General features: G+C 67.2%; 54 protein-coding genes, 1 other RNA gene and 1 pseudogene (1 of these 56 cut by a window edge). 23 read left to right on the plus strand and 33 right to left on the minus strand.

The annotated features are described in order from the left end of the window. From ASE63_RS04640 to ASE63_RS04650, 3 genes are all read right to left on the minus strand, one after another. Positions 1-337, minus strand: the beginning of a protein-coding gene (locus ASE63_RS04640) for an ABC transporter permease subunit (protein WP_056797302.1). Its footprint begins 500 nt before the window's first position; the window shows 337 of its 837 coding nt (coding positions 1-337); its start codon is at positions 335-337; its stop codon lies beyond the left edge, outside the window. Positions 338-503: 166 nt separating this feature from the next. Next, positions 504-1,634, minus strand: coding sequence for an extracellular solute-binding protein (locus ASE63_RS04645; RefSeq protein ID WP_056797305.1), 1,131 nt, complete (start codon positions 1,632-1,634; stop codon positions 504-506). Positions 1,635-1,665: 31 nt separating this feature from the next. Continuing rightward, positions 1,666-2,781, minus strand: a complete 1,116-nt coding sequence (locus ASE63_RS04650) for an ABC transporter ATP-binding protein (RefSeq protein WP_244491276.1) — start codon at positions 2,779-2,781, stop codon at positions 1,666-1,668. 121 nt (positions 2,782-2,902) lie between these two features. Here ASE63_RS04650 and ASE63_RS04655 point away from each other — a divergent pair, with 121 nt between their 5' ends. Beyond that, the gene (locus ASE63_RS04655) at positions 2,903-3,412 is read left to right on the plus strand and encodes a hypothetical protein (RefSeq protein WP_056797308.1); all 510 of its coding nucleotides are present in this window, start codon (positions 2,903-2,905) and stop codon (positions 3,410-3,412) included. A 110-nt stretch (positions 3,413-3,522) separates the two neighbouring features. On the opposite strand, the gene ASE63_RS04660 is transcribed toward ASE63_RS04655, so the two are convergent. Further along, positions 3,523-4,860, minus strand: coding sequence for a dihydroorotase (locus tag ASE63_RS04660; protein WP_056797311.1), 1,338 nt, complete (start codon positions 4,858-4,860; stop codon positions 3,523-3,525). Between the two features lie 257 nt (positions 4,861-5,117). On the opposite strand from ASE63_RS04660, the gene ASE63_RS04665 reads away from it, so the two are divergent. Genes ASE63_RS04665 through ASE63_RS04675 form a run of 3 tightly spaced genes read left to right on the plus strand, consistent with a single transcriptional unit; the run spans position 5,118 to position 7,248 of the window. Further along, on the plus strand, positions 5,118-6,002 hold the full coding sequence (locus ASE63_RS04665; protein WP_056797314.1) for a folate-binding protein YgfZ: 885 nt from the start codon (positions 5,118-5,120) through the stop codon (positions 6,000-6,002). Continuing rightward, complete coding sequence (locus ASE63_RS04670; RefSeq protein ID WP_082609663.1) at positions 5,999-6,643, plus strand: DNA-3-methyladenine glycosylase I; 645 nt, start codon at positions 5,999-6,001, stop codon at positions 6,641-6,643. The genes ASE63_RS04665 and ASE63_RS04670 overlap by 4 nt, the downstream gene beginning before the upstream one ends. A gap of 2 nt (positions 6,644-6,645) precedes the next feature. Continuing rightward, complete coding sequence (locus tag ASE63_RS04675) at positions 6,646-7,248, plus strand: HD family hydrolase (RefSeq protein WP_056797676.1); 603 nt, start codon at positions 6,646-6,648, stop codon at positions 7,246-7,248. Between the two features lie 114 nt (positions 7,249-7,362). Here the strand turns inward: ASE63_RS04675 and ASE63_RS04680 are convergent, their stop codons facing one another. Then, a complete protein-coding gene (locus ASE63_RS04680) occupies positions 7,363-8,667 on the minus strand; it encodes a pilus assembly protein (protein ID WP_056797317.1) in 1,305 nt (434 codons plus the stop codon). A 287-nt stretch (positions 8,668-8,954) separates the two neighbouring features. Here ASE63_RS04680 and aceB point away from each other — a divergent pair, with 287 nt between their 5' ends. After that, a complete protein-coding gene (aceB, locus tag ASE63_RS04685; RefSeq protein WP_056797320.1) occupies positions 8,955-10,556 on the plus strand; it encodes a malate synthase A in 1,602 nt (533 codons plus the stop codon). 112 nt (positions 10,557-10,668) lie between these two features. On the opposite strand, the gene ASE63_RS04690 is transcribed toward aceB, so the two are convergent. Beyond that, the gene (locus tag ASE63_RS04690; RefSeq protein ID WP_056797323.1) at positions 10,669-11,160 is read right to left on the minus strand and encodes a hypothetical protein; all 492 of its coding nucleotides are present in this window, start codon (positions 11,158-11,160) and stop codon (positions 10,669-10,671) included. Beyond that, a complete protein-coding gene (locus tag ASE63_RS04695) occupies positions 11,157-11,924 on the minus strand; it encodes a hypothetical protein (protein ID WP_056797325.1) in 768 nt (255 codons plus the stop codon). The genes ASE63_RS04690 and ASE63_RS04695 overlap by 4 nt, the downstream gene beginning before the upstream one ends. A gap of 227 nt (positions 11,925-12,151) precedes the next feature. Here ASE63_RS04695 and ASE63_RS04700 point away from each other — a divergent pair, with 227 nt between their 5' ends. The 7 genes and pseudogenes from ASE63_RS04700 (at position 12,152) to ASE63_RS04725 (ending at position 18,596) form a co-directional block, all read left to right on the plus strand. Beyond that, positions 12,152-12,721 carry an NUDIX domain-containing protein gene (locus ASE63_RS04700; RefSeq protein WP_056797327.1) on the plus strand — a complete coding sequence of 190 codons (570 nt, stop codon included), beginning with the start codon at positions 12,152-12,154 and terminating at the stop codon, positions 12,719-12,721. A 161-nt stretch (positions 12,722-12,882) separates the two neighbouring features. Then, the gene (locus ASE63_RS04705; protein WP_162261719.1) at positions 12,883-13,776 is read left to right on the plus strand and encodes a transporter; all 894 of its coding nucleotides are present in this window, start codon (positions 12,883-12,885) and stop codon (positions 13,774-13,776) included. A gap of 107 nt (positions 13,777-13,883) precedes the next feature. Continuing rightward, the gene (locus ASE63_RS04710; RefSeq protein WP_056797331.1) at positions 13,884-14,168 is read left to right on the plus strand and encodes a metal/formaldehyde-sensitive transcriptional repressor; all 285 of its coding nucleotides are present in this window, start codon (positions 13,884-13,886) and stop codon (positions 14,166-14,168) included. Positions 14,169-14,193: 25 nt separating this feature from the next. Beyond that, a partial coding sequence (locus ASE63_RS27995; protein ID WP_162261723.1) for an alcohol dehydrogenase catalytic domain-containing protein occupies positions 14,194-14,729 on the plus strand: 536 nt, incomplete at its 3' end. 1 nt (position 14,730) lies between these two features. Further along, positions 14,731-15,406: pseudogene (locus ASE63_RS28000) on the plus strand (zinc-binding dehydrogenase); the annotation flags it as partial. 189 nt (positions 15,407-15,595) lie between these two features. Beyond that, the gene (gene fghA / locus ASE63_RS04720; protein WP_056797679.1) at positions 15,596-16,435 is read left to right on the plus strand and encodes an S-formylglutathione hydrolase; all 840 of its coding nucleotides are present in this window, start codon (positions 15,596-15,598) and stop codon (positions 16,433-16,435) included. A gap of 469 nt (positions 16,436-16,904) precedes the next feature. Continuing rightward, positions 16,905-18,596, plus strand: coding sequence for an arylsulfatase (locus tag ASE63_RS04725; RefSeq protein WP_056797334.1), 1,692 nt, complete (start codon positions 16,905-16,907; stop codon positions 18,594-18,596). A gap of 51 nt (positions 18,597-18,647) precedes the next feature. Here the strand turns inward: ASE63_RS04725 and ASE63_RS04730 are convergent, their stop codons facing one another. Continuing rightward, positions 18,648-19,415: an SDR family NAD(P)-dependent oxidoreductase gene (locus ASE63_RS04730; protein WP_156410197.1), complete on the minus strand. Its 768-nt coding sequence runs from the start codon at positions 19,413-19,415 to the stop codon at positions 18,648-18,650. A gap of 148 nt (positions 19,416-19,563) precedes the next feature. On the opposite strand from ASE63_RS04730, the gene ASE63_RS04735 reads away from it, so the two are divergent. The 3 genes from ASE63_RS04735 (at position 19,564) to ASE63_RS04745 (ending at position 23,387) form a co-directional block, all read left to right on the plus strand. Next, entirely contained in the window at positions 19,564-20,601 is a 1,038-nt protein-coding gene (locus ASE63_RS04735) for an L-idonate 5-dehydrogenase (RefSeq protein ID WP_056797337.1), read from the plus strand. 255 nt (positions 20,602-20,856) lie between these two features. Beyond that, positions 20,857-22,200: a phosphoglucosamine mutase gene (glmM, locus tag ASE63_RS04740; protein WP_056797685.1), complete on the plus strand. Its 1,344-nt coding sequence runs from the start codon at positions 20,857-20,859 to the stop codon at positions 22,198-22,200. A 329-nt stretch (positions 22,201-22,529) separates the two neighbouring features. After that, positions 22,530-23,387, plus strand: a complete 858-nt coding sequence (locus ASE63_RS04745; RefSeq protein WP_056797340.1) for an outer membrane beta-barrel protein — start codon at positions 22,530-22,532, stop codon at positions 23,385-23,387. Between the two features lie 83 nt (positions 23,388-23,470). Here ASE63_RS04745 and gpmI read toward each other — a convergent pair whose 3' ends face one another. Further along, complete coding sequence (gpmI, locus tag ASE63_RS04750; RefSeq protein ID WP_056797688.1) at positions 23,471-24,988, minus strand: 2,3-bisphosphoglycerate-independent phosphoglycerate mutase; 1,518 nt, start codon at positions 24,986-24,988, stop codon at positions 23,471-23,473. Between the two features lie 174 nt (positions 24,989-25,162). Here gpmI and ASE63_RS04755 point away from each other — a divergent pair, with 174 nt between their 5' ends. Continuing rightward, positions 25,163-25,849 (plus strand): glutathione S-transferase N-terminal domain-containing protein, encoded by a 687-nt coding sequence (locus tag ASE63_RS04755; protein ID WP_056797342.1) that lies wholly within the window; start codon positions 25,163-25,165, stop codon positions 25,847-25,849. A 31-nt stretch (positions 25,850-25,880) separates the two neighbouring features. Here the strand turns inward: ASE63_RS04755 and ASE63_RS04760 are convergent, their stop codons facing one another. After that, positions 25,881-27,389, minus strand: coding sequence for an HWE histidine kinase domain-containing protein (locus ASE63_RS04760; protein WP_162261720.1), 1,509 nt, complete (start codon positions 27,387-27,389; stop codon positions 25,881-25,883). A 293-nt stretch (positions 27,390-27,682) separates the two neighbouring features. Between ASE63_RS04760 and ASE63_RS04765 the strand changes: the two genes are divergently transcribed. Beyond that, complete coding sequence (locus ASE63_RS04765; RefSeq protein ID WP_056797347.1) at positions 27,683-29,356, plus strand: formate--tetrahydrofolate ligase; 1,674 nt, start codon at positions 27,683-27,685, stop codon at positions 29,354-29,356. A 107-nt stretch (positions 29,357-29,463) separates the two neighbouring features. Beyond that, positions 29,464-31,230 (plus strand): sensor domain-containing diguanylate cyclase, encoded by a 1,767-nt coding sequence (locus tag ASE63_RS04770; protein ID WP_056797349.1) that lies wholly within the window; start codon positions 29,464-29,466, stop codon positions 31,228-31,230. Positions 31,231-31,401: 171 nt separating this feature from the next. Here ASE63_RS04770 and ftsH read toward each other — a convergent pair whose 3' ends face one another. From ftsH to ASE63_RS04795, 5 genes are all read right to left on the minus strand, one after another. Beyond that, positions 31,402-33,327, minus strand: coding sequence for an ATP-dependent zinc metalloprotease FtsH (gene ftsH, locus ASE63_RS04775; protein ID WP_056797352.1), 1,926 nt, complete (start codon positions 33,325-33,327; stop codon positions 31,402-31,404). Positions 33,328-33,437: 110 nt separating this feature from the next. Beyond that, entirely contained in the window at positions 33,438-34,493 is a 1,056-nt protein-coding gene (gene tilS / locus ASE63_RS04780; protein WP_056797354.1) for a tRNA lysidine(34) synthetase TilS, read from the minus strand. Beyond that, on the minus strand, positions 34,490-35,434 hold the full coding sequence (ybgF, locus tag ASE63_RS04785) for a tol-pal system protein YbgF (protein WP_082609683.1): 945 nt from the start codon (positions 35,432-35,434) through the stop codon (positions 34,490-34,492). Before ybgF ends, tilS begins: the two co-directional genes overlap by 4 nt. A 129-nt stretch (positions 35,435-35,563) precedes the next feature. Then, complete coding sequence (pal, locus tag ASE63_RS04790) at positions 35,564-36,079, minus strand: peptidoglycan-associated lipoprotein Pal (protein ID WP_056797693.1); 516 nt, start codon at positions 36,077-36,079, stop codon at positions 35,564-35,566. 217 nt (positions 36,080-36,296) lie between these two features. Continuing rightward, complete coding sequence (locus ASE63_RS04795) at positions 36,297-37,715, minus strand: PLP-dependent aminotransferase family protein (RefSeq protein ID WP_056797696.1); 1,419 nt, start codon at positions 37,713-37,715, stop codon at positions 36,297-36,299. 75 nt (positions 37,716-37,790) lie between these two features. Between ASE63_RS04795 and ASE63_RS04800 the strand changes: the two genes are divergently transcribed. Continuing rightward, complete coding sequence (locus ASE63_RS04800; protein WP_056797357.1) at positions 37,791-38,414, plus strand: FMN-binding negative transcriptional regulator; 624 nt, start codon at positions 37,791-37,793, stop codon at positions 38,412-38,414. A gap of 4 nt (positions 38,415-38,418) precedes the next feature. Here the strand turns inward: ASE63_RS04800 and tolB are convergent, their stop codons facing one another. The 8 genes from tolB to ybgC form a co-directional block, all read right to left on the minus strand. After that, positions 38,419-39,681: a Tol-Pal system beta propeller repeat protein TolB gene (tolB, locus tag ASE63_RS04805; protein WP_244491288.1), complete on the minus strand. Its 1,263-nt coding sequence runs from the start codon at positions 39,679-39,681 to the stop codon at positions 38,419-38,421. Between the two features lie 80 nt (positions 39,682-39,761). Next, positions 39,762-40,958 carry a cell envelope integrity protein TolA gene (gene tolA / locus ASE63_RS04810; RefSeq protein ID WP_056797360.1) on the minus strand — a complete coding sequence of 399 codons (1,197 nt, stop codon included), beginning with the start codon at positions 40,956-40,958 and terminating at the stop codon, positions 39,762-39,764. Positions 40,959-40,986: 28 nt separating this feature from the next. Continuing rightward, positions 40,987-41,436 carry a biopolymer transporter ExbD gene (locus ASE63_RS04815; protein WP_056797362.1) on the minus strand — a complete coding sequence of 150 codons (450 nt, stop codon included), beginning with the start codon at positions 41,434-41,436 and terminating at the stop codon, positions 40,987-40,989. A gap of 12 nt (positions 41,437-41,448) precedes the next feature. Further along, positions 41,449-42,159, minus strand: coding sequence for a protein TolQ (gene tolQ, locus ASE63_RS04820; RefSeq protein ID WP_056797701.1), 711 nt, complete (start codon positions 42,157-42,159; stop codon positions 41,449-41,451). 326 nt (positions 42,160-42,485) lie between these two features. Further along, positions 42,486-42,923, minus strand: a complete 438-nt coding sequence (locus ASE63_RS04825) for a DUF2852 domain-containing protein (protein WP_056797365.1) — start codon at positions 42,921-42,923, stop codon at positions 42,486-42,488. 177 nt (positions 42,924-43,100) lie between these two features. Further along, on the minus strand, positions 43,101-43,685 hold the full coding sequence (locus ASE63_RS04830; RefSeq protein WP_056797368.1) for a biotin transporter BioY: 585 nt from the start codon (positions 43,683-43,685) through the stop codon (positions 43,101-43,103). A gap of 177 nt (positions 43,686-43,862) precedes the next feature. After that, positions 43,863-44,510 carry a TetR/AcrR family transcriptional regulator gene (locus ASE63_RS04835; protein WP_056797371.1) on the minus strand — a complete coding sequence of 216 codons (648 nt, stop codon included), beginning with the start codon at positions 44,508-44,510 and terminating at the stop codon, positions 43,863-43,865. 55 nt (positions 44,511-44,565) lie between these two features. After that, positions 44,566-44,970 (minus strand): tol-pal system-associated acyl-CoA thioesterase, encoded by a 405-nt coding sequence (gene ybgC / locus ASE63_RS04840; protein ID WP_056797374.1) that lies wholly within the window; start codon positions 44,968-44,970, stop codon positions 44,566-44,568. 103 nt (positions 44,971-45,073) lie between these two features. Between ybgC and ASE63_RS04845 the strand changes: the two genes are divergently transcribed. Further along, the gene (locus tag ASE63_RS04845) at positions 45,074-45,763 is read left to right on the plus strand and encodes an extensin family protein (protein WP_200962525.1); all 690 of its coding nucleotides are present in this window, start codon (positions 45,074-45,076) and stop codon (positions 45,761-45,763) included. An 86-nt stretch (positions 45,764-45,849) separates the two neighbouring features. Beyond that, positions 45,850-46,359, plus strand: a complete 510-nt coding sequence (locus ASE63_RS04850) for a hypothetical protein (protein ID WP_244491277.1) — start codon at positions 45,850-45,852, stop codon at positions 46,357-46,359. An 18-nt stretch (positions 46,360-46,377) separates the two neighbouring features. Here the strand turns inward: ASE63_RS04850 and ruvB are convergent, their stop codons facing one another. From ruvB to ruvC, 4 genes are all read right to left on the minus strand, one after another. Beyond that, positions 46,378-47,424, minus strand: a complete 1,047-nt coding sequence (ruvB, locus tag ASE63_RS04855; RefSeq protein ID WP_056797376.1) for a Holliday junction branch migration DNA helicase RuvB — start codon at positions 47,422-47,424, stop codon at positions 46,378-46,380. Then, positions 47,421-47,906, minus strand: a complete 486-nt coding sequence (locus tag ASE63_RS04860) for a GNAT family N-acetyltransferase (RefSeq protein WP_056797379.1) — start codon at positions 47,904-47,906, stop codon at positions 47,421-47,423. Before ASE63_RS04860 ends, ruvB begins: the two co-directional genes overlap by 4 nt. Next, positions 47,903-48,520 (minus strand): Holliday junction branch migration protein RuvA, encoded by a 618-nt coding sequence (ruvA, locus tag ASE63_RS04865; protein ID WP_056797381.1) that lies wholly within the window; start codon positions 48,518-48,520, stop codon positions 47,903-47,905. Before ruvA ends, ASE63_RS04860 begins: the two co-directional genes overlap by 4 nt. A gap of 157 nt (positions 48,521-48,677) precedes the next feature. Continuing rightward, positions 48,678-49,190 (minus strand): crossover junction endodeoxyribonuclease RuvC, encoded by a 513-nt coding sequence (gene ruvC, locus ASE63_RS04870; protein ID WP_056797384.1) that lies wholly within the window; start codon positions 49,188-49,190, stop codon positions 48,678-48,680. A gap of 199 nt (positions 49,191-49,389) precedes the next feature. Between ruvC and ASE63_RS04875 the strand changes: the two genes are divergently transcribed. Beyond that, positions 49,390-50,169: a sulfite exporter TauE/SafE family protein gene (locus ASE63_RS04875; RefSeq protein WP_056797387.1), complete on the plus strand. Its 780-nt coding sequence runs from the start codon at positions 49,390-49,392 to the stop codon at positions 50,167-50,169. A gap of 107 nt (positions 50,170-50,276) precedes the next feature. Here the strand turns inward: ASE63_RS04875 and ASE63_RS04880 are convergent, their stop codons facing one another. From ASE63_RS04880 to ASE63_RS28250, 6 genes are all read right to left on the minus strand, one after another. Continuing rightward, on the minus strand, positions 50,277-51,023 hold the full coding sequence (locus tag ASE63_RS04880; RefSeq protein WP_056797390.1) for a YebC/PmpR family DNA-binding transcriptional regulator: 747 nt from the start codon (positions 51,021-51,023) through the stop codon (positions 50,277-50,279). Between the two features lie 111 nt (positions 51,024-51,134). After that, complete coding sequence (locus tag ASE63_RS04885) at positions 51,135-51,962, minus strand: TIGR00282 family metallophosphoesterase (RefSeq protein WP_056797392.1); 828 nt, start codon at positions 51,960-51,962, stop codon at positions 51,135-51,137. 54 nt (positions 51,963-52,016) lie between these two features. Next, entirely contained in the window at positions 52,017-52,595 is a 579-nt protein-coding gene (locus tag ASE63_RS04890) for a 5-formyltetrahydrofolate cyclo-ligase (RefSeq protein WP_056797395.1), read from the minus strand. Between the two features lie 7 nt (positions 52,596-52,602). Next, a non-coding RNA gene (gene ssrS, locus ASE63_RS26405) (6S RNA) lies at positions 52,603-52,760 on the minus strand. 104 nt (positions 52,761-52,864) lie between these two features. Beyond that, entirely contained in the window at positions 52,865-53,233 is a 369-nt protein-coding gene (locus ASE63_RS04895) for a cell division protein ZapA (protein ID WP_056797398.1), read from the minus strand. A 12-nt stretch (positions 53,234-53,245) separates the two neighbouring features. Further along, positions 53,246-53,620 carry a DUF4164 domain-containing protein gene (locus ASE63_RS28250; RefSeq protein ID WP_348271342.1) on the minus strand — a complete coding sequence of 125 codons (375 nt, stop codon included), beginning with the start codon at positions 53,618-53,620 and terminating at the stop codon, positions 53,246-53,248. A gap of 329 nt (positions 53,621-53,949) precedes the next feature. Between ASE63_RS28250 and tkt the strand changes: the two genes are divergently transcribed. Then, positions 53,950-55,947 (plus strand): transketolase, encoded by a 1,998-nt coding sequence (tkt, locus tag ASE63_RS04905; protein WP_056797400.1) that lies wholly within the window; start codon positions 53,950-53,952, stop codon positions 55,945-55,947. The last annotated feature ends 74 nt before the right edge of the window (positions 55,948-56,021 follow it).

Raw genomic sequence — 56,021 nt, forward strand, 5'->3', positions numbered from 1 at the left:
GCGCCGCCACGATGAACGGGATGAACAGCGGCCAGCGATAGAGCGCCTTCAGCGTGCCGACGATGTAACGGTTCTCGCCGAGCGTCAGCGTGCCGGCGATGGCGATGGCGGCGATGGCCGTCAGCGCGCAGGAGGTCAGCACGATCACGATCGTGAAGACGATGTCGGTGGAATAGAGCTCGAACGCCTTGGCGAACCATTCCAGCGTCAGCGAACCGTCCGGCCGCGTGAAGGCCGAGACCAGCGAGAAGCCGAGCGGATACAGGAACAGCGCCGCGACCAGGATGAGGCCGGGCGCGATCAGCAGCAAAGCGAGGTGGCGTTGGGAGAGCGACATTCTCTAAGCGTTCAACCAGTGTTCGCCGGTCATCCCGGACAAGCCGCGTCAGCGGCGCCGATCCGGGATCCATGCCTGAACCGTTCCGGCATGGATCCCGGGTCTACGCTTCGCTCCGCCCGGGATAACCTCGCGTCTTCGCGCGCCATCCCGGACGAAAGCAGTGTCAGTTCGAAACCTTCTTCTCGTAGCCCTCGAGGATGTCGTTGAAGTAGGGCGCGATCGGGAAGGGCTTGCCGTTGCTGGAGAGATCGGCCGGGGTGACGTCGGTGAAGAGCTTGTCCCAGGCTGCCTTGTCGAGCTTGCCCTCAAGGTTCTTGGCGTCGATGCCCGGATACCAGTTGAACCTCTTGACGATACCGTCGGCCTGCACCTGCGGCGAGGTAGCGAGCGCGATAAAGGCCTCGGCAAGCTTCTTCTGGGCCGACTTGCCCGCGATGGCATAGTACATCGGCTGGCCGGGCATGCCGGGCGAGACGAGCTTGAGCTTCATGTTCGGCGGCAGCTTGCCGTCGGCCTGCCAGGAATAGAACATGTCGACCCAGACCGGGCCGATCGCGATCTCGCCGCGGTTCAGCATGTCGAGCGTGCCGGCGTTGCCGGGCGTGATCACGGCGTTCTTGTTGAAGTCCTTCAGCCCGGCGAAGGCCTTGTCCCAGTTCGCCTTGGTGGCGGCGTCGTAGGGGCCCTTGATCAGCTTGTCGGCGTCGCCGCCGAAGGCGTAGACCCATCCGGCGACGAAGGAGACGCCGGACATTCCGCCCTTGATGCCGTTATAGCCGAACTGCTTGGGGTTCTTCTTGGCCCACTCGGCAAGGTCGGCATAGCTTGCCGGCGGAGACTTCACCATGTCGGCATTGTAGGCGAGCGCGGTTTGGGACTGGAACATCGGGATGACGAAGCCGGAGACGTCCGTGCCAAGCGCGTTCTTCGCATTGTCGCCCGTCGCGAGCTTCGCGGTCTCGACGTTGGCGGTGTACTTGTCGAGCAGCCCTTCCTTGACCATCTGGCCGGCGGCCTTCTGGTGGATCACGACCACGTCGAAATCGCTCGCCCCGGCGCTCTTCTGGGCGTCGAGCTTCTCATAGATCTTCTGCGAGCCGGAATCGCCGGCGCCGGTGCCGACCGAGACGACCTTGACCCCCGGATTGGCCTTCTCGAACATCGGGCCGAGATAGTCCTTGACGTAGTCGACCATGTTCTGGTCGCCGGCCGAGGCCACGTTCAGGGTCTGTGCGGAAAGCGGCGACGCCGCCATCAGCGCTGCGAGCGAACAGGCGATTGTAAGGATGCGCATGGGTCTGGCTCCTGGTTGTCCGAAACTGGGTTCAGGCGGCGATCCCGGCCTCGGATGCCGGGAAGATGTGGAGGCGCTGCAGCGGGATGCGCAGGCCGATCGTGGTTCCGAGTTCGTGGCGGTCGGCGTCGTCGACGGTGATCTCGCGCCCGGCCGCGGCAACCTTGTAGCGATAGGTGCCGCCGGGATAGGCGCGCGCGGCGATGGTGCCGGGCACGACGAGATCGCCTCCGGCCGCAGCTGCGTCAGGCGCGCCCAGCCGCGCGACGTCGTCGCGGAAATAGGCGAGCGCCTCGCCGGCCGGCAGCGCGGCGGCAGCCTCGCCCGCGAGCGTCGCCTGGGTGCCGCCGGCGGTGACAGAGGCCCTGCCCTCGCCCCGCTCGATATTCAGCGGCAGGACGTTCTCCGCCCCCATGAAATTGGCGACGAAGGCGCTGGCCGGGCGGTCATAGACCTCTTCCGGCGTGCCGATCTGCGCGATCCGCCCGGCCTGCATAATCACCAGCCGGTCGGCCATGGTCATGGCCTCCTCGCGGTCATGCGTGACATGGATCGCGAGGAGGCCGAGCCGTTGCTGGATCGCCCGGATCTCGTGGCGCATCGTCATACGGATCTTGGCGTCGAGATTGGAGAGCGGCTCGTCGAGCAGCAGGATGCCGGGATCGATGGCGAGCGCCCGGCCGAGCGCGACGCGCTGGCGCTGGCCGCCGGAAAGCGCGGTTACCTTGCGGTCCTCATAGCCGGCGAGCCCGAGGAAGCTCAGCATCTGCGCGACCTTCGCCGCGATCTCGGCCTTGGACTTGCCGCGCAGCTTCAGCCCGTAGCCGATGTTCTGCAGCACCGTCATGTGCGGCCACAGCGCATAGGACTGGAAGACCATCGCCATGCCGCGCTTCTCGGGCGGCAGCCCGGCGACATCCTTCCCGCCGACGACGATCGAGCCGGACTCGACCGGGACGAAGCCGGAGAGCGAGCGCAGCAGCGTGGTCTTGCCGCAGCCGGACGAGCCGAGCAGCGCCGTGAAGCTGCCCGGCGCGAAGTCGAGGCTGACGCCGTGCAGCACCCGCGTGCCGCCATAGGCGACCTGCAAATCGCGCACGGCAATGGCCGCACCGCTCCGCGGCCCGCTCTGCAATTCCGTCGGCAACGTGCCTCTCCCTGGTCGCGATCTTCTTCGGATTTAATGGAATGTATCTTCCATTTCCGAAACGCTTGGAGCAAACATAACGCCTCGCAGCGACCGTGTGCAATAGGTTTATGAACCCCTGATGACAGCGCCCATTCATTCGATTTGGCTGATGCCCGCGCCGCAGGACGGCGAATTCCTGGCCAGCATTGTCGCTGATCTGTCGCGACGCTTCGGCACGCCATTCTTCACGCCGCATCTGACGGTGAGGGGCGACACGGACATGAAGCTGCCGGCGCTGTCCGCGGCGGTCGCGCAGGCCGCCGGAGAGGTCGCGGCGTTTTCGGAAGCCGTGGCGGGAATCGAGACGAGCGAGGCCTTCTTCCGCTCGTTCTATGCGCGCTTCGCCATCGCGCCGGCGCTGGCCGCGTTGAAGCAGCGGCTCGACGGGCAGGCGAACGACGCCTTCATCCCGCATGTCTCGCTGCTCTATGGCCCGGTCGAGGCCGCAGCCAAGGCGGCGGCCGCGGCCGAGATTTCAGCAAAGCTCGCCGGCCGAAGGATCAGCTTCGACCGCCTCTGCGTCGTCACCTCGGGCCAGGACGTCCCGATCGAGCGATGGCACATCGTCGAGACGGCGATGCTGGGCTGAAGGGTAGCACCCCCGTCATTGCGAGCGCAGCGAAGCAATCCAGGAAGACGTAGAGCTCTCCCGCCCCTGGATTGCTTCGTCGCTGACGCTCCTCGCAATGACGTTGAGCACTACCCGCGCGGCAGCGCCTCCAGGAACCGCGCCGGCTCCCCCTGCGCGGGCGCCACGATCTCGGCTTCCCACATCACCTTCTTCCCGCGCACGAAGGTGCCGACCGGCCAGCCGGTGACGGTGACGCCGTCATAGGGCGTCCAGCCGCATTTCGAGGCGCCCCAGGCATTGGTGATGGTCTCGCGGCGCTTCAGGTCGACGATGGTCAGGTCGGCGTCGTAGCCGGCGGCGATGCGGCCCTTGCCCTCCATGCCGAAGATGCGCTGCGGCCCGTGGCTCGACAGGTCGACGAAGCGCTCCAGCGTCAGCCGCCCGGCATTCACATGGTCGAGCATGATGGGCACCAGCGTCTGCACGCCGGGCATGCCGGAATGGCTCGCCGGATAGGCATGGTGCTTTTCCTCATGGGTATGCGGCGCATGGTCGGAGCCGAGCACGTCGACGATGCCCTGTTCCACCCCCCACCAGATGCGCTGGCGATGGCTGTCGTCGCGGATCGGCGGGTTCATCTGGGCATAGGTGCCGAGCCGCTCGTAGCAATCGGGCGCGACCAGCGTCAGATGGTTCGGCAGCACCTCGACGGTCGCGACGTCCTTGTGGTCCTTGAGGAACAGCATCTCGTCGCCTGTGGAAATGTGCAGGATATGGACGCGAGCGCCCGTCTCCCGCGCGATCCTCACCAGCCGCTTGGTGCAGGTCAGCGCGACCTCGGGCGAACGCCAGACCGGGTGGCTCGCCGGATTGCCCTCGATCCGAAGCCCCATGCGCTCGCGCAGCATGCCCTCGTCCTCGGAATGGAAGGCGGCGCGCCGGCGCGTGCGCTTCAGGATCTCGGCGACGCCGGCATCGTCCTCGACCAGCAGGTCGCCGGTGGAGGAGCCCATGAACACCTTGATGCCAGCCGCGCCCGGCAGCCGCTCGAGCTCGGCCACGTCCTTGACGTTCTCATGCGTGCCGCCGACCCAGAAGGCGAAGTCGCAATGCATGCGGTGCTTGCCGCGCCGCACCTTGTCGGCGAGCGCCTCGGGCGTCGTCGTCTGCGGGATCGTGTTCGGCATCTCGAAGACGGTGGTGACGCCGCCGAGCACGGCGGCGCGCGAACCGGTCTCCAGATCCTCCTTGTGGTCGAGCCCCGGCTCACGAAAATGCACCTGGCTGTCGACCACGCCGGGCAGGATGTGGAGGCCGGTGCAGTCGACGACCTCGCCAGCGGAGGCGCGGGAGAGATCGCCGAGCGCCATGATCTTGCCGCCGGTGATGCCGAGGTCGCGCTGCACGCGCCCGTCATGGTTCACGACCGTGCCGCCCTTGAGGATGACGTCGAAGGTTTGCGGCATGGTGGGTCTCCCGAGGTTGAGCGGGTCTTGGTTGAGGAAACACGCCGTCATCCCGGACAAGCGGCGAAAGCCGCGCCGATCCGGGATCCATGCCGGAACGGTTCAGGCATGGATCCCGGATCTCCGCTTCGCTTACGTCCGGGATGACGGTGCGGTTGAACGGATCGAAGGGAGTTAGCGGAAACAGCGCGCGGAGGCGAGTTGAGAAGAGCGCTCGATGCGCCTACCTATCGGCCGATCGTTTCGGAGACCACACCATGCCCGCCACCAATCTGGTCGATCGTGGCGTCATCCGCGTCAGCGGCGACGATGCGCGCGACTTCCTGCAGAACATCGTCACCAACGAGATGGCGACGGTCACGCCGGATCAGGCCGGCTACGGCGCACTCCTGACGCCGCAAGGCAAGATCATCTGCGATTTCCTGGTCGTCGCGGTCCCCGAGGGCGAGGGAGGCGGCTTCCTGCTCGATGCGCCCCTGCTCCAGACGGCCGACCTGATGAAACGCCTGAAGCTCTACAAGCTGCGCGCCAAGGTGGCGCTCGACGATCTCACCGAGGCGACGGCGGTAATCGCGTCGGTGGACGGCACACCGCTGCCGGCCGATTCCGGCCTCGTCTACGCCGATCCGCGCCTGCCTGCGCTCGGCCAGCGGGCGATGACCGACCGCGCGGGCGTGGTCGAGATCGCCACGGCCGAGATGGACGACTGGCACGCACGCCGCGTCGGCCTCGGCATTCCCGATGGCGGCCGTGACTTCGCCTATGGCGATACCTTCCCGCATGAGGCGCTGCTCGATCAGCTCGGCGGCGTTTCCTTCAAGAAGGGCTGCTATATCGGGCAGGAGGTCGTTTCGCGCATGCAGCACCGAGGCACGGCGCGTAACCGCGTCGTTCCGGTCGCCTTCGTCGACGGCATCGCCGCTGAGCCCGGCTCCGAGGCGATGGCCGGCGGCAAGACCCTGGGCCGGATCGGCTCCGGCGCGGATGGCCACGCCCTCGCCATGCTGCGGCTCGACCGCGTTGCCGACGCCCAGGCGGCCGGCGAGCCCCTGCTCGGCGGCGGCATGCCCTTCACGCTGGCCAAGCCCGACTTCATCCGCTTCCCCTTCCCCGGCGAGGCCGGCTTCGGAGCGGCGGCATGAGCGAGGCAGCCATTCTGAGTGAGGAGCGCATTGCGATTCAAGGCGCGGACGGCAAATTCCGCTGCCGCTGGCCGGGAACCGACCCGCTCTATCTCGCCTATCACGACACCGAATGGGGCGTGCCGGAATATGACTCCCGCGCGCTCTGGGAGAAGCTGATCCTCGACGGCTTCCAGGCCGGCCTGTCCTGGATCACGATCCTGCGCAAGCGCGACGCCTTCCGCGCCGGCTTTGCCGATTTCGAGCCCGAGGCAGTCGCGCGCTTCACCGAAACCGATGTGCAGCGGCTGCTGGCCGACCCCGGCATCATCCGCCATCGTGGCAAGATCGAGGGCACGATCAAGAGCGCGCGCGCCTATCTCACGGTGAGCGAGCGCGAGCCCTTCGCCGACTTCCTCTGGAAACATCTCGACGGCCGCGTGCTGCAGAACCGCTTCCGTACGCAAGGCGAGGTCCCGACGCAGACCAAGGTTTCGGAGGCGATGTCGAAGGAACTGAAGAAGGCCGGCTTCACCTTCTGCGGTCCGACCATCGTCTACGCCTTCATGGAGGCCTGCGGGCTGGTCAACGACCACCTCACCGGCTGCTTCCGCTACGAGGAATGCGCGGCGCTCGCGCGCGACCAGCGCCCCGCGGCCTGATCATGACCCGCCCCCCCGCTTCGCCCCGGGCGTGGCAGCGCATGCTGTCGGGCCGCCGGCTCGACCTGCTCGACCCCTCCCCGCTCGATGTCGAGATCGAGGACATCGCCCATGGCCTCGCCCGCGTCGCGCGCTGGAACGGCCAGACGAAAGGGCCGCACTCCTTCTCGGTGGCGCAGCACAGCCTGCTGGTCGAGGCCATCGCCGCCCATCTCAATCCGGGCTGGTCCGATTCCTGGCGCCTGATGGCGCTGCTGCACGACGCGCCGGAATACGTCATCGGTGACATGATCTCGCCGTTCAAGGTGGTGATGGGCGACGCCTACAAGGGCGTGGAGACGCGGCTGCTCGGCGCGATCCATCTGCGCTTCGGCCTGCCCGCGGCACCGCCGGCCCTGCTTAAGCGCAAGACCAAGGAGGCCGACACCATCGCGGCCTTCTTCGAGGCGACGGAGCTGGCGGGCTTCGACCGGGAGGAGGCTTTACGCTTCTTCGGCCGCCCGCAGGCGCTGCCGCGCGCCGTCATGGCCCTGCTGGAGCCGTTCGACACGCAAGCCGCGCAGGACCTCTTCCTGGCCCGCTTCGCCGCGCTCGCCTCGGTCTGAGCGGCTCAAAGCATCGGCCCGAAAAGCGGCATGCGCTTTCGGGCCGATGCAAGATCAGGCGCTAGATCATCGGGCCGAATACGGTATTCGGCCCGATGATCCAAGCCGCCGGTGTTAATGCGTCAGGCGGACCTGGCTGATCTCGCGGGCAATCTGCTGGAACACCGGCGTCAGCTGCGCGGCGTTGCTGACCTCGTGATACATGCTCTCCGTGCTGGCGCAGCTCCTCAGCATCGTCCGGTTACCGTTGATGACCCGGACCGTGTAAACGCGGATGTTCGCCGCCTTCGCCGTCGCGCAGGCCGTCAAAGTCCGATTGTCCATCGTCGATTGACTGTCGCCGAAGCGGTTCTCGGTATTGTCGCCGTCCGTCAGCAGGATCATGAACTTGTTGAGCCGCGGCGTCTCGAAAGGACGCCCCCCCGTAAAGGGCGCGACCGGCGTCAGGGTCGCCATGCCCCACATCGCGCCGATCGTGACATTGGTATTGCCCACCGGCGTCATCGAATCGATGGCGTTCTTCAACGTGTTCCAGCTGTCCGTGAGGGGCTGGATCGTCGCGAGCGTCGGCGTCGCCGATTTTCCGACGCCCGTGACCTGGTCGCAGAAGGTTGCCGGATAGAGCGTCGTCGTCGCTCCGCTGATGTAGCCATCGGTCGTGTCATAATTCTTGTCGCGGTCCGAGATGCAGCCCGGCCACTCGTTCTTGTTGGCGAGTCTCGTCAGCGTGCTGACGGTGCGTCCGCGGGAATCGTAAGAATAGACCTTCCCCCTGACGTCGAAACGAAGCCAGTCTTCGTTCTTGTACGTCGTCGGCAGCCGCACCTGCGTCGAGAACGGCACAACCGAGATCCTGATCTGACCCGGCTCGTTCGTGGCATCCTTCATGATGTCGATCAGGTTCTTGGCCGCGGTCTTCAGGGCGGTCATCTTGCCGGCCGAATCCATCGAGCCGGTATTGTCGAGCGCCAACGCCAGCTCGATCGTATTCGTGCCCCAGGTCGACTGGGCGTTGCTGGCGATCGTCATGCTGTTGAAGCCGATCACCCGGGTCAGGCTCGTGTCGATGCTGAGCTCGGAATCGATCGAGATCGTCCGCGCCGTGCGGTCGATGGCGATATTGGCGCTGGTGAAGCGGGCGGCGGCATCGCCATGCAGATTGCTCTTGATCCACTTGTCGATGCGGTCGCGCAGTTGGGCATCGCTGAGCTTGGAGGCATCGCGCGCCGCCATCAGCGCGGCGGAATCGATCGCGGCGTTGAGAACCTGCTGCGCATTCGTCGCGCGGGCGTAGTCGATCGTGGCCCCGGTCAGCCCGATCACGGGGACCAACGCGAAACCGAACATGATCAGGACGTTGCCGCGCTCATGCTCTCTGAACGCACGAAAACGTTGCTGCAGGAAGCTTAGCAGAGCCATCGCCTCGGACCTTATGACGTTGCGACATCCCTCCTGCGCCGTCAGGCCTTACAAACTCATGAAACCGATTCCGCGGTTTTTGCCCTATCGGTCGAATTTGCTGTATTTTTCCACTGAACCAGCCCCGGACAGCTTGAATGAGGGCGAGACCGCCGAGACCTGAGGCTCGGCCATCTTTTCAAAATCAGCAAAGGTGATCGGCCTCTTTTCTGGATTTCGAGAAACCGGCTCGCGCCTCATAAAGGCAGGCAACGCCCGAGCCGGCGCCTCGCGAAAAGGATACGATCATGTCGCAACCTTCCCTCACTTTGCCGAAGGGTGTCGTCGTCAAGGGCGCCGTCGGTGCGCGCTATGACGAGGTGCTGAGCCATGATGCGCTGGCCTTCGTCGCGGACCTGCAGCGCCGCTTCAACGAGACCCGCAAGCGCCTGCTCTCGCTGCGGGCCGAGCGCCAGAAGCGCTTCGACGGCGGCGAGACGCCGGACTTCCTGGCCGAGACCCGCCATATCCGCGAGGGCGACTGGAAGGTCGCGGCAATCCCGGCCGATCTGCAGGACCGCCGCGTCGAGATCACCGGGCCGGTCGACCGCAAGATGATCGTCAACGCGCTGAACTCCGGCGCAAAAGTCTTCATGGCCGATTTCGAGGACGCCTCCTCGCCGCTCTGGGCCAACATGGTCGAGGGCCAGATCAACCTGAAAGACCGCTGGGCCGGCGCCATCGACTTCACCGACGCGACAAGCGGCAAGGCCTACAAGCTCAAGGACAAGCCGGCCGTCCTGATCGTCCGCCCGCGCGGCTGGCATCTGCCCGAGCGGCACATCGAGATCGACGGCGAGGAGGCTTCGGGCGCGCTGGTCGATTTCGGTCTCTATCTCTTCCACAACGCCAAGGCTGCGCTCGCGGCGGGCTCGGGCCCCTATTTTTACCTGCCCAAGCTCGAGAGCCATCTCGAGGCGCGGCTTTGGAACGACATCTTCGTCGCCGCGCAGAACGCGCTCGGCCTGAAGCAGGGCACGATCAAGGCCACCGTCCTGATCGAGACGCTGCCCGCCGCCTTCGAGATGGACGAGATCCTCTACGAGCTGCGCGACCACATGGCCGGGCTGAACTGCGGCCGCTGGGACTACATCTTCTCCTTCATCAAGAAGCTCGCCCGCAACAAGGCCTATGTCCTGCCGGACCGCTCGCAGGTCGTGATGTCGAAGGCCTTCCTGCGCGCCTATTCGCTGCTGCTGATCCAGACCTGCCACAAGCGCGGCGCCTTCGCGATGGGCGGCATGGCGGCGCAGATCCCGGTCAAGAACAACCCCGAGGCCAACGCCGCCGCCTTCGCCAAGGTCAAGGCCGACAAGGAGCGCGAGGCCGGCGACGGCCATGACGGCACCTGGGTCGCCCATCCCGACCTCGTCCCCGTCGCCAACGAGGTCTTCGACCGGCTGATGCCGCAGGCCAACCAGCTCGACAAGCTGCGCGAGGACGTCAAGGTCGACGCCAAGGACCTGCTCGAAATCCACGAGGGCACGCGCTCGGAAGAAGGCTTCCGCGAGAACATCCGCGTCGGCGTGCAATATCTCGAAGCCTGGCTGCGCGGCCGCGGCGCGGTGCCGATCTACAACATGATGGAGGACGCGGCGACCGCCGAGATCAGCCGCGCCCAGATCTGGCAGTTCGTCAGCTATGGCGTCGCGGTCGATGGCGGCACCAAGGTCACGCCCGACCTGTTCAAGCGCTGCCTTACCGAGGAGATGGAACGCGTGAAGGGCGAACTCGGCGCCGAGAATTACGACAAGGGCCGCTTCCCGGAAGCGATCGAGCTGTTCTCGAAGCTGTCGCTTGCACCGGAATTCGAGGACTTCCTCACGGTGCCGGCCTACGGCAAGCTCTGAAAACCAGCCAGCGGCGGGGTACGACGAGAACTCTCGTATCCCGCCGCTGCCGCATCGCTGCAACCCGGGTCGGACGGCGCCGGCGCGCGGCCACGGAAGCGCCCCCGGCCGCCTACTGCGCCGGCGCGACGTTCAGCGTCATCCGGCTGCGCCCGACGCGGCCTTCCTGGTCGGTGGCCTCGATCTCGATCACATGCTTGCCAGGCGGAACCAGCACGGCCGGCGCCTCGATGCCCTGCGCTGTGATGAAGGCTTTTACGCGCGCGGTGACATCCAACGCGGGCTGGCGGCGATAGATCACGCGCACGCTCGCAGGGTCGATCGGGACGCCGTTGCTCGGCATGAACTTCACCGCGAGCCGCAGCGGCTTGCCGCTCACCCCGGTTCCGAGCGTGCCATGCGTATCGATCCCCGGCCCGCGGGTGAGATTGCGCGTCGCGCTCCCGGCCGCGTCCGGAGCCGGAAGCCCAGCCTCCTCGCGGGTGATGAGCTGGACCGGCTCAGCGGCACGCGCCGTAGCTGGCACGAAGGAAGCGGCCATCGCCGAGGCGAGGATGGCAGGCAGGATGCTTCGGATAGACGTCGCCTTGATCATGGTGGTCACTTCACTCCTAAGAGCCCGGCGATCAGGCCGGTCATGATGGACAATGCAGTGCTGGCCAGAAGGATGGTCATCTCGATCGCCTTGAGCGTGTTCATGGGCATGTTGCTGTTCAGGCCCAGCAGCCCGTCGCGCAGCACCGGCAGCGAATTGAGTCCCTTGGCCGCCAGCGCGGCCTGCGAGACGCGCAGCAGCATGCCGGCGAACATGGAAGCGCCGATGCTCAGCGCGTAGAACGACGTTTCGCGCCAAGCGGCGACTCCCTGCGGCAGCACAGGCATGTTGTCGATCCAACCCAGCAATGCGTTCATTGCCGCGACGGCCGAAACCGCAAAAATCAGCGCGACGCCGAAATCGGACCATGCCAGGCGCGGGCGGACGCCGAGATAGGCGATTCCGGTGAGGAAGGGGATGACCATCGAGGCGAGCCGCAGCGCGAACAGCGGCAGGTCGAGCCCGATGACGACCGTCCAGTAGGCCCCCATGAGCACGAGAAAACCGACCGGCAGGCACCAGATGCGCCGGCGCGAGGCCGTGACAAGGATGGCGCCGGGATCGGGCGCCTCCCCCTCGGGAGCATCTGGGACGGCAGCCAGGAATCGGGGCGCCTTCGGCGGCTGTTCGAGCAGGGCGAGCCGGCTTTCGAGCGCGCCGATCCGGCGGAGCAGAGGCAGGACGGGCGTGAGGTCGCGCCCGCAGCAGCGGCAGGACAGCACGCTTCCGTTCAGCGTGGCATCGCAATAGGGGCAGTCGAGCTGATCCTGCACAGACGTCCGGCACCTTGTCGAGAAGCGCCCGCAGAAGCCATATCTTGCGCGCCGATGCAAGTAAAACGAGCGCCAGGCAGCTACGGAAGGCCGGCGATCTCGCAGGTTAATACTTTATGATGGAGCAAACCCCATCGTCCGGCCGCGCTCAGGCCAGTGGGCCCTTCTCGTGCGCCGCGCCCGAATCGTCTATCCAGACGCCGATCAGGACCCAGAGTCGATACAGCATGACGAGCCTCTTCCGCAGCCGCCTCGTCGAGGCCGTGACGCGCTATCGCGCCGAGATCGCCGGCCCGCGCGAGCACCTCGCGCTGCTGCGCTGGCAGATCGACCGTGGCGACGCGCTCGACCGGCGCGACACCTTCCCTGGCCATGTCACGACCAGCGCTTATGTACTCTCGCCCGACCATGCCCGCATCCTGCTGATCGACCATGTCGTGATCGGTCGCTGGCTCCAGCCCGGCGGCCATTGGGAGGAAGCGGCGACCTTCGCGCAATCCGCTGCCCGGGAGGCGCTGGAGGAAACCGGCGTGCAGGGGCTTGGCCTGCATCCCTGGCACGGTGGCGGCGACCTGCCCTTCTTCATCGACAGCCACGACGTGCCGGGCAAGCCCGCCCGCAACGAGCCCGCCCATATCCATCACGACCTGCAATATCTCTTCGTCGCGCCGCCCGACCAGCCGCTGGTCGCGCAGGTTGACGAGGTCCACGCCGCGGCCTGGAAGCCGCTGCAGGAGCTTCAGGACATCGCCCCTCTCGCGCTCGCCCGGATCAGTAGCCTGACACCGCCGGGCTAAGCCTGCGGCTTCGGGCGGCCCGCCGCAGCGTCGCGCAAGTGACATCGTTAACCGCACCGACCGGAAGGCTGCGCCTTGCCGCGACTTTTCCGGCCGATTTTCACCCCAGCTTAAGGCCGCACCAAGCTCCCTGCCCGCCTCTGATGCAACGGAACACGACCTTGGCTGGCCTCTCCCTGACTCTACGCGCCATCGCGCTCGGCGCATTGCTGCTTGCGGCCCAGAACGCCAGCGCCTTCGAGGCCGAGCCGGAGGCGGATACCCCCGCCGTCTGCGACGATATCGATGATGCCCCGACCGACGCCTTCGGCTTCACCGACGGCTCCGGCATCGCCGACCTCGGTCGCGGCAGCCTCGGTCTCACGCTCGACGGCAATGCCGGCGTCCGAGAAGGCAGGTCCCTCAGCCGCAGCGGCACACTGCAGGGTTCCTACGGCCTCCTGCCCTGCCTCGAGGTCAGCGTCTCGGCCTTCGGCGGCACGACGCGATCGATGATCGCGCGCGAGCGGCTGAAGGATCGCAGCTTCGGCGGCAGCCTCGAAGCCAAGTACCGGCTGCTCAGCCACCGCGACCATGGCTTCGGCCTCAGCCTCGGCGTCGAGACCGGCCTCGAACGCAATGACGACCGGGCCATCGGCCAGTTCTCGAGCTACAACACCGCCTTCGAGGTCCTCGCCGACCGCATCCTCATCCCCGGCACCCTCTATGGCGCGGTCAACGTCTCGCACAACCTGATCTGGAACGGGCCGACGCCCTATCAGCGCAGCTCGACCACCGCCATCGGCGCCTCGCTCGCCTGGCAGGTCCGCGACGGCGTCTATCTCAGCGGCGAGATCCGCCATCTGCGGCAGCAGAATTCGGCCGGTTTCGGCAATCATGCCGGCCACGCCACCTTCGTCGGCCCGGGCATCTACTGGCAGGCGACGGACGAGCTCGCGATCTCCCTGGCCTACAACGTCCAGGTCGCCGGCCATGAGCGCGGCCTCGACCGCCCGCTCGACCTGACGAATTTCAGCCGCCACCTCGTCCAGCTCGACATCGGCTGGAGCTTCTAAGCCCGGCGGCCGGCCATTACGGCCTCATGCCATCACATTGACATACTCCGGGCCAGTATCGTAGCTGCAGACCAGAACGATACTCCGCCCCAGTATAAGTGACCGGGATGCCGCACAGCCCCGAAGAGAAGCGACGCGCCGTCACGCGCCTGCGCCGGATCAGGGGCCAGACCGATGCGCTGATCCTTGCCGTGGAGCGCGGCGAGGATTGCGGGGCGTTGTTGCAGCAGCTTGCCGCCCTGCGCGGTGCCGCCACCGGCCTCATGACCGAAGTGCTCGAGATGCGTCTGCGCGAGACCATGCAGGCCTCGGCAGATGGACAGACCGAGAGCCCCGACGACGACGCCCGCATCGCCGAGATCATCCGCGTCATCCGCCCCTATCTGAAATGAAGATCCGCAAGGAAGGAATCATCCGATGAAGACCCGTGCAGCCGTCGCCTGGGAAGCCGGAAAGCCCCTCACCATCGAGACCATTGAGATCGGCGGGCCGAAGGCCGGCGAGGTGCTGGTCGAGGTGATGGCGACCGGCATCTGCCACACCGACGCCTATACGCTGTCGGGGCTGGATTCCGAGGGCAAGTTCCCGGCGATCCTCGGCCATGAGGGCGCCGGCATCGTCCGCGAGGTCGGCGCCGGCGTGACGACGCTGAAGCCCGGCGACCACGTCATCCCGCTCTACACGCCGGAATGCCGCAACTGTAAGTCCTGCCTGTCGCGCCGGACGAACCTGTGCACCTCGATCCGCGCCACCCAGGGCCAGGGCCTCATGCCGGACGGCACCTCGCGCTTCTCCTGCGACGGCGGCGAGGTGTTCCACTACATGGGCTGCTCGACCTTCGCGAACTTCACGGTGCTGCCCGAGATCGCGCTGGCCAAGGTCCGCGAGGACGCGCCCTTCGACAAGATCTGCTATATCGGCTGCGGCGTCACCACCGGCATCGGCGCGGTGATNGCTGCCCGAGATCGCGCTGGCCAAGGTCCGCGAGGACGCGCCCTTCGACAAGATCTGCTATATCGGCTGCGGCGTCACCACCGGCATCGGCGCGGTGATCTACACGGCAAAAGTCTGGCCCGGCGCCAATGTCGTGGTGTTCGGGCTCGGCGGCATCGGCCTGAACGTCATCCAGGGCGCCCGCATGGTCGGGGCCGACAAGATCATCGGCGTCGACATCAACCCCGCCAAGGTCGCGATGGCCAAAAAGTTCGGCATGACCGACTTCGTCAACCCGAAGGAGATCGGCAACGACAAGGTCGTGCAGGCGATCGTCGACCTGACCGGCGGCGGCGGCGACTTCTCCTTCGACGCCACCGGCAACACCGATGTGATGCGCCAGGCGTTGGAGTGCTGCCATCGCGGCTGGGGCGAGTCGATCATCATCGGCGTGGCCGAGGCCGGTAAGGAGATCGCGACAAGGCCGTTCCAGCTCGTCACCGGCCGCGTCTGGAAGGGCACCGCTTTTGGAGGCGCGCGCGGGCGCACGGACGTGCCGAAGATCGTCGACTGGTACATGGAGGGCAAGATCAACATCGACGACCTGATCACCCACAAGCTCAGCCTCGACGAGATCAATACCGGCTTCGATCTCATGCATGAGGGCAAGTCGATCCGGAGCGTCGTGGTTTACTGAACGGCCGTTCCACTGCCTCAATCGGCAGGCAATCACGCATCATGGTCGCCCTTGTGGCGACCATCCACGTCTTCGCCGGGCGAGACCTATGGTCAAGATGTGGATGCTTGGGACAAGCCCGAGCATGACGCGGACGGCCTACACCTGTTTTCCGAAAGCGGCTCAGGCAGCGACAAGAAGGACCCCAACATGGAACTCCTCTCCTCCTCGAAGGCCTTCGGCGGTTCGCAGCGCGTCTACCGCCATGACAGCACGGCCTGCGCCTGCCCGATGACCTTCGCGATCTACCTCCCGCATCAGATCGAGGACGGGCCGGTTCCGCTGCTCTGGTATCTCTCGGGGCTGACTTGCACGCATCAGAACGCGATGGACAAGGGCGAGTATCGTGCCGCCGCGGCGGCAAACGGCATCGCCATCATCTGCCCGGACACCAGCCCGCGCGGCGAAGGCGTGCCGGACGAGGCAGACAACTGGCAGTTCGGCTCGGGCGCCGGCTTCTACCTCGATGCGACGCAGGAGCCCTACGACAGGAACTACCGGATGGAGAGCTACATCCGCGACGAGCTGCCCGAGCTGGTCTCGCGGCATTTCCCGGTCGACATGAAGCGGCAGGGCATCTTCGGCCATTCCATGGGCGGCCATGGCGCGATCACGCTCGCCTTGAAGAACCCCGAGCGCTACGCGTCCGTCTCCGCCTTCGCGCCGATCGCGCAGCCCTCGACGGCGGGCTGGTCGCGCCCCGCCTTCGAGAAATATCTCGGCTCGGACGAGCGCGCCTGGCGCGCCTATGATTCGACCCTGCTGATCGCGGATGGCCACCGGATCAAGGACCTGCTGGTCGACCAGGGCACCGCCGACGGCTTCCTCGAGGAAGGCTTGCGGCCGCAACTGCTCGAGATCGCCTGCGCCACCGCCGGCATCCCGCTCGAACTGCATATGCGCGACGGCTACGACCACTCCTACAACTTCATCTCGACCTTCATGGCCCAGCATGTCGCCTGGCATGCCGAGCGTCTCACCGCCCCCTGAGCGAAGGAGCCGCCGCTGCGCGAGGCGCTAAATCGCTGTCACGCTGCATCGGTTTGAGCTAGCATTCCGCTGGGGCGGGTAGCGACCAGCCGCGGCATCACCCGTTATCCCGACACGTTCCTGAACCTAGCGGCACGGACCGAAAGGAGGGAACCGAGCAGACGCCGAGGCCTGTACCTGCGTTGCCGGCGTCCCTGCGCGCGGGCGCATGGCCGCGTCGAGACGATCAGCTTCAGCAGCACTAAACCTCGCCATCGGTGGCGTGGACGCACGTTGATCGTTCGATCGAACCGGCGGGCGAGATCGGCCAGAGGGCGGTTTAGCCCCACCGGCCACAGCTATGACATCGACGGAATCCCCGCAGCGCGCCCTCTCCGGGCGTTCGCGCGGGCGCGTGCCATCGGCAGCCGGCCGATCGAGCGCCGAGCGTCGTCGGCTTTTGCTGCATCACCAGAGAGGGGAGGATCTCATGAGTGCAGGAACACCACGGGGGACGGATCGCCTGGATGCAACCCGGCCGGACAATTTCAGCCGCCGCGACATGCTGCTCGGCGGCACCGCGCTATCCGCATCGGCGCTTTCGGCAGGTGGGCTGATCGGATCGGCACAGGCACAGCAGGCGCCGCCCTCCCCCGCTCCCGGCAGCAGTCAACGGCCGAACATCCTGGTGATCTGGGGGGACGATGTCGGCCTCGCCAATGTCAGCGCCTACTCCTTCGGCCTGATGGGCTACAAGACACCGAACATCGACCGCATCGCCCGCGAGGGGTTGATGTTCACCGACTATTATGCCGAGCAGAGCTGCACGGCGGGACGATCCTCGTTCATCACCGGCCAATCGGGCCTGCGCACCGGGAACACCAAGGTCGGCCTGCCAGGAGCAACCCTCGGCCTGCAGCCCGAGGACATCACGATCGCCGAGGCCCTGAAACCGCTCGGCTATGCCACCGGGCAGTTCGGCAAGAACCATCTTGGCGACCGCAACGAATTTCTGCCGACCGTGCACGGCTTCGACGAGTTCTTCGGCAATCTCTACCACCTCAACGCCGAGGAGGAGCCCGAGCACCCCGACTACCCGAAGGATCCCGCCTTCAAGGCGCGGTTCGGTCCGCGCGGCGTGTTGAAATGCGCCGCGACCGATCGCGACGATCCGACGGTCGATGCGCGCTTCGGCAGGGTCGGCAAGCAGACGATCGACGACACCGGCGCCCTCACCAAGAAGCGGATGGAGACGATCGACGACGAGACTTCGAATGCGGCGATCGACTTCATCAAGCGGCAGACACAGGCCAACCGGCCGTTCTTCTGCTGGTGGAACGGCACGCGCATGCATCTCTACACGCATGTGCGGCCGGAATACCGGGGGCGCAGCAATCTCAGCGAGTATATGGACGGCATGCTCGAGCATGACGGCCATGTCGGCAACCTGCTCAAGACGCTCGAAGATCTCGGCATCGCCGACAACACCATCGTGCTCTACGGAACCGATAACGGCGTCCACATGAACTCATGGCCGGACGGCGGCATGACCCCCTTCCGCAGCGAGAAGAACACCAATTGGGAAGGGGCCTATCGCGTTCCGGCGATGATCCGCTGGACCGGGCGGATCAAGCCGGGGCAGGTGAGCAACGAGATCTTCGCCGCGCTCGACTGGCTCCCGACATTGCTGGCGGCCGCCGGCGAGCCCGACATCAAGAGCAAGCTGCTCACCGGCTACACGTCGATGGGCAGGACGTTCAAGGTGCATCTGGACGGCTACAACCAGCTGCCGCTCCTGACCGGCCAGCAGGAGCACTCCGTGCGCAAGGAGTTCTTCTACATCAACGACGACGCGCAGCTCGTGGCGATGCGCTACGAGAACTGGAAATCGGTGTTCTGCGAGCAGCGCGCGCCGGGTACGCTGCGCATCTGGGCCGAGCCGTTCACCTGCCTGAGGTTGCCCAAGATGTTCAACCTGCGGCTGGACCCCTATGAGCGCGCCGACATCACTTCCAACACCTATTACGACTGGGCGATCCAGCGTGCATTCCTGATCGTGCCGGCGCAGGCCTTCGTCGCTGAGTTCGTCGCGTCCTTCAAGGACTTCCCGCCGCGGCAGAAGCCATCGAGCTTCAGCGTCGACGAAGTCATGGCCGCGATGTCGCGAGCCCATGGCGGCTGACAGGTTGCTGATGCGCCGGCCGGCCTCTCGGCGGCCGGCGCATGGATCGCTTCACACCACCGCGGTCAGCCCGCCATCGACCATCAGCAGGTGGCCGTTGACGTAGTCGGACGCCGCCGAGGACAGGAATATCGCGGCGCCGACCAGCTCCTTCGTCTCACCCCAGCGCCCGGCCGGCGTGCGGCTGGAGACCCAGGCCGAAAAGGCCTCGTCGGCGATCAGCGCCTTGTTGATCTCGGTGGTGAAATAGCCCGGCCCGATCGCATTGGCCTGGATGTTGTGCTTGCCGAGCTCGGCGGCGAGCCCGCGCGTCATCATCTTCACCGCTCCCTTGGAAGCCGTGTAGGGAATGATCGTGGCGCGTCCGAGCTCGCTCATCACCGAGCCGATGCTGATGATCTTGCCGCGCTGGCGCGGCACCATCCGCTTGGTCACGGCCTGCGTCAGGTAGAACACCGAGTGCAGGTTCGTCGCCATCACCTCATGCCAGCCCTCGACCGGGAATTCGGTGATCGGCGCGCGCTTCTGCATGCCGGCATTGTTGATCAGGATGTCGATCGGCCCGATCTCGGCCTCGATTTTCGCGACGCCGGCCTCGACTGCCGGTTGGTCGGTGACGTCGAAGGGTGCGACCGAGACCTTGCGGCCGGCCGCCCTGATCGCCTCGGCAGCGCGCTCCAGCTTGGCCTTGTCGCGCCCGTTCAGCACGACATGCGCGCCGGCCTCGGACAGCCCTTCCGCGAGCGCGAGACCGATGCCCTGCCCCGAACCGGTGACCAGGGCGATCTTCCCCTCGAGACTGAACAGCGACAGCGACATGGCCGATCCTCACCTGATGGCGGAGCCGGCATCTTTGGATTTGCACCGGCCCGATGAAACTGGGTAAGCAGCTTTCAAACGATTAGACAACACCGGTCACGACGTCGGGGCCCATGCGGGAAAACCGACGCGTCAGGGAGAAGCCGCCATGCGCGCCGTCGTCATCCATGCCGAGAAGGATCTCCGCGTCGAGGAAGTCACTCCGGGCGAGCCGGGACCGCAGCAGGTCCGCGTCCGCATCGAGGCCGGCGGCATCTGCGGCTCCGACCTGCATTACTACCTGCATGGCGGCTTCGGCGCGATCCGCGTCCGCGAGCCGATGATCCTCGGCCACGAGATTGCTGGCCACGTCGAATCCGTCGGCTCCGAGGTGACGCGCGTGAAGCCGGGCGATCGCGTCGCCGTCAATCCGAGCCGCGCCTGCGGTCATTGCCGCTACTGCCAGATGGGCCTGCAGCAGCACTGCACCGAGATGCTGTTCTACGGCAGCGCCATGCGCTTCCCCCATGTCCAGGGCGGCTTCCGCGAGTTGCTCGTGGTCGAGGAGCGCCAGGCCGTTAAGGTCGCCGACCATGTCACCGCGGCCGAGGCCGCCTTCGCCGAGCCGCTCGCCGTCTGCCTGCACGCCGTCAAGCGCGCCGGCCCTCTGCTCGGCAAGCGCGTGCTTGTCACCGGCTCGGGGCCGATCGGCATCCTCACCATCGTCGCGGCCAAGGCGGCCGGTGCGGCCGAGATCGTCGTCACCGACGTGGTCGACGGCCCGCTGCCGACGGCGGTGAAGCTGGGCGCGACCACGGCGATCAACTTGATGGCCGAGCCCGACCGCCTCAAGGCCGAGTACGGCGCCGAGAAGGGCGCCTTCGACGTGCTGTTCGAGGCCTCGGGCAATCAGCATGCGCTGACCGGCGCCTTCGATGTGCTGCGGCCGGGCGGCGTGATCGTCCAGATCGGCATCGGCGGCAGCTTCACCCTGCCGATGAACGTCCTCGTCGCCAAGGAGTTCGACCTGCGCGGCTCCTTCCGCTTCCATGAGGAGTTCGACTGGGCGGTAGCGATGATCGGCTCGAAGACGATCGACCTCTCGCCGCTGCTGACCGCGACGATCCCCGTCGAGCGCGCGGTCGAGGCTTTCGACCTTGCCGCCGACAAGTCGAAAGCGATGAAGGTCCAGCTCGCCTTCGGGTGAGCCCACGACCACGCGCCGTCATTCCGGACAAGCCGCGTCAGCGGCGCCGACCCGGAATGACGGCGCGGGAACGATCGAAGATCGCCACCTCCTCTTCCAGCGATCGCTTGGGCTCATAGTCGCTCTCGCGACATGGCTCGTCGTTCCCCACCCACCGCTGCCGAAAGGTTTCGTCACAATTTGTGAGAAGGCGGAAACCATTTCCCGCTATAGAACGCGCAGGAACGGGCTCGGCGCCCGATGTGGACAGACGCCATGACTCGCAAATATTTCGGGACCGACGGCATCCGCGGCCGCGCCAATGGCGTGATCACGCCGGACCTCGCCCTCAAGGTCGGCCAGGCGACGGGCCTCGCCTTCCATCGCGGCGACCACCGGCACCGCGTCGTGATCGGCAAGGACACCCGCCTGTCCGGCTACATGATCGAATACGCCCTGGTTGCGGGCTTCACTTCGGTCGGCATGGACGTGATGCTGCTCGGCCCGATGCCGACGCCCGCAGTCGCCATGCTGACGCGCTCCATGCGGGCCGATCTCGGCGTGATGATCTCCGCCTCGCACAACCCCTATGAGGACAACGGCATCAAGCTGTTCGGCCCCGACGGCTACAAGCTCAGCGACGAGGTCGAGCGCAGCATCTCGGCCTTGATCGATTCGGACCTCTCGCCGCGCCTCTCGGCCTCCGCGGCGCTCGGCCGCGCCAAGCGCATCGACAGCGCCCATGCCCGCTACATCGAATTCGCCAAGCGCACCCTGCCCCGCAACATGAGCCTGGAAGGCCTGCGCATCGTCATCGATTGCGCCAATGGCGCCGGCTACAAGGTCGCCCCCGAGGCGCTCTGGGAACTCGGCGCGGAAGTCATCTCGATCGGCGTCGAGCCGGACGGCTTCAACATCAACAAGGATGTAGGCTCGACGGCCCCGGAAGCGCTGAGCGCCAAGGTGCGCGAGCTGCGCGCCGATATCGGCATCGCGCTCGACGGCGACGCCGACCGGGTGCTGATCGTCGACGAACTGGGCCATGTCGTCGATGGCGACCAGCTGATGGCCGTGATCGCGCGCGACTGGCAGGAGGACGGCCGGCTGACGCAGCCCGGCGTGGTCGCGACGATCATGTCCAATCTCGGCCTCGAGCGCTATCTCGCCGGCCTCGGCCTCGGCCTGACCCGCACCGCAGTGGGGGACCGCTATGTGCTCGAGCATATGCGCAGCCACGGCTTCAACCTCGGCGGCGAGCAATCCGGCCACATCATCCTCTCCGATTTCGGCACGACCGGTGACGGGCTCGTCGCGGCGCTGCAGCTGCTCGCCGCCGTCAAGCGGCAGGACCGGCCGGTTTCCGAGGTCTGCCACGCCTTCGAGCCTCTGCCGCAGATCCTCAAGAACGTCCGCTACGCGCAAGGCCAGCCGCTTTCGAAGAAGCCCGTCCTCTCCGCCATCGAGGCGGCCCGGCAGCTGCTGGGCGAGAGCGGGCGCCTTGTCATCCGCCCCTCGGGCACCGAGCCCGTGATCCGCGTGATGGCCGAGGGCGACGACCGCGATCTCGTGATGCGCGCGGTCGACGACGTCGTCGATGCGGTGACGAAGGCCGCGGCCTGACAGCGCCGCAGGACGCTCATCGCCTACCCCTCCCCGCAAGCAGCGACAGCGCCGCCGCACCAACCCCATGGCTGATCTTCCGCGGGCGCGGAGTTGGCTGGCCTGTGTCGGCGCCGTCCGTAGCGGACAAGGCGCCCTCTCGGCAGGGCCGCAACACGTCAGCCGACCGCCATTGTTAATGTTGCGGCAAGCATTCGGCCCTTCTTGAGGCTTTCTTGAGGTTAACTCGTAAGGTTAAGCCTCATTTAAGATATTTCCGGCATCCTCTGCCCGTCGGTAACAAGCGCGAGCTGCGTTCGGTGCGTCGCGCACATTCGAGGGGCACTGCCATGAGCAGCCTGAAAACTCTTGCGCTGGCAGGCGCCCTGGCGCTCGTCGCGTCCGCCGCCACCGCCGCGGACCTTGCCTACGCACCGCCTCCCCCGGAGCCGCCCGTCCTGAAGGGCACGATCAGCAGCGGCATCTACCTGCGCGGCGACATCGGCGTCGGCATACAGAGCGTCGGCAAGTACACCCAGCAGGAAGTCGTGGCGGCCAATGGCCAGTTCTTCGGCAAGAGCTCCAGCGACACCTTCTTCGCGGGCGTGGGCGTGGGTTATCGCTTCAACAACTGGCTCCGCTTCGACGGCACGCTCGAATATCGAGGCAATGGCCAGATCGGCGTGAACGACAGGGTCGATTTCGCCGCCAATGGCGGAATTGCCCAGCTCAGCAATACCTACAAGGGCAACCTCTCCTCCATGGTCGCCCTGTTCAATGGCTATATCGACCTCGGGACCTGGAACTGCCTGACGCCGTATATCGGTGCCGGCATCGGCTACGCGACCAACCGGATCACCGGGCTGACGGATCAGGGAGTGCTCTCTGGCTCGCTGGGCGGCTCGTCGCTGGGTTACGCCGGCAGCGGCACCAAGTCGAACGTCGCCTGGGCGCTGATGGCCGGCGTCGGCTATGAGGTGAACAAGAACCTCACGCTCGAGATCGGCTATCGCTATCTCAATCTCGGCGATGCCCAGTCCGGGCGCATTCAGAACGCGTTCCGCCTCGAGAACTACGCGCCGCTGAAGGCGAAAGACATCGATAGCCACGACATCAAGATCGGCATGCGCTGGAACTTCGGCGATCCGGATTGCTGCGGCCCGGTCCAGCAGCCGATCGCCTACGCTCCCGTGGTGCGCAAGTACTGAGAGATCGAGTACTGAGCCATCCGGCTTACCCAATGAGAACGGCGCGGACTTCGGTCCGCGCCGTTCTCATATGCGGGGTTCGCTCAGCGTAGCAGCGAGCGGCCCGTCATCTCCGCCGGCTGCGCCAGCCCGAGAAGCGCAAGCAGCGTCGGTGCGACATCGGCGAGGCGTCCATCCGCGAGCGCCGCGGCCTGGCTGCCGACGACCATCACCGGGACCGGGTAGGTCGTGTGCGCAGTGTGCGGCGTGCCCGTGACGGGATCGACCATCAACTCGCAATTGCCGTGGTCGGCCGTAACCAGCAGCGCGCCCCCGGCATGCGAGATCGCATCCGCGATGCGCCCGAGCCCGGCATCGACCGTCTCGACCGCCTTGATGGCCGCAGCCAGCACGCCGGTATGGCCGACCATGTCGGGATTGGCGAAGTTCAACACGACGAGATCGTAGCGACCGGACTCGATCGCCAAGACGGCGCGGTCGGTCAGTTCGCGCGCCGACATCTCCGGCTGCAGATCATAGGTCGCGACCTTCGGCGACGGCACCAGGATCCGGTCCTCACGCGGATAGGGCGTCTCCTCCCCGCCGTTGAAGAAATAGGTGACGTGCGGATACTTCTCCGTCTCGGCCATGTGGACCTGCGCTAGCCCCGCCTTGGCGACCGTCTCGCCGAGCCCGTTGGCGAGCGTCTGGGCTGAGAACAGCGCCGGCATGACCCTGTCCAGTTCGGCGCTGTAGGAGGTCATGCTGACCGCCCGCACCAACGCCGGCCGGCGGGGCCGCATGAAACCGGTAAAGTCCGGAAACAGCACCGCATCGAGGATTTCGCGGATGCGGTCGGAGCGGAAGTTGAAGCTCAGCAGCCCGTCGCCATCGTGCATGCCGGCATAGCCGCCGATCACCGCCGGCTCGATGAACTCGTCGTTGACGCCGTCGGCATAGGCGCTCGCGATTGCCGACGCCGTATCCGGAAAGACATGCCCCGCTCCCAGCACCATTGCCTGCCAGGCCTGCTCGACGCGCTCCCAGCGATTGTCGCGATCCATCGCGAAATAGCGGCCGGACAAGGTCGCGATCACCGCCTGCGGCGGCAGCGCGGCGATGAAGTCCCGGATATAGCCGGCGGCGGATCGCGGCGGCGTGTCGCGCCCATCGGTGAAGATATGGACGCGCACGGGAATCCCCTGCTCGGTGAGGATATGCGCCAGCGCCACCGCATGGTCCTGATGGGCGTGGACGCCGCCGGGCGAGACGAGGCCGAGCAGATGACAGGCGCCGCCGCTGGCCTTCAGCGCCGCGACCAGCCCCGACGCCGCCAGCGCCTGTTCGATCGAGCCGTCCTCGATCGCCTGGTTGACCCGCGGCAGGTCCTGCATCACCACGCGGCCTGCGCCAAGATTCAGGTGACCGACCTCGGAGTTGCCCATCTGGCCCGGCGGCAGGCCGACATCCAGCCCCGAGGTCTTCAGAAAGGCGCGTGGCGAACTGGCCCAGAGCCGGTCGAAATTGGGGGTGTGGGCCAGCCGCACCGCATTGTTCTCGCTCTCCTCGCGCCAGCCCCAGCCATCGAGGATCATCAGCATCACGGGGCGTGTCGGCATCATGTCGTCCTTGGTCACGAGGGCGCTGGCCATCCGCTGCCACGACAGCGACGGCCGGCGAGGTGCGCGCTGCGCCGCTCGCTCGTCACCGATAACGAAATCCCGATGGGCAAGCCGCCATGGCCCGGCCTAAGCTGAGGAATCGTTTCAGACGCGTCGAGCGATGGAGGTCAGCGCGTGATCAGGTTCTACTATCACCCCTCGCCGAACCCGGCCAAGATCGCCCTCTTCCTCGAGGAGGCCGGGCTGCCCTACGAGATGGTTCCTGTCGATACGCGCAAGGGCGAGCAGTTCAAGCCGGAGTTCCTCGCAATCAACCCCAACGCCAAGACGCCGGCGCTGACCGATGGCGACGTCACCATATTCGACAGCAACGCGATCCTGCTCTACCTCGCCGAGAAATCCGGAAAGTTCCTGCCCGAGGACACGCCGAAGGCGCGCGGCGAGATGCTCTCCTGGCTGATGTTCGTCGCCACCGGCATCGGCCCCTATTGCGGACAGGCCGTACATTTCAGCCGCTTCGCGCCGGAGAAGATCCCCTACGCCATCAACCGCTACACGCATGAGGCCGAGCGGCATTGGGGCATCATCGACGCGCAGCTCGCGAAGCACCGCTACATGCTGGGCGACCGCTACACACTGATCGACATGTCGGTCTGGGGCTGGGCGACACGCCTCGGCTTCGCCGTCGGCGAGCGATGGGTCGAGATGTTCGCGCATGTGAAGCGCCATCTCGACGAGATCTCGGCCCGGCCGGCCGCCCAGCGCGCCGTCGCGCTCAAGGACGCCTACGCCTTCAAGGCAGATTTCGACGCGGAGGCACGCCGGTTCCTTTTCCCGCAGAACGCCCAGCCTGCCGGCTGAGCCCGGTCATGGCGGAGCCGGTTCGCGGAATTCAGCCCAGATCGCCGTTCTCGCCATGGCCGCCCGTCAGCGCCTCGAGCGGAGCGTCGAGCGTGAAGACGAGGCCCGTCGGCAGATAGGCGCTCTCCGCCCTCGCCTCGGCCGGAAAGCTGCGCTCGATCAGGCGCGAGCCGAAGCCGCGCCGAGAGGGAGCGACCACCGGTGGGCCGCCGCTCTCCTGCCAGCGCAGGCGGAACTGGGGCGAACCCTCGATGTCGTCGACGCGCCATGAAAGGGCGACGGTGCCGCGCTGGTTCGAGAACGAGCCATACTTGACCGCATTGGTCGCCAGTTCGTGCAGCATCAGCGTCAGGGCCAGGGCCGGCTTCGGGCCGAGCACGACCTCCGGCCCGCCGATCTCGAACCGCGCCGGATCGCCCTGGATTCCGACAACGCTATTCGCGACATCCACCATCCGGGCGTTGGCCGCATGGCCGGCGATGAGCAGGTCATGGGCCCGCGACAGCGCCGCCAGGCGCGAGCTGAAGCCCTCATTGGCGGCCTCCAGCGAGGTCGCACCACGCAGGGTCTGCGAGGCGATTGCCTGGATCATGGCCAGCGTGTTCTTCACCCGATGCGCCAGTTCCTGCATCAGCAGGCGCAAATGAGCCTCGGCTTCCTTGCGCTCGGTGATGTCGAGATGCGCCCCGACCAACCGGAGCGCCTTGCCGCTCTCGTCGCGTTCGATCTGCGCGATCGCCGAAATCCAGCGCACCGCTCCGTCCGACGGACGGATGATCCGGTACTCGATCTGGTAGTCGCAGGCCGCCCCCACGACCGTCGCGCGGAAATGGCTCTCGACCATCGCGCGATCATGCGGATGGACGCGGCGCACCCAATCCTCATGGCTCTCGTTCACCGCCTCCGGGGGCAGCCCGTGGATCATCAGGTATTCCGGCGAACGCTTGTTCTGGAATCCTTCGCGGAGATCGACCTCGAGACCGCCGACCTTGCCGATCTTCTGGACCTGCGCGAGCTCCTGCTCACGCTGACGCAGGGCGCGCTCCGCCGCGGTGCGCTCGCGCAATGCGCCGACAAGCGTCGTCGTCTCGATGACAACCGCGAGCACGGCGAGAACCATGCCATCGTCGTCGCAGACCGGGCTGTAGTCGACATTCAGCCAGACATCTTCCGCCGCGCCGTTGCGGTGGAGGACAAGCGACAGATCGCGATAGGAAAGAGGCTCGCCGCCGCCGAATACGGTGTGCATCACCTTCTGATGCAGTTCCCGCACTTCGGGCCAGGCTTGGTACAGGCCCTGCCCCAGGATCCGCGGGTGCTTGGCGCCCGCGATCACCGCATAGGCGTCGTTGTATAGGAGGATGCCGGTTTCGCCCCAGAACAGCACCATCGGCGTGGGCGAAGCGAGAACGATCTGCAGGGCGGACTTCAGCCGCTCCGGCCACTCCGCAGGCAGGCCCAGCGCGGTCTCGGTTCCGCGCCAGCTCCGCAGAATAGCCCCGACCTCGCCGCCGCCGACGGGCCACAACCGCTTAGCCAAGGCCGTTTCCCCCGAGCCGACCGTCAATGCACGTCCCGTTCTAGGCCAGCCCATACAGATCTGCCCAGTCCATGCTATGCGAGCAACGCTGAATCGACGCTCGCGGATGGCAGCACTAGCAGGCCAGTCCGACAGGACACACATCAAATGACACATTCGCCGTCGCTGCGAAAGTCGGCGCCGGCGCCACGGGCCGCTTCGAAAGCTGTAGCCGAAGGCGCCCTTTCCCGGCAGTGTCCGCAGACGATTCCACAGAGACAGTACCGGTAAACGGGCGACGAAGAGGGATATGGATGGCGACCGATATCGAGATCGCGCGCGCGGCGAAACTTCAGCCGATCGCGGAGGTGGCCAGTCGGGCCGGCATTCCGGAAGCAGCCCTCCACCCCTTCGGCAAGTTCATCGCCAAGGTCGACACGCATGAGATCCCGGATTTCGCCTCCCGACCGGATGGGAAGCTGATCCTCGTCACCGCGATCAGCCCTACTCCGGCAGGTGAAGGCAAGACGACCACGACGGTCGGGCTCGGCGACGGTCTGACGCGCATCGGCAAGAACTGCATGATCGCGCTGCGCGAGCCCTCGCTCGGCCCGAGCTTCGGCATGAAGGGCGGCGCCGCCGGCGGCGGCCATGCCCAGGTCGTGCCGATGGAGCAGATCAACCTGCATTTCACCGGCGATTTCCACGCCATCACCAGCGCCCACAACCTGCTCGCGGCGATGGTCGACAACCATGTCTACTGGGGCAACGGGCTCCGGCTCGACAGCCGCAACATCACCTGGAGGCGGGTGATGGACATGAACGATCGCTCCCTGCGCTCGATCGTCTCCTCGCTCGGCGGCGCCAGTAACGGCTTCCCCCGGGAGGACGGCTTCGACATCACCGTCGCCTCGGAGGTGATGGCGATCTTCTGCCTGGCGAGCGATTTCGCCGATCTGGAAGCACGGCTCGGCAAGATCGTCGTCGGCCGCACGCGCGACAAGCATGCGATCACGGCGAGCGACCTGAAGGCCACCGGTGCGATGAGCGTCCTGCTCAAGGACGCGCTGATGCCCAACCTGGTGCAGACGCTGGAAGGCACCCCCGCCTTCGTCCATGGCGGCCCCTTCGCCAACATCGCCCATGGCTGCAACTCGGTCATCGCGACACGCGCCGCGCTGAAGCTCGCCGATTACACGGTCACCGAGGCCGGCTTCGGGGCCGATCTCGGCGCCGAGAAGTTCTTCGACATCAAATGCCGCAAGAGCGGCCTCAAGCCGGCCGCCGCCGTCGTCGTGGCGACGGTGCGGGCGCTCAAGATGCATGGCGGCGCGGCCAAGGACGCGCTCGGCCAGGAGGACCTCGGGGCGCTCCATGGCGGCCTCGCCAATCTCGCCCGGCATGTCGGCAATATCCGCAAGTTCGGCGTGCCGCCGATCGTGGCGATCAACCACTTCGCCAGCGACACCCAGGCCGAGCACGAGCTGATCGCGAACTACTGCCGCAACCATCTCGGGGTCGAGGCGGTGATCTGCCGGCATTGGGCCGATGGCGGCGCCGGCACCGAGGAACTGGCGCGGCGGGTCGTCGCCCTGGCGGAAAGTGGCGAGGCCGATTTCGAGCCGCTCTATCCGGACACGATGTCGCTCTGGGAGAAGCTCGAGACCATCGCCCGCGAGATCTACGGCGCAGAGGGCATCTCCGCCGACCACAAGGTCAAGGCCCGCTTCGCGGAGCTCGAAGCGGCCGGCCATGGCCGCCTGCCGGTCTGCGTGGCGAAGACGCAGTATTCCTTCTCGGCCGATCCGAACCTGCGGGGTGCGCCGTCCGGCCATGTCGTTTCCGTGCGCGAGCTCAGGCTTTCGGCCGGAGCCGGCTTCGCGGTGGCCATCTGCGGGGACATCATGACGATGCCCGGCCTGCCGCGCGTGCCTGCCGCCGAGCGCATCCACATCGACGGGCAGGGGCGCATCGAGGGGTTGTTCTGACGATTGCCTCCGGACGCCCTTGCGGGATTGTTAAGCCCTGACCGACAGGATTGAGGCCTGGGCTCGGCTGTTTCCAGCGGCCGCCGGCCCGAGGAGACCACGCAGGCATGGAATCCGCGACAGGAACCAAGCTGCTGCCGCGCAGCCTCAAGGCCAGGGTGCTGGGCTCGATGCTCGCCATCCTGGCCGCCATCGTGGTTCCCGCGGCGGCAAGCTTCGTCTGGCTCGTCGACAGCGCGGTCGTGCAGCTCGGCACGCTGTTTGCCGAAAAGCAGATTCTGTTCGACCGCTATCGCGGACTCGAATCGCTGATGCGCGAGGTTTCGCTGGCCGAGACCGTCGCGCGCTCGCCGGCAATCCTCGAATGGGCGCAGGACGAGGCCAACGCCACGAAGATGGAACGCGGCCTGGCCGAGCTGGAGCATTACCGCGTCTCGTTCAAGGACCAGAGCTACTTCGTCGTCCTCGCCGGCTCGGGCAACTACTACTTCAACGATAAGGCCAACAGCTACGAACAGGCCCGCAGGCGCTACACCCTCTCGCGCGATAACCCGCGCGACGGCTGGTACTACAAGACGGCGGCCTTTGGCTCCGGCTGCCACCTCAATGTCGATCACGACGACAACCTGAGGGTGACCAAGGTCTGGATCAACTGCGTCATCCGCCGCGGCGAGCAGGTTCTCGGCGTGATCGGGACCGGCGTCGACCTCAGCCAGTTCATCAGCGAAGTCGTCGATATCCCCCAGACCGGCGTGCAGAGCATGTTCGTCGACCGCACCGGCGCGGTTCAGGCGCATCGCGATCCGAAGCTCGTCGACTTCCACAGCCTGACCAAGGACATCAAGGCGAAGAAGACGATCTTCCTGCAGCTGGACCGCGAGCGGGACCGCGCCGCCCTCGCCGAGATGATGAAGGAGGTTTCAGCGGGCGGCGTCCTCGTCCAATCGCGCTTCATGCAGGTCAACGGGCACAATGCGCTCGTCGGCGTCGGCTATCTCGATCGGCTCGGCTGGTACAACGTCACCATCATGGACATCGACCAGATCATCGATCGGCGCCTGTTCTTGCCGATCGCACTGCTGCTCGCGGCCATGCTGCTGGCGGCCGCCGGGCTGATGACGCTGTTGTTCAAACGCAGCGTGCTGGATCGCCTTGCACGCATGGAGACGGGCGTCGCCCGCGTCCAGGCAGGTCGCTTCGGCGAAGTCGCGGTCGATCCGGCCAATGACGAAATCGGCAGGCTCTCGCGCGCCTTCGGCGAAATGGCAAAGGCGGTTGGCGACAACACCGACCGCCTCGAGCACATGGTCCAGGAGCGGACGCGGACGCTCGAGCAGCTCGCCCATCACGACCCGCTGACCGGCATCCTCAACCGCCGTGGCTTCGAACGGCACTTCGCGATCGAGCAGAACCGGTCGGGACGCTCGGGGCACCCCCTCGGGTTGCTGCTGATCGACATCGACAACTTCAAGCCCATCAACGACGCGTATGGCCATCACGCCGGCGACCAGGTCATCGTGACCGTCGCCGAGCGGCTTACCGGATTGCTGCGCAGCTATGACATCTGCGCGCGCTGGGGCGGCGACGAATTCCTCGTCCTGCTCGGCGACGCCAGCCCCGAGGCGCTCGAAGCGGTCTCGGCCAAGATCATCGCAGCGCTGCGCGAGCACCCGGTCATGCTGGCGCAGGGCGTCTCGTGCGCCATCGCCGTCAGCATCGGCGCCTGCCTCGTCCATCCCGCCGAAACGCTCACCGCCGCGACGAGCCATGCCGATGCGGCGCTCTATGACGCCAAGCAGGCGGGACGCGACCGCTTCGTCGTCCACGCTTCAGCCAAGGCCGCGCCGCCAACTCGGATTCGCAGGCTCCGGTAAGTTCTCGGAAGCCTCACCGTCATCCCGAGCGGCCGAAGCGCGGCTCGTCCGGAATGACGGCGTCGGGATGACGCGGCGGTTTCGCCGCCGGTTGCCCTCCAGCCGCCGAACGAAAACGGGCGCCTTTGCAAGGCGCCCGTTTCGATTTCGATATGTAGGCCGGTGAACCCTTCAGGCCTGCGGCTGCGGCTCCAGCCCGGCATCCGGCTCGTCGCGCTTGCGGCCCTTGCCGGCGCTCGGGACAGCCGAGCCGCGCGGCGTGGACGGGGTATCGTCGAGATCGCGCGAGGGGCGTTTGCCGGCGATCAGGTCACGGATCTCCTCACCAGTCAGCGTCTCGAACTCGAGCAGAGCCTCGGCGACATTCACGAACTCGTCGTGATGCTCGGTGAGGATCTTCTTGGCGTCCTGGTAGCCGGTATCGACCAGTTTCTTGACCTCGGCGTCGATCTTCTGCGCCGTCGACTCGGAGACGCTCTGGCTGCGGCCCATCGACATGCCGAGGAAGACCTCCTCCTGGTTGTCGCCATAGGCGACCATGCCGAGCTCGTCCGAGTAGCCCATCTGCGTGACCATGGCCTTGGCCATCTTGGTCGCCTGCTGGATGTCGCCGGTGGCGCCGGAGGTGATGTTCTCCCGGCCGAAGGTGATCTCTTCCGCCACGCGCCCGCCCATGGCGACCGCGAGCTGCGAGGTGAACTCCTTGTACTTCATCGAGTAGCGGTCGCCCTCGGGCAGGAACTTGACCATGCCGAGCGCACGGCCGCGCGGGATGATCGTCGCCTTGTGCACCGGAATACCGGCCGGGACATACAGGCCGACGATGGCGTGGCCGGCCTCGTGATAGGCGGTGAGCTTCTTCTCTTCCTCGGACATCGCCATCGACTTGCGCTCGGCGCCCATCATGACCTTGTCCTTGGCGTCCTCGAACTCGGCATGGGTCACCATGCGCTTGCCGCGCCGCGCCGCCAGCAGGGCAGCCTCGTTGACGAGGTTCATCAGGTCGGCGCCGGAGAAGCCAGGCGTGCCGCGGGCGAGCACGCGGAGATCGACATCCGGCGCCATCGGCACCTTGCGGACATGGACCTTGAGGATCTTCTCGCGGCCGGCGACGTCCGGGTTCGGCACCACGATCTGGCGGTCGAAGCGGCCCGGACGCAGCAGCGCGGGGTCGAGCACGTCCGGCCGGTTGGTGGCGGCGATGATGATCACGCCTTCGTTCGGCTCGAAGCCGTCCATTTCGACGAGCAGCTGGTTCAGCGTCTGCTCGCGCTCGTCATTGCCGCCGCCGAGGCCGGCGCCGCGATGACGGCCGACAGCGTCGATTTCGTCGATGAAGATGATGCAGGGCGAGTTCTTCTTGGCCTGCTCGAACATGTCGCGGACGCGGCTGGCGCCGACGCCGACGAACATCTCGACGAAGTCCGAACCCGAGATCGTGAAGAACGGCACGTTCGCTTCGCCGGCGACGGCGCGCGCGGTCAGGGTCTTGCCGGTGCCGGGAGGGCCGACGAGCAGCACGCCGCGCGGGATGCGCCCACCCAGCCGCTGGAACTTCTGCGGATCGCGCAGGAACTCGACGATCTCGGTCAGATCTTCCTTGGCCTCGTCGATGCCGGCGACATCCTCGAAGGTGACGCGGCCATGCGCCTCGGTCAGGAGCTTGGCCTTCGACTTACCGAAGCCCATGGCGCGGCCGGCGCCGTTCTGCATCTGGCGGGACATGAAAATCCACAGGCCGATGAAGATGACGAAGGGCAGCGAGTTGACGAGCAGTGCCATGAACCAGGGCGTGCCCTCGGCCGGGGCGCGGGCGGAGACCTGGACGCCCTTCTGGGCGAGGGTCTTCAGCAACGCCGGGTCGCCATAAGGCGCATAGGTCACGAAGCTGCGGCCATCCGAGAAGGTGCCGGAAATCTCCTGCCCCGCGACCACGACGTTCGAGATGCGCCCGGCCTCGGACTCGTTGATGAGCTGGCTGTAGGGGATCTCGTTCGTGCTGGCGCGCTGGCTCGGGCTTTGGAAAAGCGTCACGAGCGCCAGGACCAGCAGGAAGATCACCACCCAGAGGGCGAAATTGCGGAAATTCGGATTCATCACCAGTCCGATCAGGCCCGCCGGTCCAACCGGAAGAGGCCGAGAGTTTGCCCGACTAATCTAGGTGCGGCAGGGGCCCTTGCCAAGGGAAACAGAAACCACGCGATCTCCTATGACGCCGCAGGGTGAACACCGCGTCTGCGCGGCCCTTCCCGCCGGAGCGCCAGCACGGCATCGGGCCCTAGCGCAAGGATGCAGCCGGACAATGTCCGTGCGATGGGCGCCCCTGCCAGCGCTGCACCGCGCAGCGCATCGACACAGGCCTCTAGCCGCTCCAGCCGGGTCGCGGCCCCGGCATCCCCGCCGATCTCCTGCAGTGCCTGCGCGACGACACGGAGCACGATCTCCTCCGGTTCCGCCAGCAGCGCGTCGAACCGCAGGCGCAGCACCGGCGCGCCGAGCGCCGGCAGACGCAGTTCCGCCAGCAGAACCTGTGCCCGCCGCGCCACGGCCTCGTCCAGCCTGGCCATCCGCCGCGCGAAGAATGCCAGCCGCTCGGCGCCGAGCCCCGCATCGGCCAGCGTCGGCATAAGCATGCGCCAGCGCACGCGCTCGAAGCGCCGGTCACCATTGCTCGGATCGGCGACGAAGGGCAGCCCCCTCGCCTGCACCGTCGCGACCAGCCGCGCCTTCGGGACGCCGAGAAACGGCCGCGCCAGCGGCATCCCATTTTTCTCGATCCGCTCGCGCATCCCCGCCAGCCCCGCCGGCCCGGAACCACGCGCGAGCCGCATCAGCAATGTCTCGGCCTGGTCATCCTGTGTATGGGCGGTAACCAGTACGGCGCCGCCGAGCCGCTGCGCCTCCTGCGCCAGGAGCGCATAGCGGGCGGCGCGCGCCCGCTCCTGCAGGCCTGTCGTCGGCTTGGGGTCATCCCAGCGCAGGATGCTGTGCTGCACGCCGAGCCTGGCGACGAGAGCGGCCACGCCCGCCGCTTCTTCACCGGACTCGGGCCGCAGCCCGTGATCGACCGTCGCGGCATGGAGCGCCGGCCGCGACGTCTCCCGCGCCCATTCGGCGAGCAACGCGAGCAGCGCGACCGAATCCGGCCCGCCGGAAACGGCGACGAGCAGCCTCGCCTCGCCGGCAAGGCCTGCGAACAGCGCGACGGCCTCACGGCCGCCGAGCGGAGGATGGTCTGGAAAACTCTGGAAGACCGCGCTCACGCGCAGCCGGAACGCCGCCGCTCGCGCTCGATCCCCTGCCGGACCGAATTCGGCGCGGACGGATACTCGACGCCGACCTTGGCGTAGGTGGCGCAGGCCTGTTCCTTGGCGCCCAGGCCGTTCAGGGCGATGCCGAGGCGCAGCAGGCTCTCGGGCGCCTTGTTGGAGCGCGGCGCATCGCTGCTGACCTTGAGGAACTGTTCGGCCGCCTCGCGGTAGCGCTTGCGCTGGAGATAGCTTTCGCCAAGCCAGTAGGTCGCGTCGACGGCGAGACGATCGCGTGGATAGCTTTGCAGGAACTGCCGGAAGCCCATCTCGGCCTGCTCGTATTCCTTGCGCAGCAGCGAGGCATAGGCGACGTCATACGCCTCCTTCGCCGTCGCCGGGCCGCTGGCCGCCGCCACGCTCGGCCCGCGCTGCGGCGGTGTCGGCAACCCGTTCTGCGGCACGACACGGCCGACGCCCTGCAAGTCCAGCGGCCCCTGGCCGCCGGCGTTGCCGGCGAATTCGTCCTCGATGATGCCGCCGATGCCGCCGTCGAGTTGACGTGGCCCGCCGGCCGCGCCCTGCTGCATGGCGGGATCCGACGCCTCGCTGCGCCGCTGGGGCTGCTGCTGGCGCGGAGCACCACCAGCGGCCGGCGGAGCGGCGTTACTTGGGGCCGCGGCCCCCGAACGCCCGCCGCCGCGCTCGTTCAAGCGGAAATCGACATCTTCCTGGAACTTGCGGAGCTGATCGCTCAGGCGCCGGTTCTCGAACTGCAACTGCTCGATCTGGCCGGAAAGCTGGCGGATCTGGTTCTCCATCCGCGACGTCCGCACGACGAGATCGGCGGCGTCCTGCGCCTTGGCGGGCAGGCCCATGCAGGCGAGCGCCGTACCGAAGGCGAGCGCTGCGAGGCTGGAACGGATCCTGCCGTCGAGGCGAGGTTGGCGAAGCATCATCAAAAACCGCGGTTGAGCATGGGGGCAGCGCTATAACATGCCACGACCACGGCCAAAATATGAAAGAGCCGGCGACTTCCGTGAGGGAAGCGCCGGCTCGTCGAAGTTATCGTGAAGGATTGCGGATCAGACGCCGCCGCCGGGAGCCGCGCCGTCGAGCACCGTCACCACGCGGCGGTTCTGCGACCAGCAGGAGATGTCGTTGCAAACCGCGACCGGCCGCTCCTTGCCGTAGGAGACGACGCGCATGCGGTTGCCCTGGATGCCGCGCGAGGTCAGGTAGTCGCGCACCGTCTGGGCGCGGCGGGCCGAGAGCGAGTAGTTGTATTCGCGCGTGCCGCGCTCGTCGGCATGGCCTTCGATGGTGAAGGTATAGCGCGGGAAGCGCTGCAGCCAGGCCGACTGCTTGTCCAGCGTCGAGACCGCGGTCGGTGTCAGGTCGGTCGAATCGGTCTCGAAGAAGACCCGGTCGCCGACATTGACGACAAAGTCCTGGGCCGAGCCCGGCGTCGCTGCGCCGCCGGCGCCGAAGCCGCCCGCACCATCGGCATTCTGGTCCTTGGCGCAGGCACCGAGCGCCAGCGTCGCGGCGAGGGCTGCGGCGAAGCGGACGGTACGGCCGCTGGCGAAGAGAGTGGTCATCATGGCAAAACTCCGGCAAGCAGATTGTCTGGCGTCCGCTTCAGGAACGGCCTCGCGTCGTCCCATCAATGAAGCGTCAACCTAAACGAGACCTTGCCAGAACAAGGCGAAGTGGCGGCATTGCGGCATATGGTTAACCAAATCTGGCCCGCTTAAGCTTGCCGCCGCGCTGTGGCACGCCTGCCACGACGCAGCGGCACTCCAGGAGCACAGATGCTCAGCGCAGCACCTCGGCCAGCGCCTTCACCCCGGCCCGGATCTGCACAACATCGAGCGCCGCGTAGCCGATGACGAAGCCCGCCTGAGCAGGCCGCACCGTCCCGGCCGCATAGAGCGGCGAGACGGGATAGAGCCCGATCCCGGCCTGCCGCGCGGCGGCCTGGATGCCCGCTTCACGCTCATTGGGGATGCCGTTCAGCCAGGCGACGACATGCAGGCCGGTCTCGGCGCCGGTCACGACGATTCGCTCACCGAAGGTCTCGGCGAGAGCGGCAAGCATCGCTGCCCGCCGCTCGGCGTTCCGGCGTCGGACGCTGCGGACATGGCGCTCATAGGCGCCGCTCGCCAGGAGTTCCGCCAGGGCCTCCTGCTCGAGTTGGGGCGCATGGCGGTCGATGAGGCGCTTCGCCTCGCCGAACAGCGCCGCGAGATCGGTGGGCACGACGAGATAGCCCAGCCGCAATGTCGGCGAGAGCGTCTTCGACAGCGTCCCGGCATAGATCACAAGTTCGGGAGCATCGGCCTGCAACGGCGGGATCGGCGCGACGCCATGGCGGTACTCGCCATCATAGTCGTCCTCGACCACCAAAGCGCCTTCCGCTGCCGCCCAGCCGATCAGCGCCTTCCTGCGCCCCGCCGAGAGCACCCCGCCGAGCGGGAACTGGTGCGAGGGCGTGACATAGGCCAGGCGCGCCGCAGGCAGCGCCTGGGTCCTCACCCCCTCCTCGTCGACCGGCACGGGAACCGCGACGCCGCCCGAAGCCTCGAACGCATGGCGCGCCAGCACATAGCCGGGGTTCTCCATGACGAAGCGATCGCCCGGGTTGAGCAGGAGCCGCGCACAGAGGTCGAGCCCCTGCTGCGAACCGTTGACGACCACGATCTGCCCGGCCGAGCAGGCGATGCCACGCGCCCGCCAGAGATAGCCCTGCAATTCGGCCCGAAGCTCGGGCGTGCCTGCGGGGTCGCCGTAACGAAGCCTGTCCGGGCGGCGGATGCTGACCTTGTTGAGCGCGCGGCGCCAGGCGAGCGCGGGAAAATCCGCCCCCGACAGGTCGCCATAGCGAAGATCGGCAATGCGGAACGGCTCTCGTTCGGCCGGCGGTGGAAAGGCTGCCACCCTCCGCGCAAACTCCGACAGGCGTCGCGGCACGGCGGCCGGACGCTCCTTCGGCGCCGGCTGCGCACCGAGCCCGGCCGCAACCACCGGGCGCGCACCCACCCTGACGGTCAGATAGCCCTCGGCGACGAGTTGGCCATAGGCTGCGCTGACGGTGGTGCGCGACGCGCCCCACTCCGTGGCAAAACTCCTGGACGAAGGCAGCCTCTCGCCGGGGCGGTAGGTACCGTCGGCGATCTGTCGCTTGATCGCCGCCACGATGCGGCGTGCGACGCCGGGGCTCTCAGACTGGACCACGAAAAACCTGCGAAACTGGATATTCTCGAAAGTCCAGTTTGTCGCCATGGTGCCGCCAACGCAAGGAGCTCCGCCATGTACACCCCACCAGCCTTTCGCGACGAGGATCGCCCCAGCCTGCTGGCGACGATCCGCGCCTCGCGGCTGTCAAACCTCGTCACCGCCACGGCGGAAGGGCCGATGGCAACGCCGCTACCACTCTACATCGACGAGAACGAGGGGCCCTATGGCACGCTCTACGGCCATCTCGCGCGGGCCAATCCGCAATGGCGCATTCCCGCGCTCGGCGACGGGCTCGCGATCTTCATGGGCCCGGACGCCTATGTCACACCGAGCTGGTATGCCGTGAAACAGGAGACCGGAAAGGTCGTGCCGACCTGGAACTATGTCGCGGTCCACGCCTCCGGCCCGGTCGAGTTCTTCGATGACCCGGCACGGCTGCTGGAGGTTGTGACACGCCTGACGGCGCTGCACGAGGCTGAGCATCCCAGGCCCTGGACGGTTGCCGACGCGCCGGCGGACTTCATCAAGGCTCAGTTGCGCGGCATCGTCGGGTTGCGGATGCCGATCGCGAAGCTCGAGGGCAAGCGCAAGATGAGCCAGAACCGGAGTCCGGCCGATCGCGCAGGGGTGATCGAAGGCCTCTCAACCAGCGAGCGCCCGAGCGACCGGCATGTTGCGACGCTCGTCCCGGCCTGAGCGATCAGCGCGCCGCGGTGAGCAGCGGCGACCAGGTCGGATCGGAGGCGAAGGCCGGCGTCTGCACCGGCACTTCGACGCGGCCGGTGATGTCGACCATGTAGAGCTTGCCGCCTGACTGTCCGCCGGGATCGCGGAAGAACATGATGTACTGACCGTTCGGCGCCCAGTTCGGCGCCTCGTTGTGAAAACCCTCGGTGAGGAGGCGCTCGCCCGAACCGTCCGGCCGCATCACGCCGATGGCGAAGCCGCCCGAGCCGCGCTTTGTGAAGGCGATCAGGTCGCCGCGGGGCGACCAGGTCGGCTGCGAATAGGAGCCCTGGCCGAAGGAGAGGCGCTTGCCCTCGCCGCCGCCGGCGCCCATCAGATAGAGTTGCTGCGAACCGCCGCGGTCGCTCTCGAACACGATCTGCGTGCCATCCGGAGAATAGGACGGCGAGGTGTCGATCGCGCCCGTCGAGGTCAGCCGCATCGTCGTGCGCGAGCCGATGTCGATCGCATAGAGATTGGCGTTGCCGCCCTGCTGCAGGCTGAGCGCGATCCGCGCGCCGTTGGGCGAGAAGCGCGGGCTTGAGGTCATGTCGGGGAAATTGCCGACGATCTGGCGCTGCCCGGTTTCGATGTTCAGCACATGCACGCGCGGCTGCTCGCCATGCCGCTGCGACATGTAGGTAACCTCCTGCGACACCGGCGAATAGCGCGGCGTCACCACGGAGATCGTGCCGTCCGTCAGGAAGCGCACATTGGCGCCGTCCTGGTCCATGATAGCGAGCCGCTTGCGCCGATTCTCCTTCGGCCCGGATTCGTCGACGAAGACCACGCGCGTATCGAAGAAGCCGCCGACGCCGGTGATCTTGGTGAAGATCGCGTCCGAGATGATGTGGCCGACACGGCGCGCATTGTTCGGGTCGGTGAAGTATTGCTGGCCGTCGGTCTGCGTGCCGGTTGTCACGTCCCAGAGCCGGAACTCAGCCTTGATCCGGCCCGAGCCGTCGCGGGAGACGCGGCCGGTCACCAGCGCCTGCACGCCCACGGCCTTCCACGAACCGAAATCGGGCGCGGCATCGAAGGGCGGGTTGCGCTCGGGATGGCGGCTCTTGTCGATCGGGGCGAAATAGCCGCAGCGCTTGAGGTTGTTGGTGACGACGCCGGACACCAGCACCCCGCCTTCGCCGGCGAAATCGGCGATGGCGATCGGCAGCGGCTGGAAGGTGCCGCCGCGCAGATCGATGACGAGCTCGGCGCGCGCCGCGGCCGGCACGAGCAGCGACGCGCCGGCAAGTGCGAGGAGCCTCCGGCGCGTCGGCGCAGCCGACAGGATCGGAAGAGGATTACGGTCGATCAGGGTCACAGCACGTCCCTTGCGTCGAAATTGACGACGACATCGCGCCAGTCGTCATAATAGGCGGCGAACTGCGCCGGAATGCGCAGGGGCGCGCAGCGGCGGGTCGCGGTCAGGGCGGAATTGGCGGCCACCGAGAAGAGCGGATCGGATGAAGAGTTGACCACGCCCGGCTGGCCGATGAGCGAGCCGTCGGTGTTCAGCTTCATCCGGACCTGCGGCACGACGTTGGCCCGCGAGTTGGCGAGCGCGATCGGCACGTTCCAGCATTTCATCAGCTGATCCTGGATGATGCCGATGAGCTGGCCGCGCAGCGAAGGGCTCAGCTTCTGCGAGGCGCCGCGTTCGGTTCCGAGCGAAGCCGTGCGGTTCAACTGCGGCGCCGCTGCCCCGCTGGACTGCGCCTTCTCCTTGGACTGGAGCAGCTTGGCGATGTCGCTCGCATTGAAGTTCTTCGCGATTTCGGCCTCGCGTTTCGCCTTGGCCTCGGCTTCCTGCTTGGCCTTCGCCGCGGCGGCGATCTTGGCCTTGGCCTCGGCTTCCGCCTTCGCCTTGGCGGCGGCCTCGGCCTTTTCCTTCGCGGCCTCTTCGGCCTCGGCCTTGGCCAGCGCTTCCGCCTTGGCCTTGGCCTGCGCCTCGGCGCGCGCCTTGGCTTCGGCTTCCGACTTCGCCTTGGCGGCGGCCTTGGCCGCTTCCTCAGCCTGCCTGGCGTTGGAAGCGAGCTCCGCCTCCTCGGCGAGCTTGGCCAGTTCCTCGCGCTTCTGCTCTGCGATCTCGGCGGCGCTGGGGCCTGCCTTCTCGGGCTGCCTCACCGGCTCCGGCGGCTTCTCCACCAGCTTCGGCAGGTTGGCGGCGCGTGAGGGCGGCAGCGGTGCGGAGGCGTTGTCGTCGGAGGTCTTCAGCTCGGCTGGGCGGGTCGGCGGGGCGGGCGCGTCCTGCTTGTCCGTGCCCTCCTCCTTGCGCTCGACGGCCTCGGCCTGACGCTCGGCGCGCGGTGTCGGCTGTTCCTCAACCTTTTCGGCGCTGCGCTCGCCGCGGGTGACCTGATTCAGCGCGCTCGCATCGACCATCTCGACCGCGATCGCCTCCTCGTTCTCCGGCAGCGGCGACGGCGACGAAAACGCCAGCAGCCCCGCGACGAGGAACGTCGCGTGGCCGAGCGCCGACACCACCATGCCCGGTTCGGAGGTCGTGAGCTTCACAGCCGTCGAGCCCTCGCTTCCATCAGCCTCAACGCGTCGCCGGCTCGGTGACGAGCGCGACCCGCTTGAAGCCGGCGGATGTGATCGTCGACATCACCGACGCCACCCGCCCGTAATCGACCATGCGGTCGCCGCGCACATAGATGCGCTCGTCGAAACCCTGCGTCGCCAGTCCGTGCAGTCTGGTCACCAGATCCGGCTCGAGCGTCGGCTGGTCCTGCAGGAAGATCTGGCCCTTGCCGTCGATCGCGATGGTGATCGGCCTCTGGTCGACATTGATCGGCTTGGCGCCGGTCTGCGGCAGGTCGAGCGGCACGCCGGTCGCGATCAGCGGCGCCGCGACCATGAAGATGATCAAAAGCACCAGCATCACGTCGATGAACGGCGTCATGTTGATCTCGGCGATGGCGCCGTGGCGCCGGCCGCGCCGGCCGCGCCGGCCCCCGGCCCTGGCGCCGGATGCTGCGGACATGCCCATCTCAGCGCCCCCTCAAGCCGCCAGCCGTTCATCGATCTGCCGCGACAGGATCGCGGAGAACTCGTCGGCGAAGGCTTCCAGCCGGCTCGAGGCCTTGGCGACCTCGGCCTGGAGCTTGTTGTAGGCCATCAGCGCCGGGATCGCGGCGAACAGGCCGATCGCGGTGGCGAAGAGCGCCTCGGCGATGCCGGGCGCCACCACGGCGAGCGAGGAGTTCTTGGAGACGGCAATGGCGGTGAAGGAGTTCATGATGCCCCAGACCGTGCCGAACAGGCCGATGAAGGGCGCAGCCGACGCGATCGTCGACAGCACCAGAAGCTTGGATTCCAGCCGCTCGGTCTCGCGCTGGATCGTGACGTCGAGCACCTTGTCGATGCGCTGCGACAGGCTTGCGACGGAGCGCCCGCCATTCTCGAAGGAACGCTTCCACTCGCGCATCGCCGCGACGAAGACGGCGGACATGTCGGAGACCGGCTTGGCGGCGAGTTCGCGATAGAGTTCTTCGAGCGAGCGGCCCGACCAGAACACCTCCTCGAAGGCGTCCATCTCCTTGCGGGTGCGGCGATAGAGCAGCGTCTTGTCGATGATGATCGACCAGCACCAGACCGACGCGCCGATCAGGCCCAGCATGACGAGCTTGACGACGATATGGGCGTGCCAGAACAGGCTCCAGAACGACATGTCGATCTGCGGCGCAACCTGCGCGACCTCGGCGGGGTTCATCCTGTCATCCTTCTGCCTGGCGACCCGCGGCATCGGTCTTCTGGCCGACGCCCCGCCACAAGCGCCACGGGTGCCCCGCGACGCCGCCCGATCCGCGATCCGGGGAATGCCGTATCCGTCAATCGCCTTTGAATCCGGCGAAAGATGGGCCGAAACGGGGTTTCCTGCGAAACGCATACTCGTCATCGAGTTAAGCCTCCGGCAAGGTTAATGCCGGGTATACGCCGCCGAAGCCGCGACTCTTTGGCTCACCTCGCCATGCGAAAACGCCCGCCCCCGGAGTGCCGGGAGCGGGCGCTGCGATGTCGGAATACCGAGCTGGGACGTCAGCCGGCGTTGGCCTGGGGCTCTGGCCCGTCACTGCGGCGATCGGCCATGAACTGGTCGAACTCAGCCTTGTCTCGGGCCATGCGCAGGCGACCGAGAAAGTCGTGGAACTCGCGCTGCTCGTCCTCGAGGCGGCGCAGCGTCTCGGCGCGGTACTCGTCGAAGGCGCGGTTGCCGCTCGAAGGGCCCTGCCCCCAGCCGCCGAACCCACCGCCGCGCTGGCCGCCCATGCGCTCCCGCAGGCGTTCCATCTTGTCCTGAAGGCGGCTCATCTTGTGCTCGTAGCGACCGGCACCAAATCCACAACCCATGCGTCCACTCCCATAAAGAAAGGCCAGGGTCGCGAGACCCAGCGGCCACCAGACGATGAAGCCGAGAACCACGAAGGCGATCCAGGCTCCCTTTCCATACTCATCGAGCTTCGCGACGATCGGCATTGTTCCCTCACCGTGACAGAACGTGAATGTAAATCACATTTACATAAATGGGAGACAGGACTCGGCTTGTCAAGATGGAAGCAGGCAAGACGGAAGAAGGAAAGTTGGCCCGGCGCGCCGTAGCGCACCGGGCCTGCGTACCGGAATCGATCACCGTTTCCGGAGGTCGTCCGGAGGCTAACCCCTGGCCAGGGCCCGGAGCGTCGCCGCGCCCAGTGCCGATTTGACCACCGCGCCCGCCAGGAAGGGCACGACGCCGACCATCAAGGCCTTCTCGAACCCCACCAGCGTCGAAAGCCATGCCGCGCCGATGAGGAGGCAGGTCGCATTGCCGAGCACCATCGCTGCGAAGGCCAGCCCGACGCGGCGCCCGTTCCAACCGCGCTGCGCCAGCCAGCCGACGAGCATGCCGGCGATGGGGAAGGCGAGCAGATAGCCGCCGGTCGGCCCCATGAAATGCTTCAGCCCCGATGCGCCGTTGGAGAGCACCGGCAATCCGAGCGCGCCCTCCGCGAGCCAGGCGAGGATGGTCAGGCCGCCGAGACGCCAGCCCATGAGCGCCCCGACCAGGGTGACGGCGAAGGTCTGCATCGTCATCGGCACCGGCAGCATCGGGACCGTGACGTAGGATGAGGCCGCCAGGAACAGCGTGCCGAGGATCACCGCGCCGATCTGCCAGGACAGGGAACGCTCCCATAGCGGAATCACGCGTGAAGCGGGCGGGCTCGCGGCCCCTTTAGCTGCTGCCGAAGTATCGATCATGATGTCCTGTCTCCGCTAAAGCATCGGCCCGAAAAGTGGCATGCGGTTCTCGGAAAAAGCCGATGCGAGATCAAACGCCCGGTGCCGCAACGAAACAGCGAGCGTTTCAGGCGGTCCCGTTCGCGGCTTATCGTCGATCGCCGCCCGGCCGTACAGGCCAAGCCGGAGCGACGCCTCTCACGCCGCCCCGCGCCCGAGGCCCAGCCCCTGCAGGTAAATCAGCATGCCGGCCTCGAGCAGTTCGGCCGCCGACATCGGCAGGGGGCGCCGCCCGCCATCGGCCCGGCCGAACAGCGCGGCGACGCCATGCGACATCGACCAGACATGCAGCGCCATCATCAATGCGGGCGGGCGCTTGCCCTGCGGCAGCAGCGCGATCAGCGCCTCGGAGGCGTTGCGCAGGCCCTGGAAGGCGCGGTCGGCCGCGGCACGCAGCTCGGGGCTGGCATCGAGCGGCACCCCGGCCTCGAACATCGCCGAGTAATAGGCCGGCTCGTCATGTGCGAAGGCGAGATAGGCCCGGCCCAGCCGATGGAAGGCCGTTTCCGGATCGGGCCGTCCCTGGTCCCAGGCCTGCGCCAGCGCCGCCTCGAAGACGATGAATCCTCGGGTCGCGACATCGGCCAGGAGCTCGTCGCGGTCGCGGAAATGCCGATAGGGCGCGGCCGGGCTGACGCCGGCGAGCCGCGCAGCCTCGGCGAAGGTGAAGCCGTTGGGACCCTTCTCGCCGATCAGCCCCATGGCCGCGCGCACCAGCTCCTCCTTGAGGTTGCCATGGTGGTAGCCGCGCGGCGGCTGCTCGGGCTTGTCGCGTTTCCAGCTCATGTGAAGAGCGCTAACATGGCGCCGTGCAGCCGTCGACAGCTGCGGCCGCGGCCGCTCAATCCGGCACGCCCAGGCGCAGCCGCAGGCCGTCAGGAATGCGCCGCGCCCGCCCGCCGCCGACGCAGGCGACCTTCACCTGCGCCGTGACCAAGACCTCCTCGCCGCGCAGCACCCGCTGCTCGACATCCATCGTCGCGCCGCGTGCCGCGACCGAACGAGTCTCGACCGTCAGCATGTCGTCCATGACCGCGGGGCGCAGGAACTCGATCTGCATGCTGCGGACGGCGAAGCCCAGCGCCGTCCCCCCGTCGAACAATTCGCGCTGCTCGACGCCGAGCGCACGGATCAGCTCGGTGCGCCCGCGCTCCATGAAGCGCAGATAGGAGGCGTGGTAGACGACGCCGGAGAAATCGGTGTCCTCGTAGTAGACGCGGACGTCGAGGCGATGGGTTCTGCTCATGCGCGACGAATAGCCTCAAGGCTGGGGCACGGCCAGCGCACATCCCTATCTATCCCTGATGAAATCGCCGGACAGCCCACCGCGCCGCTCGGCGATGTCGATCATGTTGCGCCAGCTTGCGCTGGTGCTGCTGCTCGCCTGTCTTGGTCTGGCGGCGCTGGTTGGCGCCGGGCGCATCGATGTTCCGTATCGTCTGAACCCGTTGGCACTGCTCGATCTCGATGCGCCGACCGACTGGCTGTTCCCTGTCCGGCTCGCCCGCCTGAAGCGCGACGGAGCGCTCTGCCGCGCCGTGCTCGAGCGTGCCAGCATTGGGCATCAGCCTCTGCCCGATCGTGCAGAGCCCGAGAATTGCCCGCTGATCGACGCGGTCGCACTGTCGGCCTCGGCGAGCGCACTGAACGATCGCCTCACCCTGACTTGCCGTGTCGCGGCAAGCTGGGTCCTGTTCGAGCGTCAGGTTTTGCAGCCGGCGGCGCGCGCCCATCTCGGGCGGGAGGTGGCGCGGGTCGAGCATGCCGGCACGCAGGTCTGCCGGCGCATCGCCGGCTCGCAGCGCTGGAGCCAGCACGCGACCGCCAATGCCGTCGACGTCACGGGCTTCGTATTCGCCGGCGGACGCCGCATCTCGGTCCTGCACGACTGGAACGGCAACGGCCCGGAGGCGGCGTTCCTGCGCGCCGTTCGAGACGGCGCCTGCGGAATCTTCGCGGCCGTGCTCGGGCCCGACTACAACGCCGCCCATCGCGACCACTTCCACTTCGACCACGGCCCCTTTAGCGCCTGCCGTTGAGACGATCCCGGCGCTTTTGCCGCGGGAACCTGGCCGGCGGCGAGCGGTTTCCCCCCGCGACGACCAACCAAGAAGGAGACGCGACAATGGCGCAATCGACGAAGGCACTCGCACGCCTGCTCAGCAAGGAAGAGCATGATCTCGTGGCCTCGGCCTCAACCGAAGCGATGAAGGGCGCCGACGACGCCGCCTTGCGCGACCTCGCAGCCAAACTGCGCGAGCGGCGCGACCGCGCCCGTGGCATCGCCCGGCAACAGCGCCGCGAGATGCGCGGCAAGGCGGCTCCGCGCGGGGCGGAAGCTGCGCAGGGCAACACCGGAACCAAGGCCAAGGCCGATGCCCTGACCAGCGCCCTCAAGCGTGTCGGTGCCGAGACGACGCGCCGGGCCGAGAAGGCCAAGGCGCCGAGCCAGCGCAGCATCGCCCGCAAGGCCCTCGCGCTGAAGCAGCGCCAGCGCGCCCTCGAGCGCCCGGCGAGCCGGACAGCCAGCGAGGGTATGCAGTCGGTCCCCAACAAGAAGGCTGCCAAATCCGGCGCGCTCAACGATGCCGGCGCCCGGCCGGCCCTGATGCGCAGCAAGATTGCGCGGCAATAGCGGCTGACCGGCGCCGCCTTACTCCTCGCCGTCCCCGAACAGCCCGAACTGCGCCGTCTCGCGGCTCGGTTCGGGCATGCCGAGATGGCGGAAGGCGTGCGGCGTCAGGATGCGGCCGCGTGGCGTGCGCTGGATGAAGCCCTGCTGCAGCAGGAAGGGCTCGATGATCTCCTCGATCGCGTCGCGCGGCTCCGAGAGCGAAGCGGCGATGGTCTCGATCCCCACCGGCCCACCGCCGAAATTGATGGCTACCGTCGTCAGGTAGCGCCGGTCCATCTGGTCGAGGCCGATCGGATCGACATCGAGAAGCTTCAGCGCCTTGTCGGCGACGCTCCGGGTGACGATGGCATCGCCGTCGACGATGGCGAAGTCGCGCACCCGGCGCAGCAGGCGTCCGGCAATACGCGGGGTCCCCCGGGAGCGTTTTGCAATCTCGTTCGCGCCGTCGTCGGACATCGGCACGCCGAGCACCCGTGCCCCACGCGCGACGATGCCCTGCAATTCCTCCACCGTGTAGAACTGCAGCCGGATCGGGATGCCGAAGCGGTCACGCAGCGGCGTCGTCAGCAGGCCGGCACGGGTGGTGGCGCCGACGAGGGTGAATTTCGGCAGGTCGATCTTGACCGAGCGCGCCGCCGGCCCCTCACCGATGATCAGGTCGAGCTGGTAGTCTTCCATCGCCGGGTAGAGGATTTCCTCCACCGCCGGGTTCAGCCGGTGGATCTCGTCGATGAAGAGCACATCGCGCTCTTCGAGATTGGTCAGCTGCGCGGCGAGATCGCCCGCCTTCGCGATCACCGGCCCCGAGGTCGAGCGGAAGCTGACGCCGAGCTCGCGCGCGACGATCTGCGCCAGCGTCGTCTTGCCGAGCCCCGGCGGGCCGACGAACAGGACGTGATCGAGCGCGTCGCCACGGCTTTTGGCAGCCTCGATGAAGACCTGGAGATTCGCCCGCGCTGCCGCCTGGCCGGTGAAATCGACGAGCGAAAGCGGCCGCAGCGAGGTCTCGCTGTCGTCATCGCGCTTCTCGGCGGAAAGGAGGCCGGGACGGCGCGTTTCGCTCACAATGCGATCTCCAGCTCGATCGCGTCATGGATCGGGATACCCATGTAGCCGGTCCGCACGATGCTCGGAACCACCGAGCGAAAATTGTCGATCGCCTCGACATGCAGCCGGGAAAAGCGGAAGCCGCATTTCTGATAGAAGGCCAGGCCCGGCATGTTGTCGTTGGTCAGCATCGCCTTCAGTGTCGTCGCCCCGCGCTCCTGCGCCGCCGCCTGCACCGCTTCCAGCAGGCAGATCGCGGCGCCTTGGCCCGGCGCGACTGAGTGCAGCGCGCAGAGCAGCCCGACAGCGCCGCGCATCGTCCAGCTCGCATAGGCCATGGCTGCACCGTCTTCGCCGAAGATGCCGAGCAGGTCGAGTTCCGCGCAGTCATAGACCGTCAGGTCGATCATCATGCTGTGCGAGCCCCAATGTGCCAGCATCAAGGCCAGGAACTCTGTCTTGTCTTCGACTGCCCGCACGCTGAGGCCCGCGGCGCTCACTTCGCCAGCTCCTTCAGGCCGAGCTTGATCAGCTGCGCCGTGCCGGCGCCCTCCCCGGCCGCCCTCGCCGCTGCCGCCACCGCGGCCACCGCCTGCGCCTGGGGATAGCCGAGATTGGCCAGCGCCGAGACCGCGTCGGCGACAGGCTGCGGCAGCTTCTTGTCCTCCAGCGCCCCGGCCAGCGTGGCCAGCGCCGGATCGACATGGCCGAAGGCCGGCGCCTTGTCCTTGAGCTCGGCACAGATGCGCTGCGCCAGCTTGGGCCCGACGCCGGGCGCCCGCGCCACCGCCGCCTTGTCGTTGGTGGCGAGCGCGGTCGCAAGCGCGCCGGGCTCCAGCGTCGACAGGATCGCGAGCGCGACCTTGGAGCCGACGCCCTGGACATTCTGCATCAGCCGGAACCAGTCGCGCTCATTGTCGGACATGAAGCCGTAGAGCCGGATCGCATCCTCGCGCACATGCGTCTCGATCGAGAGCACGGCCGCCTCGCCCGGCTTCGCCAGCCGCTGCAGCGTCCGCGACGAGCACTGCACGACATAGCCGACGCCCTGAACGTCGAGGATGACGTGATCCTCCCCATAGGAATCGACGATCCCCTTGAGCTTGCCGATCATGGTTCAACTCCCCCGTCTTTCCGGGCGTAGCGGAGCGGAGGCCCGGAATCCATCGTCGAGTTCGCCTCTTCCGAGGAATGCGCTCTTCGATGGTTTCCGGAGCGGCGCGCCTTCGCCGCTTGTCCGGAATGACGGCCCGGGGATGAGACCGGCATGTTCACCCCGCGCGCATCTGCGCCGCCAGCGAGCGCATCCCGCGATGCTGGGCATGGCAGATCGCCACCGCGAGCGCGTCGGCCGCATCGGCGGAACGCGTCTCGGCCTTGGGCAGCAGCACGCGGATCATCATCTGCACCTGCTTCTTGTCGGCATGGCCGACGCCGACCACCGTCTTCTTGACGAGATTGGCGGCATATTCCGCGACGCTCAAACCGGCGATGGCCGGCACCACAAGCGCGACGCCACGCGCTTGGCCGAGCTTCAGCGCCGATTGCGGATCGCGGTTGACGAACGTCTCCTCGACCGCGACCTCGTCGGGCTCGAAAGCCCCGACGATCCGCGTCAGCCCCTCATGCAATTGCCTCAGCCGCTCCGCCAGAGGCAGGCCCGCTTCGCTCTCGACGCAGCCGCAGCCGACGAAGCCTAGCTTGCTGCCTTCCGAGACGACGACGCCCCAGCCCGTCTTCCGGAGGCCGGGGTCGATGCCGAGGATGCGAATCGGAACTGTCATGTCGGGCACAGCCTAAACCTTGGACACGCTTTGTTCCATGCAGCTCCCTAACGATCCCCTTCAATTCCGGCGGCGATCGATGAGCGCAACGCATCGGTCGTATCACAAGGACGGGGGTTGCCGCCGCCCGCGGCAGGCTGTTGGTGCGATGACGACGTCGCGTCCCACCTGCGTTGCCTCCCACGGTCGATTGCCGCCGATGCCCGATCTCCTCGCCTCCCTGATTCCCGGCGTCTCGCCCGGCGGTTTCGGCGTCCTGCTGGCTGCGACCATTCTCGGCGGCCTCGTGCGCGGCTTCACCGGCTTCGGCTTCGCCATGGTATTCATGCCGCTGGCCTCGATCGTGCTCGGCCCCGTCGCGGCGCTGGCGCTGATCTGGTTCATCGACCTGCCCTTCGCGCTGCCGATCGCCGCCCGCAACGCCAAGCAGGCCGAGTGGCGCGAGGTGCTGCCCCTGCTCGCAACCGCGACGCTGGCCCTGCCGCTCGGCCTCTGGCTGCTGCTCTGGCTCGACCGCGAGACGATGCGCTGGATTCTCGCCGGGCTGATCCTGACTGCCGTCGCCCTGATGGCCTCGGGCTGGCGCTATCACGGAAGGCCCGGCATGCCGCTTTCGCTCGGGGTCGGCGCGCTGTCGGGCCTGTTCAGCGGCATGGCCTCGATCGGCGGCATGCCGCTCGCCGTGTTCTGGCTCAGCGCCCAGCGCAACGACCGGCACAAGACGCGCGCCAACATGCAGACCTTCTTCGGAGTCTCGACCGTGATCAGCGGCACGATCCTCTGGTACAAGGGCATCCTGACGCTGGCCGCGCTGATGATGGCGCTGCCGCTCTTCGCCGCCTATGGGCTGGCGCTCTGGGCCGGCACGCACGGCTTCCGCCTCGCCAGCGAGACCACCTTCCGCCGCATCGCCTATGCGGTGATCTTCGCGAGCGCGTTGGTAAGCCTGCCACTGTGGGACGGCTTCGTCGGGCGGTGAACCTCAACCGTCATTGCGAGGAGCGAAGCGACGAAGTAATCCAGGAGGCGTAGAGCGCTGCCGCCCCTGGATTGCTTCGCTGACACTCGCAAGGACGGAAAAGCGCCTCAGGCGCTGAGCTTCGCCATCACCTCGTCGGCGATCTCGAAATTGGCGAAGACGTTCTGGACGTCGTCGTCGTTGTCGAGCGCCTCCATTAGCCGCATCATCGAGGCGGCCTTCTCCTCGTCGAGCGGGGCGGTCGTGGTCGGGCGCCAGACCGGCTTGGCCGAGGTCGGTGCGCCGAGCGCCGCTTCCAGCGCCTTCGAGACTTCGTTCAGCGCATCGAAGGCGCACAGGATGGTGTGGCCGTTCTCGTCCGAGATGACGTCGTCGGCCCCGGCCTCGATCGCCGCTTCCATCAGCTTGTCGGCATCGCCGGCCTCCGGCGGATAGCTGATCTCGCCGACGCGGTTGAACATGAACGAGACCGAGTTGCTCTCGCCCATCGCCCCGCCCGATTTGGTGAAGTAGGAGCGGACGGCCGACGCGGTGCGGTTGCGGTTGTCGGTCAGCGCCTCGACGATGACGGCAGCCCCGCCCGGGCCGTAGCCCTCGTAGCGGACCTCGTCATAATTGTCGCCTTCGCCGCCGGCCGCCTTGTTGATGGCGCGCTGGATGTTGTCCTTGGGCATGTTCTCGGCCCGCGCGGCCAGCACGGCCATGCGCAGGCGCGGATTCATGTTCGGATCGGGCATGCCCATCTTGGCGGCGACGGTGATTTCGCGGCCCAGCTTCGAGAACAGCTTGGCGCGCACCGCGTCCTGCTTGCCCTTGCGGTGCATGATGTTCTTGAACTGGGAATGACCGGCCATGGGTGCTCTTTGCCTTTGGTGATGCGGCGAAATCTCCGGAAGCCGGCCTTATAGGCGCCGCTTCCGCTGCTGTGCAAGACGGGTAAAGCCCGACGCGAACTGCCCGCCCGCTCAGCCCGCGAGCCAGGCCGTCGGCAGCGACTCGCTCAGATGCGGGCCGACACGCACCGCCCAGACCGCCTTGGCGAGCCCCGTCGCATCGTCGATCTCGACCGCGACGCCCGACAGTGTGCCCTCCCCGGTCGCCGGCTCGAGACGCGCGCCCGGCGTCTTCTGCAGGAAGCGCCGCACCGGCTCCTCCTTGTGCATGCCCAGCACCGAATCGTAGTCGCCGCACATGCCGGCATCGGACTGGTAGGCCGTGCCGCCCGGCAGGATGCGGGTGTCGGAAGTTGGCACATGGGTATGCGTGCCGACGACGAGGCTGGCACGCCCGTCGAGGAAGTAGCCGGCCGCCTGCTTCTCGCTGGTCGCCTCGGCATGGAAATCGACGATCACCGCATCGGCAACCTCGCCCAGCGGGCAGGCCGACAATTCACGTTCGAGCGCCTGGAACGGGTCGTCGAGCGCATCCATGAACAGCCGCCCCAGCGCGTTGACGACGAGCACGCGCGCGCCGTTGCGGGCCTCGATCACGGTCGCGCCGCGCCCGGGCGTGCCCTTCGGATAATTGGCCGGCCGCACCAGCCGGTCCTGCCGCTCGATGAAGACGAGTGCCTCGCGCTGGTCCCAGGAATGGTTGCCGAGCGTGACCGCATCGGCGCCGGCCGCCAGGAACTCGTCGCAGATCGCCTCGGTGATGCCGAAGCCGCCCGCTGCGTTCTCACCATTGATGACGACGCAATCCAGCGACCAGGCCCGGCGCAATTCGGGCAGGCGCTCCTGCACCGCGATCCGCCCGGGGCGGCCGACGACATCACCGAGGAAGAGGAAACGCATGGGAGAACTTTCGGAGGCGGCAAAGCCTCTCCGTGGCGCGAATGCGTCCGGGAATCAACCGCAACGGATGGTTTCGCGCTCGGTCACGATCCAGTCGAGGCGCCGGTCATGCGGTTCGTCCGGCACGGACTCGATCTCCTGAGCGGCATAGCCGATGCCGATGCTGATCGCGCCGTCGAGTGCAGCCAGCGCGCTGTCGTAATAGCCTTTGCCATAGCCGATGCGGAAGCCGTGCCGGTCGAAGGCCGCGAGCGGTACCAGCAGGATGCGCGGCGCGACCTCGGGCTGCGCCGGATCGGGAACCAGTGTCCCGAAACCGCCCGGCACGATCGGCTCATATGGCGCCCAGCGTCTGAACAGCATGCGCCGATCGACGATCGCCGGCAGGCAGAGCGACAGGCCACGCTCATGCAGGCTTTCAAGGATCGGCCGCGGATCGGCCTCCGAACGCATTGGCCAATAGGCCGAAACCGGGCCCTGCCCGAACACCGGCATAGCCAGCGTCGCTTCCGCGATCAGCGCGTCCCATTCGAGCCGGTCGTCGATCTCGAGCGCGTCACGACGCGCCAGCGCGGCCGCGCGGAGGGCGGCTTTGCGTTGGGAAGCGCTGAGGGCGGAGGATGCGTCGGTCATGGAAGGGTGCTGAGCCACCTCGGCCGTGGAGATTTCGATCCCGGGACACCTACTAAAGTAGGTGGGCGCCGTGTGTCCGGGTCCAGGGACCCGGTCAGGGACAGCTCCCTAGGGAGTCGTATGGGCCCGGGAATACAGTTCCTCGCACGCACCAGGCAGCCCAGCCTGACCTATTTAGGGAATCCGTCGGCAAAGCGCCAGAGCCCGATTCGCGCTTCGACCCTGCAGTGGCTTTCGCGAGAGCGCGCCCCGCCTGTTGGGCCGTTGCCTCAACCTGCCGCGGTCGGAATCAGGCTGCGTGCGACGCCCTCGATCCGTTCGGCGGCCGCCACCAGCGCCTCGGCCGCCCTGTCCTCGACCTCACCGAGGCGCCGGTCGGCGCTGCCGGCATCGCCCTGGAGCAAAGCGAGGTCGGCTTCCAGCTTCGCGACGCGGCGCTGCAGCTCGGAGGCCTCGTCGGCGACCATCAGCGCCGCCATGACGTGAAGACGCATATCGCCGATTTCACCGAAGGCCTGGCGCATCTCCTGGATCTTGCCGTCATAGAGCCGGGCAAGTCCCTCCAGATGCGGCTCCTCGCCCTCTCCGCAGGCCATGCGGTAAGCTTTTCCGGAAATGGTGACGTTGACCTGCGGCATGGCCTTCTCCGCTCAATGCTCACGCTGGCCGGTGCCGGCCTCAGCCGGCTCCGGATAGGCGAGTTCGTGATCCTCCGGCCCGGCATCGTCGGATTCCTGTGGATCGGCATCGGCCTGCGCGCGTTCGATCACCGCGCCGATGACGTTCATCGCGCGCTGCAGGCGCTGGTCGACATCGGCGGCCGCAGTCTCGACATCGCCGAGGCGTGCGGTCGCACCGTCGAGTTCGGCTGCCAGCCGAGCCCGGTCATCCTGCATCAGCGCCAGTTCCGTCTCCAGATTGGCCCGCCCGCGCTCGGCTTCGACACGCCGCCGCGCTGCGGCCTCGAGTTGCGCCAGCGCACCGTCGAGGCGCGTCAGGGCATTCTCCAGCATCAGACTCGCCACCGTTTCTCTCCCTTCAGATCGAAGCCGGCTTACACGATTCGAATCCTAGCTCATGTCGTCGGAAAACGGGAATCGCCCCGCGACGATGCCGCCCGGATCGCAAGGGCTTGAGCGCGGTTCCTGACTTCGCGATTGCATGAAGGCCGCCGCGAAGCGCGGCGCTGCCTCGATATGCCCCACCGGAACCATGCCGGATCGAATTGACTCATGGCGAGGCAGCAGCCTAATCCAGCCCACGATTTATTGGAATTTCGGACCGTCCCCGGCCTGCCGCCTGCGCGGGATCCAGGCTGTGGCCTCGTCCGCCCGCCAGACGGAGCCCTGAAGCGATGACCACGATCGACCGTGCCCAGCACGACAAGCTTGCCAATGCCATCCGCTCGCTCGCGATGGACGGCGTCGAGCAGGCGAAGTCCGGCCATCCCGGCCTGCCGATGGGCGCCGCCGACGTCGCCGCCGTCCTCTTCACCCGCGTGATGAAATATGACGCGGCCGATCCGCGCTGGCCCGACCGCGACCGCTTCGTGCTCTCGGCCGGCCACGGCTCGATGCTGCTCTACGCCCTGCTCTATCTCACCGGCAGCGGCAACCTGCAGCTCGAGGACCTCAAGAAGTTCCGCCAGCTCGAATCCAAGACTCCGGGACATCCTGAGAACTTCATGACGCTCGGCGTCGAGACCACCACCGGCCCGCTCGGCCAGGGCCTCGCCACCTCCGTCGGCATGGCGATGGCGGAGCGCATGCTCGCCGCCGAGTTCGGCAAGAAGGTCGTCGACCACCACACCTATGTGCTGGCGTCCGACGGCGACCTCATGGAGGGCATCAGCCAGGAGGCGATCGCGCTCGCCGGTCACCAGAAACTGAACAAGCTGATCGTGTTCTGGGACGACAACGGCATCTCGATCGACGGCCCGCTTTCGATCTCCGACAATGTCGACCAGGTCGCCCGCTTCAAGGCCTGCGGCTGGCGCTCCGAGCGCGTCGACGGCCATGATCCCGATGCGATCGAGGCCGCGATCCGCCGCGCCCAGAAGTCCAACAAGCCGACCATGATCGCCTGCAAGACGGTGATCGGCTTCGGCGCGCCGAAGAAGGCCGGCACCTCCAAGGCCCATGGCGAGCCGCTCGGCGCCGAGGAACTCGCCGCCGCCAAGAAGGCGCTCGGCATCACCGGCGGCGCCTTCGAGGTCGACGCCGCCGTGCTCAAGGCCTGGCGCGCGGCCGGCACCGCCGGCGCGAACGAGCACGCCAACTGGCGCAGCCGCTTCGGCCTGCTCTCCGAGCGCAAGCGCGCCGAGTTCGAGCGCCGCCTCGCCCACAAGGTCCCGGCCAAGCTCGACAAGGCCATCATCGCCCACAAGAAGGCGCTGATCGCGGCGCCGCAGGCCGTCGCGACCCGCAAGGCCTCCGAGCTCGCGCTCGAAGCCATCACCCCGATCATGCCCGAGCTGGTGATGGGCTCGGCCGACCTGACCCCGTCGAACAACACCCGCACCAAGGCCGCCGAGGACTTCACGCCGAAGACCCCGAAGGGCCGCTATGTCCGCTACGGCATCCGCGAGCACGGCATGGCCGCGGCGATGAACGGCATCACCCTGCATGGCGGCTTCCGCACCGGCGGCGGCACCTTCCTGGTCTTCGCCGACTATGCCCGCCCCTCGATGCGCCTCGCGGCGCTGATGGGCCTGCCGGTCGTCTATGTCATGACGCATGACTCGATCGGCCTCGGCGAGGACGGCCCGACGCACCAGCCGGTCGAGCAGATCGCCTCGCTCCGCGCCATGCCGAACATGCATGTCTTCCGCCCGGCCGACACGATCGAGACCGCCGAGGCCTGGCAGTTCGCGCTCGAGAACACCAAGGGCCCGACTGTTCTGGCGCTCTCCCGCCAGAACCTGCCGCAGCTGCGCACCGACGCCAGCGCCGCGAACCGCTCGGCCAAGGGCGGTTACGAGCTGCTGGCGGCCGAGGGCGGCAAGGCGCAGGTCTCGCTCTTCGCCTCGGGCTCCGAGGTCGAGATCGCGGTTGCCGCCCGCAAGCTGCTGGCCGAGAAGGGCGTGCGCGCCCGCGTCGTCTCGGTGCCCTCGCTCGAACTGCTGCTGGCGCAGGACGAGGCGACCCAGGCCAAGATCATCGGCGACGCGCCGATCAAGATCGCGGTCGAGGCCGGCGTTCGCTTCGGCTGGGATGCGGTGATCGGCCATGACGGCGGCTTCGTCGGCATGTCCTCCTTCGGCGCGAGCGGCCCCTACAAGGAGGTCTACAAGCATTTCGGCATCACGCCGGAGGCCGTCGCCGAGGCTGCGATCAAGCGCCACAACGGCTGAGGCCTCGTCATTGCGAGCGTAAGCGGAGCAATCCAGAGCGGAAGCGCTCGACATCCCCTGGATTGCTTTGTCGC

The sequence above is a fragment of the Allobosea sp. Root381 genome, from assembly GCF_001429395.1.
In the GTDB taxonomy this organism is placed as follows: domain Bacteria; phylum Pseudomonadota; class Alphaproteobacteria; order Rhizobiales; family Beijerinckiaceae; genus Allobosea.

Bases quoted from the DNA above. Each gene is read 5' to 3' on its own strand.
- ASE63_RS04645 (WP_056797305.1), bottom strand. From the start codon at position 1,634: ATGCGCATCCTTACAATCGCCTGTTCGCTCGCAGCGCTGATGGCGGCG.
- ASE63_RS04655 (WP_056797308.1), top strand. From the start codon at position 2,903: ATGACAGCGCCCATTCATTCGATTTGGCTGATGCCCGCGCCGCAGGAC.
- ASE63_RS04660 (WP_056797311.1), bottom strand. From the start codon at position 4,860: ATGCCGCAAACCTTCGACGTCATCCTCAAGGGCGGCACGGTCGTGAAC.
- ASE63_RS04665 (WP_056797314.1), top strand. From the start codon at position 5,118: ATGCCCGCCACCAATCTGGTCGATCGTGGCGTCATCCGCGTCAGCGGC.
- ASE63_RS04670 (WP_082609663.1), top strand. From the start codon at position 5,999: ATGAGCGAGGCAGCCATTCTGAGTGAGGAGCGCATTGCGATTCAAGGC.
- ASE63_RS04675 (WP_056797676.1), top strand. From the start codon at position 6,646: ATGACCCGCCCCCCCGCTTCGCCCCGGGCGTGGCAGCGCATGCTGTCG.
- ASE63_RS04680 (WP_056797317.1), bottom strand. From the start codon at position 8,667: ATGGCTCTGCTAAGCTTCCTGCAGCAACGTTTTCGTGCGTTCAGAGAG.
- aceB (WP_056797320.1), top strand. From the start codon at position 8,955: ATGTCGCAACCTTCCCTCACTTTGCCGAAGGGTGTCGTCGTCAAGGGC.
- ASE63_RS04700 (WP_056797327.1), top strand. From the start codon at position 12,152: ATGACGAGCCTCTTCCGCAGCCGCCTCGTCGAGGCCGTGACGCGCTAT.
- ASE63_RS04710 (WP_056797331.1), top strand. From the start codon at position 13,884: ATGCCGCACAGCCCCGAAGAGAAGCGACGCGCCGTCACGCGCCTGCGC.
- fghA (WP_056797679.1), top strand. From the start codon at position 15,596: ATGGAACTCCTCTCCTCCTCGAAGGCCTTCGGCGGTTCGCAGCGCGTC.
- ASE63_RS04725 (WP_056797334.1), top strand. From the start codon at position 16,905: ATGAGTGCAGGAACACCACGGGGGACGGATCGCCTGGATGCAACCCGG.
- ASE63_RS04730 (WP_156410197.1), bottom strand. From the start codon at position 19,415: ATGTCGCTGTCGCTGTTCAGTCTCGAGGGGAAGATCGCCCTGGTCACC.
- ASE63_RS04735 (WP_056797337.1), top strand. From the start codon at position 19,564: ATGCGCGCCGTCGTCATCCATGCCGAGAAGGATCTCCGCGTCGAGGAA.
- glmM (WP_056797685.1), top strand. From the start codon at position 20,857: ATGACTCGCAAATATTTCGGGACCGACGGCATCCGCGGCCGCGCCAAT.
- ASE63_RS04745 (WP_056797340.1), top strand. From the start codon at position 22,530: ATGAGCAGCCTGAAAACTCTTGCGCTGGCAGGCGCCCTGGCGCTCGTC.
- gpmI (WP_056797688.1), bottom strand. From the start codon at position 24,988: ATGATGCCGACACGCCCCGTGATGCTGATGATCCTCGATGGCTGGGGC.
- ASE63_RS04765 (WP_056797347.1), top strand. From the start codon at position 27,683: ATGGCGACCGATATCGAGATCGCGCGCGCGGCGAAACTTCAGCCGATC.
- ASE63_RS04770 (WP_056797349.1), top strand. From the start codon at position 29,464: ATGGAATCCGCGACAGGAACCAAGCTGCTGCCGCGCAGCCTCAAGGCC.
- ftsH (WP_056797352.1), bottom strand. From the start codon at position 33,327: ATGAATCCGAATTTCCGCAATTTCGCCCTCTGGGTGGTGATCTTCCTG.
- ybgF (WP_082609683.1), bottom strand. From the start codon at position 35,434: ATGCTTCGCCAACCTCGCCTCGACGGCAGGATCCGTTCCAGCCTCGCA.
- pal (WP_056797693.1), bottom strand. From the start codon at position 36,079: ATGACCACTCTCTTCGCCAGCGGCCGTACCGTCCGCTTCGCCGCAGCC.
- ASE63_RS04800 (WP_056797357.1), top strand. From the start codon at position 37,791: ATGTACACCCCACCAGCCTTTCGCGACGAGGATCGCCCCAGCCTGCTG.
- ASE63_RS04815 (WP_056797362.1), bottom strand. From the start codon at position 41,436: ATGGGCATGTCCGCAGCATCCGGCGCCAGGGCCGGGGGCCGGCGCGGC.
- tolQ (WP_056797701.1), bottom strand. From the start codon at position 42,159: ATGAACCCCGCCGAGGTCGCGCAGGTTGCGCCGCAGATCGACATGTCG.
- ASE63_RS04825 (WP_056797365.1), bottom strand. From the start codon at position 42,923: ATGCCGATCGTCGCGAAGCTCGATGAGTATGGAAAGGGAGCCTGGATC.
- ASE63_RS04830 (WP_056797368.1), bottom strand. From the start codon at position 43,685: ATGATCGATACTTCGGCAGCAGCTAAAGGGGCCGCGAGCCCGCCCGCT.
- ASE63_RS04835 (WP_056797371.1), bottom strand. From the start codon at position 44,510: ATGAGCTGGAAACGCGACAAGCCCGAGCAGCCGCCGCGCGGCTACCAC.
- ybgC (WP_056797374.1), bottom strand. From the start codon at position 44,970: ATGAGCAGAACCCATCGCCTCGACGTCCGCGTCTACTACGAGGACACC.
- ASE63_RS04845 (WP_200962525.1), top strand. From the start codon at position 45,074: ATGTTGCGCCAGCTTGCGCTGGTGCTGCTGCTCGCCTGTCTTGGTCTG.
- ASE63_RS04850 (WP_244491277.1), top strand. From the start codon at position 45,850: ATGGCGCAATCGACGAAGGCACTCGCACGCCTGCTCAGCAAGGAAGAG.
- ruvA (WP_056797381.1), bottom strand. From the start codon at position 48,520: ATGATCGGCAAGCTCAAGGGGATCGTCGATTCCTATGGGGAGGATCAC.
- ruvC (WP_056797384.1), bottom strand. From the start codon at position 49,190: ATGACAGTTCCGATTCGCATCCTCGGCATCGACCCCGGCCTCCGGAAG.
- ASE63_RS04875 (WP_056797387.1), top strand. From the start codon at position 49,390: ATGCCCGATCTCCTCGCCTCCCTGATTCCCGGCGTCTCGCCCGGCGGT.
- ASE63_RS04880 (WP_056797390.1), bottom strand. From the start codon at position 51,023: ATGGCCGGTCATTCCCAGTTCAAGAACATCATGCACCGCAAGGGCAAG.
- ASE63_RS04885 (WP_056797392.1), bottom strand. From the start codon at position 51,962: ATGCGTTTCCTCTTCCTCGGTGATGTCGTCGGCCGCCCCGGGCGGATC.
- ASE63_RS04890 (WP_056797395.1), bottom strand. From the start codon at position 52,595: ATGACCGACGCATCCTCCGCCCTCAGCGCTTCCCAACGCAAAGCCGCC.
- ASE63_RS04895 (WP_056797398.1), bottom strand. From the start codon at position 53,233: ATGCCGCAGGTCAACGTCACCATTTCCGGAAAAGCTTACCGCATGGCC.
- tkt (WP_056797400.1), top strand. From the start codon at position 53,950: ATGACCACGATCGACCGTGCCCAGCACGACAAGCTTGCCAATGCCATC.